Origin of the sequence: Campylobacter concisus, from assembly GCF_902460705.1 — a bacterium.
Classification (GTDB): Bacteria; Campylobacterota; Campylobacteria; order Campylobacterales; family Campylobacteraceae; genus Campylobacter_A; species Campylobacter_A concisus_Z.
The window spans coordinates 1-57671 of the sequence record NZ_CABPUP010000006.1; the positions used below are offsets into that span (position 1 = coordinate 1).

Annotated in this window: 58 protein-coding genes (1 of these 58 running past the window's edge); 47 read left to right on the plus strand and 11 right to left on the minus strand. The window is 36.3% G+C overall.

Annotated features, from left to right (window positions below):
• Window positions 1-240 precede the first annotated feature (240 nt).
• The 8 genes from F3G75_RS08355 (at window position 241) to F3G75_RS08390 (ending at window position 14344) form a co-directional block, all read left to right on the plus strand.
• Entirely contained in the window at window positions 241-897 is a 657-nt protein-coding gene (locus tag F3G75_RS08355; RefSeq protein ID WP_149717225.1) for a tRNA 2-selenouridine synthase, read from the plus strand.
• Window positions 898-4479: an Mbeg1-like protein gene (locus F3G75_RS08360; RefSeq protein WP_149721900.1), complete on the plus strand. Its 3582-nt coding sequence runs from the start codon at window positions 898-900 to the stop codon at window positions 4477-4479.
• Window positions 4480-4503: 24 nt separating this feature from the next.
• A complete protein-coding gene (locus F3G75_RS09345) occupies window positions 4504-8178 on the plus strand; it encodes a hypothetical protein (RefSeq protein ID WP_188115412.1) in 3675 nt (1224 codons plus the stop codon).
• Window positions 8179-8181: 3 nt separating this feature from the next.
• Window positions 8182-9540 carry a thioredoxin reductase gene (locus F3G75_RS08370; protein ID WP_149717226.1) on the plus strand — a complete coding sequence of 453 codons (1359 nt, stop codon included), beginning with the start codon at window positions 8182-8184 and terminating at the stop codon, window positions 9538-9540.
• Window positions 9541-9611: 71 nt separating this feature from the next.
• Window positions 9612-10205 (plus strand): hypothetical protein, encoded by a 594-nt coding sequence (locus F3G75_RS08375; protein WP_149717227.1) that lies wholly within the window; start codon window positions 9612-9614, stop codon window positions 10203-10205.
• Between the two features lie 158 nt (window positions 10206-10363).
• Complete coding sequence (locus F3G75_RS08380) at window positions 10364-11728, plus strand: thioredoxin reductase (protein WP_149717228.1); 1365 nt, start codon at window positions 10364-10366, stop codon at window positions 11726-11728.
• A 414-nt stretch (window positions 11729-12142) separates the two neighbouring features.
• On the plus strand, window positions 12143-13333 hold the full coding sequence (locus tag F3G75_RS08385; protein WP_149717229.1) for a NifS family cysteine desulfurase: 1191 nt from the start codon (window positions 12143-12145) through the stop codon (window positions 13331-13333).
• 18 nt (window positions 13334-13351) lie between these two features.
• Complete coding sequence (locus F3G75_RS08390; protein WP_149717230.1) at window positions 13352-14344, plus strand: iron-sulfur cluster assembly scaffold protein; 993 nt, start codon at window positions 13352-13354, stop codon at window positions 14342-14344.
• Between the two features lie 30 nt (window positions 14345-14374).
• Here F3G75_RS08390 and miaA read toward each other — a convergent pair whose 3' ends face one another.
• Together miaA and F3G75_RS08400 are read right to left on the minus strand one after the other, a co-directional pair.
• Complete coding sequence (gene miaA, locus F3G75_RS08395; RefSeq protein WP_149717231.1) at window positions 14375-15250, minus strand: tRNA (adenosine(37)-N6)-dimethylallyltransferase MiaA; 876 nt, start codon at window positions 15248-15250, stop codon at window positions 14375-14377.
• Window positions 15251-15252: 2 nt separating this feature from the next.
• Complete coding sequence (locus F3G75_RS08400) at window positions 15253-16467, minus strand: FAD-dependent oxidoreductase (protein ID WP_149717232.1); 1215 nt, start codon at window positions 16465-16467, stop codon at window positions 15253-15255.
• Between the two features lie 102 nt (window positions 16468-16569).
• Here F3G75_RS08400 and mqnP point away from each other — a divergent pair, with 102 nt between their 5' ends.
• From mqnP to F3G75_RS08520, 24 genes are all read left to right on the plus strand, one after another.
• Window positions 16570-17430, plus strand: coding sequence for a menaquinone biosynthesis prenyltransferase MqnP (gene mqnP / locus F3G75_RS08405; protein ID WP_410470373.1), 861 nt, complete (start codon window positions 16570-16572; stop codon window positions 17428-17430).
• The gene (locus F3G75_RS08410) at window positions 17427-17948 is read left to right on the plus strand and encodes a hypothetical protein (RefSeq protein WP_149717234.1); all 522 of its coding nucleotides are present in this window, start codon (window positions 17427-17429) and stop codon (window positions 17946-17948) included. The genes mqnP and F3G75_RS08410 overlap by 4 nt, the downstream gene beginning before the upstream one ends.
• A 10-nt stretch (window positions 17949-17958) precedes the next feature.
• Window positions 17959-18465: a DUF6115 domain-containing protein gene (locus F3G75_RS08415; RefSeq protein ID WP_149717235.1), complete on the plus strand. Its 507-nt coding sequence runs from the start codon at window positions 17959-17961 to the stop codon at window positions 18463-18465.
• Between the two features lie 135 nt (window positions 18466-18600).
• Window positions 18601-19569: a GTP 3',8-cyclase MoaA gene (gene moaA / locus F3G75_RS08420; protein WP_072593973.1), complete on the plus strand. Its 969-nt coding sequence runs from the start codon at window positions 18601-18603 to the stop codon at window positions 19567-19569.
• Complete coding sequence (locus F3G75_RS08425; RefSeq protein WP_149717236.1) at window positions 19569-20324, plus strand: 7-carboxy-7-deazaguanine synthase QueE; 756 nt, start codon at window positions 19569-19571, stop codon at window positions 20322-20324. The genes moaA and F3G75_RS08425 overlap by 1 nt, the downstream gene beginning before the upstream one ends.
• Window positions 20324-20905: a 6-pyruvoyl trahydropterin synthase family protein gene (locus F3G75_RS08430; protein ID WP_149717237.1), complete on the plus strand. Its 582-nt coding sequence runs from the start codon at window positions 20324-20326 to the stop codon at window positions 20903-20905. Before F3G75_RS08425 ends, F3G75_RS08430 begins: the two co-directional genes overlap by 1 nt.
• Window positions 20905-21108, plus strand: a complete 204-nt coding sequence (locus tag F3G75_RS08435; RefSeq protein WP_103592769.1) for a hypothetical protein — start codon at window positions 20905-20907, stop codon at window positions 21106-21108. Before F3G75_RS08430 ends, F3G75_RS08435 begins: the two co-directional genes overlap by 1 nt.
• The gene (locus tag F3G75_RS08440; protein WP_103579756.1) at window positions 21105-21506 is read left to right on the plus strand and encodes a hypothetical protein; all 402 of its coding nucleotides are present in this window, start codon (window positions 21105-21107) and stop codon (window positions 21504-21506) included. Before F3G75_RS08435 ends, F3G75_RS08440 begins: the two co-directional genes overlap by 4 nt.
• Window positions 21507-22163, plus strand: a complete 657-nt coding sequence (locus tag F3G75_RS08445; protein ID WP_103579755.1) for a 16S rRNA (uracil(1498)-N(3))-methyltransferase — start codon at window positions 21507-21509, stop codon at window positions 22161-22163. It abuts the gene before it with no gap.
• 83 nt (window positions 22164-22246) lie between these two features.
• A complete protein-coding gene (rpmE, locus tag F3G75_RS08450; protein WP_002942443.1) occupies window positions 22247-22447 on the plus strand; it encodes a 50S ribosomal protein L31 in 201 nt (66 codons plus the stop codon).
• Between the two features lie 3 nt (window positions 22448-22450).
• Window positions 22451-23266: a 16S rRNA (cytidine(1402)-2'-O)-methyltransferase gene (gene rsmI, locus F3G75_RS08455; protein ID WP_103579754.1), complete on the plus strand. Its 816-nt coding sequence runs from the start codon at window positions 22451-22453 to the stop codon at window positions 23264-23266.
• Between the two features lie 111 nt (window positions 23267-23377).
• Window positions 23378-24058, plus strand: coding sequence for a 23S rRNA (guanosine(2251)-2'-O)-methyltransferase RlmB (rlmB, locus tag F3G75_RS08460; protein WP_103579753.1), 681 nt, complete (start codon window positions 23378-23380; stop codon window positions 24056-24058).
• Window positions 24051-24992, plus strand: a complete 942-nt coding sequence (locus tag F3G75_RS08465; RefSeq protein WP_103579752.1) for a phosphatidylglycerophosphate synthase — start codon at window positions 24051-24053, stop codon at window positions 24990-24992. The genes rlmB and F3G75_RS08465 overlap by 8 nt, the downstream gene beginning before the upstream one ends.
• Window positions 24986-25768: a hypothetical protein gene (locus F3G75_RS08470; RefSeq protein ID WP_103579751.1), complete on the plus strand. Its 783-nt coding sequence runs from the start codon at window positions 24986-24988 to the stop codon at window positions 25766-25768. Before F3G75_RS08465 ends, F3G75_RS08470 begins: the two co-directional genes overlap by 7 nt.
• Before the next feature lie 9 nt (window positions 25769-25777).
• The gene (locus tag F3G75_RS08475; protein WP_149717238.1) at window positions 25778-26986 is read left to right on the plus strand and encodes an LL-diaminopimelate aminotransferase; all 1209 of its coding nucleotides are present in this window, start codon (window positions 25778-25780) and stop codon (window positions 26984-26986) included.
• Window positions 26983-28245, plus strand: a complete 1263-nt coding sequence (locus tag F3G75_RS08480) for a homoserine dehydrogenase (protein ID WP_149717239.1) — start codon at window positions 26983-26985, stop codon at window positions 28243-28245. The genes F3G75_RS08475 and F3G75_RS08480 overlap by 4 nt, the downstream gene beginning before the upstream one ends.
• A gap of 1 nt (window position 28246) precedes the next feature.
• Entirely contained in the window at window positions 28247-28588 is a 342-nt protein-coding gene (locus tag F3G75_RS08485; protein WP_149717240.1) for a YraN family protein, read from the plus strand.
• 72 nt (window positions 28589-28660) lie between these two features.
• Window positions 28661-28975, plus strand: coding sequence for a thioredoxin (gene trxA, locus F3G75_RS08490; protein WP_012001054.1), 315 nt, complete (start codon window positions 28661-28663; stop codon window positions 28973-28975).
• Window positions 28975-29421, plus strand: a complete 447-nt coding sequence (locus F3G75_RS08495; protein WP_149717241.1) for a hypothetical protein — start codon at window positions 28975-28977, stop codon at window positions 29419-29421. Before trxA ends, F3G75_RS08495 begins: the two co-directional genes overlap by 1 nt.
• A 9-nt stretch (window positions 29422-29430) precedes the next feature.
• Complete coding sequence (locus tag F3G75_RS08500) at window positions 29431-30369, plus strand: NAD(P)/FAD-dependent oxidoreductase (protein ID WP_149717242.1); 939 nt, start codon at window positions 29431-29433, stop codon at window positions 30367-30369.
• A gap of 145 nt (window positions 30370-30514) precedes the next feature.
• Window positions 30515-31285 carry a 4-hydroxy-tetrahydrodipicolinate reductase gene (dapB, locus tag F3G75_RS08505; protein WP_149717243.1) on the plus strand — a complete coding sequence of 257 codons (771 nt, stop codon included), beginning with the start codon at window positions 30515-30517 and terminating at the stop codon, window positions 31283-31285.
• Window positions 31278-31586: a DUF2314 domain-containing protein gene (locus tag F3G75_RS08510; RefSeq protein ID WP_149717244.1), complete on the plus strand. Its 309-nt coding sequence runs from the start codon at window positions 31278-31280 to the stop codon at window positions 31584-31586. The genes dapB and F3G75_RS08510 overlap by 8 nt, the downstream gene beginning before the upstream one ends.
• A gap of 9 nt (window positions 31587-31595) precedes the next feature.
• A complete protein-coding gene (gene purF / locus F3G75_RS08515) occupies window positions 31596-32933 on the plus strand; it encodes an amidophosphoribosyltransferase (protein ID WP_107792843.1) in 1338 nt (445 codons plus the stop codon).
• Between the two features lie 17 nt (window positions 32934-32950).
• Window positions 32951-33592: a DUF8095 domain-containing protein gene (locus tag F3G75_RS08520; protein WP_223154458.1), complete on the plus strand. Its 642-nt coding sequence runs from the start codon at window positions 32951-32953 to the stop codon at window positions 33590-33592.
• A gap of 118 nt (window positions 33593-33710) precedes the next feature.
• Here the strand turns inward: F3G75_RS08520 and F3G75_RS08525 are convergent, their stop codons facing one another.
• The 8 genes from F3G75_RS08525 to F3G75_RS08560 all read right to left on the minus strand — a co-directional run bounded on the left by F3G75_RS08525 (window position 33711) and on the right by F3G75_RS08560 (window position 39023).
• Window positions 33711-34262: a DUF2393 family protein gene (locus tag F3G75_RS08525; protein WP_149717315.1), complete on the minus strand. Its 552-nt coding sequence runs from the start codon at window positions 34260-34262 to the stop codon at window positions 33711-33713.
• Window positions 34262-34792: a DUF2393 family protein gene (locus tag F3G75_RS08530; protein WP_149717316.1), complete on the minus strand. Its 531-nt coding sequence runs from the start codon at window positions 34790-34792 to the stop codon at window positions 34262-34264. Before F3G75_RS08530 ends, F3G75_RS08525 begins: the two co-directional genes overlap by 1 nt.
• A complete protein-coding gene (hisIE, locus tag F3G75_RS08535) occupies window positions 34782-35516 on the minus strand; it encodes a bifunctional phosphoribosyl-AMP cyclohydrolase/phosphoribosyl-ATP diphosphatase HisIE (RefSeq protein ID WP_149717246.1) in 735 nt (244 codons plus the stop codon). Before hisIE ends, F3G75_RS08530 begins: the two co-directional genes overlap by 11 nt.
• A gap of 2 nt (window positions 35517-35518) precedes the next feature.
• Entirely contained in the window at window positions 35519-36637 is a 1119-nt protein-coding gene (locus F3G75_RS08540; RefSeq protein ID WP_149717247.1) for a prohibitin family protein, read from the minus strand.
• A 17-nt stretch (window positions 36638-36654) separates the two neighbouring features.
• A complete protein-coding gene (locus tag F3G75_RS08545) occupies window positions 36655-37569 on the minus strand; it encodes a branched-chain amino acid transaminase (RefSeq protein ID WP_149717248.1) in 915 nt (304 codons plus the stop codon).
• A 105-nt stretch (window positions 37570-37674) separates the two neighbouring features.
• Window positions 37675-38316 (minus strand): thiol:disulfide interchange protein DsbA/DsbL, encoded by a 642-nt coding sequence (locus F3G75_RS08550; RefSeq protein ID WP_149717249.1) that lies wholly within the window; start codon window positions 38314-38316, stop codon window positions 37675-37677.
• 9 nt (window positions 38317-38325) lie between these two features.
• Complete coding sequence (gene bcp / locus F3G75_RS08555; protein WP_085657869.1) at window positions 38326-38823, minus strand: thioredoxin-dependent thiol peroxidase; 498 nt, start codon at window positions 38821-38823, stop codon at window positions 38326-38328.
• Window positions 38820-39023 carry a tautomerase family protein gene (locus tag F3G75_RS08560; protein ID WP_085657868.1) on the minus strand — a complete coding sequence of 68 codons (204 nt, stop codon included), beginning with the start codon at window positions 39021-39023 and terminating at the stop codon, window positions 38820-38822. Before F3G75_RS08560 ends, bcp begins: the two co-directional genes overlap by 4 nt.
• A gap of 115 nt (window positions 39024-39138) precedes the next feature.
• Here F3G75_RS08560 and F3G75_RS08565 point away from each other — a divergent pair, with 115 nt between their 5' ends.
• Window positions 39139-39543, plus strand: a complete 405-nt coding sequence (locus F3G75_RS08565; protein ID WP_149717250.1) for a hypothetical protein — start codon at window positions 39139-39141, stop codon at window positions 39541-39543.
• Here F3G75_RS08565 and F3G75_RS08570 read toward each other — a convergent pair.
• Window positions 39540-42848 (minus strand): DUF748 domain-containing protein, encoded by a 3309-nt coding sequence (locus tag F3G75_RS08570; RefSeq protein WP_149717251.1) that lies wholly within the window; start codon window positions 42846-42848, stop codon window positions 39540-39542. The genes F3G75_RS08565 and F3G75_RS08570 overlap by 4 nt on opposite strands.
• A gap of 172 nt (window positions 42849-43020) precedes the next feature.
• On the opposite strand from F3G75_RS08570, the gene F3G75_RS08575 reads away from it, so the two are divergent.
• The 14 genes from F3G75_RS08575 to F3G75_RS08640 form a co-directional block, all read left to right on the plus strand.
• The gene (locus tag F3G75_RS08575; RefSeq protein WP_149717252.1) at window positions 43021-44553 is read left to right on the plus strand and encodes an ABC transporter substrate-binding protein; all 1533 of its coding nucleotides are present in this window, start codon (window positions 43021-43023) and stop codon (window positions 44551-44553) included.
• Between the two features lie 12 nt (window positions 44554-44565).
• On the plus strand, window positions 44566-45504 hold the full coding sequence (locus F3G75_RS08580) for an ABC transporter permease (RefSeq protein WP_149717253.1): 939 nt from the start codon (window positions 44566-44568) through the stop codon (window positions 45502-45504).
• A complete protein-coding gene (locus F3G75_RS08585; protein WP_149717254.1) occupies window positions 45501-46301 on the plus strand; it encodes an ABC transporter permease in 801 nt (266 codons plus the stop codon). The genes F3G75_RS08580 and F3G75_RS08585 overlap by 4 nt, the downstream gene beginning before the upstream one ends.
• Window positions 46298-46978: an ATP-binding cassette domain-containing protein gene (locus F3G75_RS08590; RefSeq protein ID WP_149717255.1), complete on the plus strand. Its 681-nt coding sequence runs from the start codon at window positions 46298-46300 to the stop codon at window positions 46976-46978. Before F3G75_RS08585 ends, F3G75_RS08590 begins: the two co-directional genes overlap by 4 nt.
• A complete protein-coding gene (locus tag F3G75_RS08595) occupies window positions 46975-47724 on the plus strand; it encodes an ATP-binding cassette domain-containing protein (protein ID WP_149717256.1) in 750 nt (249 codons plus the stop codon). The genes F3G75_RS08590 and F3G75_RS08595 overlap by 4 nt, the downstream gene beginning before the upstream one ends.
• 27 nt (window positions 47725-47751) lie before the next feature.
• Window positions 47752-48828, plus strand: coding sequence for an epoxyqueuosine reductase QueH (locus F3G75_RS08600; RefSeq protein ID WP_149717257.1), 1077 nt, complete (start codon window positions 47752-47754; stop codon window positions 48826-48828).
• A gap of 110 nt (window positions 48829-48938) precedes the next feature.
• Window positions 48939-49385, plus strand: a complete 447-nt coding sequence (gene fabZ, locus F3G75_RS08605) for a 3-hydroxyacyl-ACP dehydratase FabZ (RefSeq protein ID WP_021091063.1) — start codon at window positions 48939-48941, stop codon at window positions 49383-49385.
• A gap of 24 nt (window positions 49386-49409) precedes the next feature.
• Complete coding sequence (lpxA, locus tag F3G75_RS08610) at window positions 49410-50198, plus strand: acyl-ACP--UDP-N-acetylglucosamine O-acyltransferase (RefSeq protein WP_107811573.1); 789 nt, start codon at window positions 49410-49412, stop codon at window positions 50196-50198.
• Window positions 50198-51430, plus strand: coding sequence for an ATP-dependent Clp protease ATP-binding subunit ClpX (gene clpX / locus F3G75_RS08615; protein ID WP_149717258.1), 1233 nt, complete (start codon window positions 50198-50200; stop codon window positions 51428-51430). The genes lpxA and clpX overlap by 1 nt, the downstream gene beginning before the upstream one ends.
• 9 nt (window positions 51431-51439) lie before the next feature.
• Window positions 51440-52477 (plus strand): rod shape-determining protein, encoded by a 1038-nt coding sequence (locus tag F3G75_RS08620; RefSeq protein WP_149717259.1) that lies wholly within the window; start codon window positions 51440-51442, stop codon window positions 52475-52477.
• Window positions 52467-53222 (plus strand): rod shape-determining protein MreC, encoded by a 756-nt coding sequence (mreC, locus tag F3G75_RS08625; protein ID WP_149717260.1) that lies wholly within the window; start codon window positions 52467-52469, stop codon window positions 53220-53222. The genes F3G75_RS08620 and mreC overlap by 11 nt, the downstream gene beginning before the upstream one ends.
• Complete coding sequence (carB, locus tag F3G75_RS08630; RefSeq protein WP_149717261.1) at window positions 53222-56482, plus strand: carbamoyl-phosphate synthase large subunit; 3261 nt, start codon at window positions 53222-53224, stop codon at window positions 56480-56482. The genes mreC and carB overlap by 1 nt, the downstream gene beginning before the upstream one ends.
• A 163-nt stretch (window positions 56483-56645) precedes the next feature.
• Window positions 56646-57086 carry an isoleucyl-tRNA synthetase gene (locus tag F3G75_RS08635; RefSeq protein ID WP_107785515.1) on the plus strand — a complete coding sequence of 147 codons (441 nt, stop codon included), beginning with the start codon at window positions 56646-56648 and terminating at the stop codon, window positions 57084-57086.
• Window positions 57087-57135: 49 nt separating this feature from the next.
• Window positions 57136-57671: the 5' portion of a DUF507 family protein gene (locus F3G75_RS08640; RefSeq protein WP_149717262.1), read on the plus strand. The gene runs 16 nt beyond the window's last position; only the first 536 of its 552 coding nucleotides appear in the window; the start codon lies at window positions 57136-57138; its stop codon lies off the right edge, out of view.

Here is a 57671-nt window from a genome sequence, read left to right on the forward strand (position 1 = left end):
GACTATATTGATATAGCTGATGCAAGTTATGCAATGCTTCATAATGTATTTGAGAATGAAAGAAATGGACTTGATGAGCTTTATTAAAAATGAACTAAATTATAAAAATACTTAGAATAAATTTTTATCTACATAATAAATTTTAATAAACCCCAAACAGCACATAATAAATTAATAATATTATAAATACAATAACAATAAAATATCCAAACTAAAATTTCAAACATAAAAGGATAACCAATGAAATTTCTAGCTATAACACTCTTACTTCTAACAAGTATATTTTTAATAGCTTGCTCAGCTAATCAAGCAAACAAAAAGATAAGTAACTCCGAACTAGAAAACTTAGCTAAACAATATGGTGGAGTATATATATTTGATGAGAAATTTGAGAAAGAGATAGAGAGACAAGAACAAATAAGAGATAGTAAAAGAAAAGAAATTTTAGAGAGAATAAAGACAATACCTAATAAAAATGAAAGAAATAAAAAAATGAGAGAAATTTTAAAAACAGAGTTTTACGATAATCCAAAAATGGATCAAACCCTCTCAAATGGTAAAAAATATTATACTAGTTGGCTAGATTATGAAAGAGATACTGGTAAAAAAGCAGAAATTCCTGAAAAGTATATAAATAAAATAAAAGAGCTTATGGGTAGTGATAATTATAAGAAGTCACCAAATAGACCAATATTAGTAGGCTTCTATGAAGATAATAACCAAATAGTACCTATTGAATTATCAATGTCTTATACATACTATAAAACCAAATATGGACTATTTGGAGATGAAGGAATGGGAATTAGATTTAAAGATGAAGAGAGAATTTTTATACCAGGTGGAAACAAATTCATTCTAATAAACAACAAATTCATAAAAGCAAATAAGGACAAGTAAGTGCAAACTAAAAAATCAAATAAAGAGCTAATAAATTGCTTTAAAGACTATATTGATATAGCTGATGCAAGTTATGCAATGCTTCATAATGTATTTGAGAATGAAAGAAATGGACTTGATGAGCTTTATGATAAATTTGGTAAAGATAATATCCCTGAAAATATCGTAAATTCTTATAGAGAAGACGAAAAGAAAAAGCCTATTTGGAGATATGCGGATGATATTACTTTAGGTGATAAGATTGACAAAAATAATGAAACAGATACATCACAAGCAAATAATAGAAATTTTGGTGAACCTACTGCTTATGCCCTTTGCATAGAAGCTAGATTTATGTCAGATAAATTTATAAAAGATCCCAATGGTGAAGAAAATGAAAAACCAAAAAAATTAGAAAATAATGTTAAAAGATTTATTACAACTCCAACTGATAAAAATGGTAATAAAGCTAATCCTAAAATTTTCTACGCCCCTGAATCCCTCTCCCCTCGCACAAAACTCTTTGTCAATCGCTATGAGCTAGTAAAGCACATACCTAATCAAAAATCAGGTTTTAGCTCAACTATATTTTATGATACGCTTAAGTCAAACTATATCATAGGCTTTAGAGGAACAGAGATGAAAATAAATGATCTCTTAGATGATGCTTTTATGGCCATCACATCAAGAGCGCTTATGCAAATATCTGCTTTAAAATCACTTCAATCCTCTATGCAAGAAGCTATAAATTCTCATAGTCAAAACTTAAGTGGTTTAGATAATGAAGGTGGTAATTCTTTAAATTTAGATAACAATACCAAAGACATCATTTTATCAGGTCACTCATTAGGAGGTCATCTAGCTCAAATATATGCAGTAACTTTCAAAGATAGCGGAGTAAAAGAACTTTATACTTATAACGCTCCAGGAATTTATGGTGGCATATTAGCTTCAGCTTTTACTTGGAGCTTAAGGCTTCTCAGCTTTGTAGCCAAAGCCATAGCAAAAGGTGCAAGATGGATAGCAAGAGTCATAGACAAAGATGGCTTTATAGGAAAGATGGTAGGCTCAGTCTTTAATAAGATAAAAGGTATGTTTGGCTTTAAAGATGATAAGAGCAGCGTAGATGAATATGTAGATGTAGTTAAAAATAATGAACAAGCTCAAAAGACTCTTGCAGATAAAAAGGTGAGCTCCAATATAAATAAAGCTAGCAAAGAAAAAGATATAGACATAGAGATACATCACGTAGAGAGCGTTAAACAAAGTATCAATAGAGATGAAGATAGCTTTTCAAAAGATGTAGCTGTTTTGATAGAACCTACCTTTTCAGTCATATCTGATCTAGGCTATAAGCTAGGCATAGATACAACTGGCGAAGTAAAGTATGAAAATACTGAGAATAGACACTTGGTTAATATATTAATTAGATCTCACTTTTTAAAAGAGAGTGTTTTGGTTTTATATATGTTGTGCTATCTCTTGGAAAACAAAGAAAATGAAGCCAAAATAGAAGGTAAAGATATAGCTGAAGCACTTGATTATCTAAATGAATATATCCAGACGCTTAAATTTAAACTAAAATGCATAAGATCGAAGTTAAATTTGGATGTAAATATAGATGATATAAGTGATGCTTCTATGCTAGATACGCCTTTATATATTTTTTATGCTTATTTAAATCTCTTTTACGAATATGGCAAATTTAGTGATGAAAATTTTAAGCAAGATATGGTCGGGTATATAATAGAAAATTTAGGCAGCAACATAGATAAAAATAGCAACAAAGAGGCACATCTAGTAAAGATACTAGATATAGATGACCTAGATAAACTAGATGCGACAAAGATAGTAAGTGATGCTAGAGCTGGCGATATAGATATGCTAGTGGCTATTTGTGCTTTGAATTTATTTGTATTTGAAAAAAAGATAGATGTAAATGAGCTTGGTAAATACTTCTCTTATAATAAAAACATCTATAAAAATATAACGATACTACGAGATAATAGAGTAGATATAGCAGAGGCTAGCATCTTTGTAAAAGATAGAATAGATATGCTAAAGAGCATAATAAATCTAAAATATGCGGATCTAGCAAAGCTAAAAGAAAATGAAAATTTTTTAGCTAGCATAGACTCTAAGGACATAAGCTCTAGCGATGAAGCCATAGTAATAGCTAATAATAAATCCGCTCAAAATAATGATGATGTAGCTTACAATAATAAAGTAGCAACCGATGATATAAAAGCTCTTATGAATGAGAGCGTGGGAAGTATCTTTTATAAAAACAACGATACCCTTAGTGTAAATGCAGTAGATAAAAGTATAGTCGATGTTGAGGTATTAAAGGAGATATTTAAGCTAGATAGCAAAAATATGAATCAAAGAATATATCTAAACTCTGCTCTTTTGTCTAAAGCCAATGAAGAGGAGGATTATCCACTTTATTTTAAAGACGAAAAATATAATAGTGATGAGAATATGCCTCTAAATTTTACTCATCAGCCAAGAGATGAGGATAAAGATATAGGAAGGCTAAATGTTGCTTATAGAAATTCTCAAGCAAATATATTAAATTATTCACTATTAAATAAGAGTCTAAATATCGATCTAAAACCAATGAGCAAAAAGACTAAAGAGGCTCTTTCAAATTTAAATCAAAGGCAAAATTTACAAAAAGATAATCAATCTAAAGAAATTTCATCCACTGCGACTTCATGCCCTGTCATAGAAGACGACACTATCATTTGCCCACATGGTGGTCATGTGATCTTAAAAAGTAGAGCGGGCAGGAGTATAAGATCAGACGATCAAGGCGTGATACTTGATGTTGATTTTATAAACTCACCAATAGTAGGCTGCTCTGCTAGGACTCCATGCGTCATAGTAGCTTATGTACCAAGATCAGCACTTAGTCTAAAAAGCATGAATGATCACTACGCTGTAATGCAAGATCTAGTGCCAAACTGCCTAAGCAACACCGGCTCTTCGCTAAGGTGCATAAAAAAAGAGAATAAACTAAAACTAGAGCATAGTTTAAGTAACCCTATGTTTGAGAATAATAACCTTGCCGTACAAAATCCAAATTTAAATAAGCCATTGATCAGACTTCATATAAAAGCTTTTGCTTCCCAAATAGATAATCTTTTGGTAACTACCTATTATCTATTTGATAAAAAATTTGAAGATAAAAATGGCTTTGGCAAGATCAAACTCAATTTAGATGAGGGAAGAGACGTAGAGGATAAGAATTTAAAGACTCTTTTAGCGGATAATTATGACGATAAGCGTTACGACATCAAAGAATTTAAACTAAGATATGGAGTGGATAAACTGAATTTGATATTTGTAGTTCCAAAGAATTTTAGCTCTCTTGATAAAGAGAACTACAAAAAGGCAAATAGCCCGGAAAGCGGGGTAGGCTTTTTTGCCAGTTTAGATGAATTTAATAGTTCTAATATAGAAAAGAATAGACGTACTTACACTTATGTTTTTATGTCTCCAACTGGAGCTAAAAGCATAGAGCTTGAGATAGCTAAAGGGCTAGATAGTGGCTATACAAATGACATAAACACAACTAGCTTTGTAATGCTTGTTAGTTGATAAATTTAAAGAGAGGGATCGTTCTTGAGATTAGATAATACAAAAATTATTAGAAGCATAGAAGACTTGCTTGACGCATTTGATGTTTTTGCTGATAAATATCAAAACATAACATTTTATTGTCGCGATTTAAACCATTTTCATGATACCAATATATTAAATGGAGATGCTTTATATAACAAGACAATCGCGAGGCTATACAATCACAAGAAAGCCAATAAAAATGTGCTTATAAAAACATATAAGTATTTAGAAAAGTCAAATTTATTTAAAAGCGAAAAAGCTGTTAACACAACCAATAAGATAGCAATCAAAGATATTGATATAGATGTAGAGGTTCTTAGTAAAGAACAAGATGTAATAGCAGAATTCGTAAAAGAGCTAATAGAACTTGCAAATAATGGTAGAAGCAAAGACAATAAGATTAAAAATTTTGACGATGCATCTAGCCAGTTGGTATCTAACTATAAAAATATAGAGACAAATTTTGAGGCTATATTAGATAAACTAAAAAATTCGCTAATCAACAAAACCAATACAATACTAAGTCGTGAAAATTTTGATAAAAGAGATGAAACCGTAAAGGCCATAGAAGAGAGCTTTAAAAATATAAAAGAAAATCTCAAAAAAGCTTCAGATGATGGCAATAAATATATTTTAAAAGAGATCACAAAATTTCTAATCAATCTTGTCGACATAAGCGATATAAAAGGATCGTTTAAGCCGCTAGCTTTATTGCTGGCAGCTCCAGAGGCGATAACTACTACTACAAATATAATTGACTTTTTAAACAAAAGAGGCTTTTACGCGTTTTCTGGTCCAGCCGCTAGCTTGCTAGCTACTAAATTTGGCTTTATACTAGGTCTATTAAACACAGTGTCATTTAATAATATATTGGTTTTTACAAATAACGATCAAAAAAGTGGAAAATTTATAGATTTTTCATGCTTTGATATAACAGCCACTAAAGCCAAGAGCAATTATGATGAGTATATTGGTATTTGTTCTGATTTTATTTTAGAGGGCGATGAGCAAAGCTTATTTGACGCTAGAGTAAGCAAAAATGAAAATGTAGATAAGTCTAAAAATATATCTATATGTAAAAACGACAAGAACAATAACGAAGAGAGCTTACTTAAAAGGATAGAAGAGTGCGTGATCGCAAATAGAGCAAATTTTGTCTATATGCAATATCCATTTTTTAACTCTTTCAAATTTGCAAATCTCCTAAAAGACAAATCCCTAACAACAAAAGATAATACTCACAATACAAATAATAGTAGCGGCATCTCTAAAAACTATCTTGTCGTCTCAAACGCCCCCATGAAACTAAACGCAAAGCTAAACGAGCACCTTATACAAAACATCTTAAGCTATAAGATAGAAGATAGTATAAACAGAGTTAGCGGTAAAAAGATAGTTGATCCCAAAAATGTAGGCAATGTAAAAGACTATAGTCAGTACTCTATACAAATAGGTGCCAAAAACAATGAAGACCTTTATCTTTTAAGCTTAAGTCCTTTTACGAGAGTTATTAACTCTAGGCTTGCAAAATTTGAAAAGGATATAGAGGAGTATAACTCATATATGAAAGGTGTCAAAAATTTTCATGGAGGTGACGCAAAATCAGTAGAGGTTTTAAACACCACTTTTAACGCAAAATACAAAAAATTTAATGAGGCAAATTTATATCTAGGTCGCATAAATAGACACTTTAAAAACGCCAAAGATATGGAAGAGATAGTTAATAATGAAGAGGAATTTTTAAAAGCCAATATAAAGGAATTTGAAATTTTCTTTTCAGGCTTAAATTCAAACTTGAAACATGATAAAGTGGCTTATTTTTTAAACCAATACTTTAAAATGCCTAATGAAGGGATGGAGAGTTTTGAAGCAATAGCTGATGAATCTTACAATCAAGCTTCTATAAGGACACATTATTACTACCCTGCTACAAAAATATTTCTTCTAGTGATGGGCTATTATGTCATAAGGCAGATATTTGATAGCTCTATTATTGAGCAAAAAGGATTAAAATTTTCATATCTTTCATCAAACTATGAGACACTAGAGATATTTGGTGAAACACTTAATGTTCTTTACGAAAACACATATTATATACAAGAAAATAATGCTATTGTGCCTATTTACTTCTTCAAGCAAACAAAAGAAGCAAAAAAAGAACAAGATGCTATCTGCATAGAAGAGATAGTAGAAAAAATAGAGCAAAGCCATGTAAGAAATGGTGAAAATATACTAGACGATGACTCCTATAATGAGCTAAAAGAGCTTCTTAAAAATTCTACCGGCATAGACGGAGAAAGCATAGATGATAAGAATTTTGAAAAGTATATTAAACAGATAGATGATGATGAGTATAAATATACTATAGATATATCTTTAACATCAACATTAGATGATGCCCTATATGATATATTTCCATTTTATGGCTTTTTCATAGACAAGTCTGACGATATAATGAAAAAAGTAATTGACGCTGTGTTCTCAGGTGGTAAAGGCAATATCTTTAAGAATATTTTTATGGAGCTAATAGGAGAACTAAAAGTATTTAGTATGCTAGGCGAAGCGCCAGTTGCAAAACTAGTTCACGAAAACAATAAAAAAGCCTTGAAAAAAATCAAACAAACAGCATTTGCTGGAGTGGTCAAAGTAAAAGGCAACCAACTTCTCTATATATATGTAGATAACAAAAAAAAATCCAAACACAGCATAAAAAAAACAAAACAATGGATAGATGAATTTGAAGTAGGCATAAATGTAAAAAGACAAATAGCTATAAGTGCTGGTAAAAATTTTTTAAAAAATAGCTTAAAAACTTATGCAGAAACTTTAATACAAGCTGGATTTGGCTTTTTAGTAGATAGTTTTTTCATCAACAACTACGAACAACAAAAAAGATCTTATGAACTAATACTTCATAAGTATTTCACAAATAAATTTAATGATACCTATGCTGTTAAGAATATATCTTATGAACCTTATTCAAATAAAACAAGTGAATATACCTACTATCCTATAGAGATATACTCATCTTTTATAAATATAGATCTAAAAAGAACTATCATAGGAGGAAGACTATCTAGTGGAGGACTAGACTATCATAACTTCTTCTACTATGATATAAATACCACTACAAACAAACTAGACTCTAATCTATCTAAAGATATAAGCCTAGATACTATGATATCTTATCTATGTCTAGATGAGCTAAGAACAGATAATAAAACTGATGAAGAGTTCTTTAATAACCTTAATAAAAGAAATAAAAAACTAGCATATTCACCAAAAGAGCTTATGCTACAAGGAGTTAAAACATTGCTAACAATAAGTCCATCAAACTCAATAGATATAAAACAAAGAGATGAAATTTATGAGATGTATAAAGCAAATAAAAGCACCTCAAAACAAGCCCTGCCAATAGACAAATACAACGAAGCTATGGAGATACTAGAAGACTTTAAAAATGGAAATTTAAATACCAATGTATGTGAAGTAGATAATAAATCAAGAAGACTACTAAAGGCATTAGATGTGATAGGCAATAATAATGTAAAGGGTATGTATGTGGGGTGTAAAGCGTCTAAAGAGAAAGAAAGAAACAAAGATGAAATCCCGCCACGCCTAATCGGTCGCCTAGCTACTACCATAATAATGGAAGATGGTCTATATATAGGATAAGATATGAAAAAGATAATATTTATAACTTTAGCTATTTTAGCAGTCATAGTAGTAGCAGTAATAAGCAAAGGAAAATTACAAGATAAAGGAAATTTAATGGATAACACCAACACATATACGGTTATGGCTCACAACGGCAGAGAGGTAAAATTTGATAAAGAGACACATTTGATTGTTTATGATGGTAAAAAATCAGACAATACAAACAATGATCTTTCCTCTAGGCTAGTTCTCGACTCCCGCTCCATCCTAGACTCATCCCCATATAAAGACTATAAACCACTATACTATAACCCTAAACCAAATTCTCTAGGTCAAACAGACTATCTATCATTTAAACCATGGTTAGATATTAGCTATAAACCAAGCTCTACTAAAATTTCACCTTGGACTAAAACAGAAAAAGCCTACTATGAAAGCTTAAAAGATAAAAGAGATAGATATATCTATCTAGTAAAAAGAAGCAATCTAAAATGCACTATGATAGATATCCCAGAAGATGCTATAGGTAGAGTAGATAGCAATGGCAAACTAACAAAGCCTGAGTATGCTGAAATTTATGATGAAGTAGATAGAAATAAAAATACACTTAAATCAGAACTCTTTATAGGAGAGTGGGGAATTTGTGCTGGAGTATTAGGAGATAGTGAATCACTAGGCAATGGAAATGAAGGTGGATTTAAAGCAAGAGAATTTCAAGCAGTATTTTTAGCAGCCCAACTAGGAGAAGTAGAAGCATTACATGTATTAGCAGATTGCTTTAAATACTATACATATACAGTTGGAGTAAATAAAAATTTAGACACCTACACGAAAATTCTTAAACTATATAAAAATCCACCACTAGATGAATATGGCATGATGCCTTATCTTGATGAGATAGTAGGAAGCTATTTCGTGATGGATTTTAATAGGGGTGGGGTGGCAGCAATGCCAGATAATTCTTTATATAAAGACCTAAGAGAGCTTGTAGAAGATAAAGGAAAACTACTAGACCCTAGAGATCTAGATGCCAATGAGACTACAAGGGAAGAATTTATGACATATGTAAAAAGCGAACTTCCTAAATTTCAAGATAGACTAGAGCTTCCGGGTTTCCCTAAAGATTGGGACGAGAGAACCCTTTCTCTTTTTATCGACTCCACCCTTCTAGAATCTAAAATAATGTCTCTAACCCCACCAGAGGGATATCCTAATGCACCATACTATAACACACCAGAAGAGCTAATAAGACTATATGAGGCTGGTAAATTAGACAAAAAGCTAAATCCTCTAATGCCAGTAATGTATAGAGATAGTTTTCCTGAAGATTTGAGAGCCAAGATATTATCTTATGCTAAAGAGCATAATATAAAGGATTAGGAATAAATTTAACATCTATAGCTCTGCATAGAGCCTCCTATGAAAAACTCGAAGAAAACTATAAAGAGATAATGCATACAAGATATACATATAAATTTAATGAAGCTTACGCACTAAATAATATCTCATATAAACCTATGTCTATAAAAGAAGCTTATGATAAAAATAGTACAAATAGCTATTGCTACTATCCAGTAATGATCTATCAAAACTATATAAGTCTAAATTTAAATAGACTATTTCTAGGAGCTAATATAAGTAGTGGAGGATTAGACTATAACTCATTTATCTACTATGATATAAACAATAAACAAAGCAAACTCTCACATAACCTTGCTTCAAAACTAGCACTAAATAACCTAAGTGCTTATCTATGCTTAGATGAGCTAAGAGGAGCTGGCAATGGGATAGATGCAAACTACTTTAAATATGCTAGGAGTAGATATGCTAACTCTGATGTCTACATAAGAGCACTAGATATAGATGTAAAGGAAGAGAGGGAAATTTATATGGTATATAAAGGAAATACTCTGCAGACTGAAAGCGATGAAGTTAAACACGCCATAGATGCTTATCAAGATGCAGTTGAGATAGTTAATGTATTTAAAAAAGTATTTTTAACACAGATGATAAAAATAGCCACTCTAACCTATCAAGATATCTAGTAGAAGCTCTTGATACTATAGGAAACAATAACATAAAGGGTATATATGTGGGGTGTAAAAAGGCAAATACCGATAGTGATCGTACAATCCCTCCTCGCCTAGTAGGTCGTCTAGCCACCACCATAGTTATGGAAGATGGTCTTTACATAGGATAATAGATGAAAAAGATTGTATTTGCAGCTTTAGCTATCTTAGTAATAGCTATATCACTAATAGTAGTAAATAAAAGAATAAATAAAGGAAATTTAATGGATAACAATAATACATATACGGTTATAGCACTTAACGGTAGAGAGGTAAAATTTGATAAAAAGACAAATTTAATAGTTGCAAAGCATGATAGTAATAGACAACTAGCTCCAGATCTTGCAGCCAAATTAGTCCTTGACTCCCGCTCCATCCTAGACTCATCTCCATATAAAAACTATAAACCACTATACTATAACCCTAAACCAAACTCTTTAGGTCAAACAGACTATCTATCATTTAAACCTTGGCTAGATATTAGCTATAAACCAAGCTCAAATAAACTATCACCTTGGACTAAATCAGAAAAAGCATATTATGAAAGTTTAAAAGATAAAAGAGATAGATATATCTATCTAGTAAAAAGAAGTAATCTAAAATGTACTATGATAGATATCCCAGATGATGCCATAGCTAGAGTAGATAGTAAAGGCAAACTAACTAAACCTGAATATGCTGAAATTTATAATGAAATAAATGCTAATAGAAAAACTCTAAAATCAGAACTATTTGCAGCAGAGTGGAATATATGTGCTGGAGTATTAGGAAATACAGCTGGATTTTCAAGGGGGGTTGGATTAGGTTATGCAGGATTTAAAGCAAGAGCATATCAATCAATGTTTCTATCAGCTCAGCTTGGTAAAAAAGAAGCTTTAGTGGGACTAGCAGACTTGTTTGAATACTCTACCTATCTAGTAGGTCTAGACAAAAATTTACAAATGGCTAAAGAATTTAGAAAAGTAGCCAGCAATCCTCCACTAGATGAATATGGTATGATGCCTTATCTTGATGAGATAGTGGGAAACTATTTCGTGATGGATTTTAATAGGGGTGGGATAGCGCAAAACACTTCTGGTTCAATGCATAGACACTTAAGAAAATTAGTAGAAGACGAAGGCAAATTACTAGACCCTAGAGACCTTGATGCAAACGAGACTACAAGAGAAGAATTTGCGAACTACGTAAATAAAGAAATAAAATTCTACCAAGATAAATTTGATGAATATGCTTTTCCAAACACATGGGATGATCGTGACTTAAGTCTCTACATCGACTCCACCCTCCTAGAAGCTAAAATAATGTCTCTAACCCCACCTGAGGGCTATCCTAATGCACCATACTATAACACTCCAGAAGAGCTAATAAGACTATATGAAGCTGGTAAATTAGATAAAAAGCTAAATCCTCTAATACCAGTAATGTATAGAGAAAGCTTTCCTGAAGATCTTAGGCAAAAGATATTAAGCTATGCTAAAGAGCATAATATAAAGGATTAAATAATAAATTTAATATCTATGGTTCTAAACGGAGCCAAATATAAATATATTAAGCCACTACAATCAAGGACATAGGCATCTCTATGATAACCGGCCTAATAGAACTTTATAAAACCTAATATGAAAAACTAGAAGAAAATTATAAAGAGATAATGCACGTAGGCAATATGTTTGTCGCACTATTAACTTAAAAAAATAAATTAATTTTAGGAGATAATTAGACTTTTTTATAAGAAAAATCGCAAATAGCGATCTATACAAATCTTGATAAAGAATTTCAATATATTTTAATATCAAAATGAGCTAAATTTTGAAAAAATTAAAGCGTATTTTTAAACTTGCTTTTAACTTTTTTGTTATAATATCCCATCAAAAATAAAAAGGATATTTTTTATCCTAATTAAGGTTTTAAATTTGAGAGTATATTTAGACAATAACGCTACAACAATGGTTGATCCTGAAGCTTTTGAGCTTATGAAGCCATATTTTTGTGAAAAATACGGCAATCCAAACTCGCTTCATAAATTTGGCTCTGAAACACATCCAGCTTTAAGAACAGCGCTAGATCAACTCTACACCGGACTAAACGCAAAAGATAGCGATGATATCGTTGTTACTTCATGCGCGACTGAGAGCAACAACTGGGTAGTAAAAGGTATCTACTTTGACAAAATAGCAACTGGCGAGAAAAAGCGTATCGTAACAACCGCAGTTGAGCATCCAGCTATTTTGGCAACTTGTAAATTTTTAGAAAAATATGGCGTAGAGCTTACTGTTTTAGATGTGAATAACGATGGTATAGTCACGCCAGAACAGCTAAGAGCTGTAATGGATGAGAATGTAGCACTTGTTTCTATAATGAGTGCAAATAACGAAACTGGCATGATCTTTCCTGTAAAAGAGCTTGCCAGTATCGCTCATGAATATGGGGCTTTATTTCATACGGATGCCGTTCAAGCAGTTGGCAAGATAAAGGTAAATGTCCAAGACCTTGACGTTGATTTTTTAAGCTTTTCTGCGCATAAATTTCACGGACCAAAGGGTGTTGGGGCACTATTTATAAAAAATAGTATGCCACTAAGTAGCTTGCTTCATGGCGGCGAGCACATGGGCGGACGCAGAAGTGGCACACTCGATGTTCCTGGCATCATCGGCATGGGTAAAGCACTTGAACTGGCAAATAAATTTATGGATTATGAGCACTCTCATGTTCGCCGTTTGCGTGATAAGCTTGAAGATGCAATTTTGCAAATTCCTGACGTTAGCGTCGTTGGTAAAAAAGAGCAACGTGTGCCAAATACCATTTTGGCTTCTATAAAAGGCGTTGAAGGCGAAGCTATGCTTTGGGACCTAAACAAAGCTGGCATCGCAGCTTCAACTGGCTCAGCATGTGCAAGTGAAACATTAGAGAGTAACCCAATAATGGAGGCCATAGGGGCAGATAAAGAGCTGGCTCACACAGCACTTAGACTATCTCTTTCTAGATTTAATACAGAAGAAGAGATTGATTATGCTATCGAGCACATAACAAAAGCGGTAAATAGACTAAGAGGTATCTCTAGTACATTTGCCTACGCCCCAGAATGGCATAAGAGCGGATTATAAAATTTAAAGGAAAATAATATGGCAAAGAATAATTTGATCGGAGGCTCTATCTGGGATGAGTATTCTAAGGTAGTGCAAGATAGGATGAATAATCCTAAATTTATGGGAGAGATAACCGAAGAAGATGCTAAAAAGGCAAATGCAAAGCTTATTGTGGCCGACTTTGGTGCAGAAAGCTGCGGTGATGCGGTTAGACTATACTGGCTTGTTGATGAAAAGACAGACAAAATAATAGATGCTAAATTTAAAAGCTTTGGCTGTGGCACAGCGATAGCTAGCTCTGATACGATGGCTGAGCTTTGTATCGGCAAAACAGTTGATGAAGCAGTCAAGATCACAAACCTTGATGTCGAAAAGGCTATGCGCGACAATCCGGAAACGCCAGCAGTTCCACCCCAAAAGATGCACTGCTCAGTTATGGCGTATGATGTTATAAAAGCAGCAGCTGCAAGCTATAAAGGCATAGACCCAGAGCATTTTGAAGATGAGATCATCGTTTGCGAGTGCGCTAGGGTAAGCCTTGGTACGATTAAAGAAGTGATAAGACTAAATGACCTTCACACAGTAGAGGAGATCACGCAATACACCAAAGCTGGTGCATTTTGCAAGTCTTGTGTAAAGCCTGGTGGCCATGAAAAAAGAGAATATTATTTGGTGGATATTTTGCGTGATACTAGGGCCGAGATGGAGCGTGAGAAGATCGAAGCTCAAGCAAATGCCCAAGCAAATCACACTTTAGGTGACATTAGCTTTGAAAATATGACGATGGTAGGGCAGTTAAAAGCAGTCGAGTCTGTCATAGATAAAGAAATTCGCCCAATGCTTGAGATGGATGGTGGAAATTTAGAAATTTTAGATATCAGAAATGATAACGGAGAAAATACTGATATTTATATCCGCTATCTTGGTGCTTGCTCAGGCTGTGCAAGTGGCTCAACTGGCACTCTTTATGCGATTGAAAATATCTTGCAAGAGAGCTTAAGCCCAAAAATTAGGGTAATGCCTATTTGATTTTATCAACTAGCCCTTGTGGGCTAGTTTTTATTCTCTTAAGAATTTTAAAATTTCACTTCTAATTTGGCTCAAATCACCCACAATTTTTTTTTCAAACTGCGAGCGATTAAAGGTTCGCTGACGTTTTGCTAACTGAGACGTATGCGTAGTTATGAGCTCTTCAAGCTCGTTTTGAGAAATTTCTTTATCTAAAAATTGCTTGCACTCTTTTAAACCTATTGATTTTAGGGGTTTTGGCTCACTTTTGTATTTATTAAACAAAAATTTCGCCTCATCTACGAGCCCAGCTTCAAGCATGCCTTTTGTTCTCTTTTTGATACGTTCTCTAAGCTCATCTTTATCCCATAAAATTTCAAATATCGCTAGCTCTTTTATGATGCTCTCTTTAGTATTTTCTCTTAGCCAAATACTTGGGATTTGGCTACTAAATTTATAAATTTGATACCACTTTTCGAGGCGATAAGAGTCATTTTGGCTAAATTTACTTGCAAACTTAGGATCGATTTTTACAGCTAGCTCATAAATTTCTTCATTGCTTAAATTTATCTCACATTTTGGCACATTTGGTGCAAGTCCACTAAGCATTGATTTTAGATAAAAGCCGCTGCCTCCTGTAATGATGAGTGGGCAGTCTTGTGAGCGCGCAAAATTCTTTGCATTTTTATAAATTTCAAAAAATGCTCCAACGCTAAATTCTTCATCAGGATAAATTTCATTTACACCAAAGTGCTTTATGGCTTCAAGCTGCTCTTTATTTGGCTTTGCGCTGGCGATATCTATCTCTTTATAAAGTGCAAGCGAATCAAGACTTAAGATGACGCCATTAAGCTCCTTTGCAAGCTCAAATGCAAGATCGCTCTTGCCACTTGCCGTGGTGCCAATTATTGCAAATTCTTTAAACAAGTCTAGCCCTCGTAAAACGAGCTAAAGAGTAAAATTTCATCATTTTCCTCGTTATTTTTGTCATCTTTTATAAGACCAGCCAAAACACCAGCAAAATACGGAGCAAAGCTAAGTTCATTTAGCCCATAAGCTTGGTTATAGATCAAGTTGCTATATATGTTATCGCGTCCAAGAGCTGGCTTATCGTTTGAGCTAAGAAGTACGTAGTTTGCCCTAAAACTAGGCTCTTTTAGCTCACTTATGCCAAGGTGTGTTTTTAGCTCGTTTAAAAATGCATTGATCTTTTCTGTTTTAACAAGCGTATCGATAGCACCCACTTGTAAATTTGTGATGATCGTAACGCCATTTTTGGTTGGGTAAATTTTGGCAAACATATCGTTTAAAATGATTGGTTTTTTAGGTATTTGTCCCTCGCTTAACGCAAGATCGATCGTGTAGAATTTCGCCAAAATGGCATTTAAATTTGTCCCAAGTTTGCTTGATAGATCCAGACTTTTTGTAGCTATGACAAAGCTATCTGCCTCGTATTCGCCGCTCGTGCCGACAGCCTTTTGCACGCTTTGACCCTGCGTTTTTAACTCATAAATATCATCATTTATAAATTTCACTCCAAGACTGCTTAGCTCATTTATGAGCACTTTTCTTAACTCGTTGGCGTCTATGCTTGCGTTTTTAGCTAAATTTATAGCCCCTTTTATATTCTTATTTATTAGGCCAAAATTTACAAGCTCACTATCAATGTTTAAAATCTCTTGCTCGCTATCAGCGATCCTTGTCTCATCAAGCCTCTTTTTAAAGCTTTCGTCCTGACTAAAGATGAGATATACACCATTATCAGTAAAATTTATCTGAGGATATTTTTCATTTAGGTTCTTTAAAATTTCAAAACTTTTTTGTCCAAATTTTGAAAACAAAACTCTCATTTTTTTGTCGTGAGCTTTTGTTGATTTGAGTGTAAAATTCGCCATCCACGCTCTAAAATTTTCATTTAAGCAAAGGCTTATGTCAAGCTCACTTTTTTTACTAACTAGCCCCATAAATGAGCTAGATATCGCTCCATCTTTTGCAATAGGCGATGTATTAAATGGGGTTAAAATTCCGCTTGCAAAGTCATCTTTTTGGCTATTAATAACTAAAATTTCCTCGCCCTTTTTAGCTAGCTCAAGCGCCGTAAACAACGCACTAAAACTATCTCCGATAATTGCTATTTTGCTCATCATAACCCTTCATTTTAAAATAATGTGGCAATGATAATATAAATTTAGATTTAAAGCAAAATGGTGTAAAATCAATCACTTTTTAAAAATATGGAAATTTATATGATCAAAAAGCTAAAAGATATCGCTGAACTCATCGTTTTTAAGCACTCTGTTTTTGCTTTGCCGTTTATTTTTGTTGCGATGATAGTTGCGAGTAAGATAGAAAATGGCTCAGCTTGGTTTGGTTTTAAATTGCTTATTTTAGGCACACTTTGTGCTGTTAGTGCTAGAAATTTTGCAATGGCATTTAATAGATACCAAGACGAGGACATCGACAAGCTAAATCCTCGCACTGCAAGCCGTCCGAGCGTTGATGGACGCATTGGCAAGAGCAATATGCAGCTTTTCATTGTAGCAAATGCGCTTATCTTTATCATCTGTGCCTATTTTGTAAATTCGCTCGCATTTTGGCTAAGCTTTCCTATCCTTGCCGTGCTTGGCGGATACTCGCTTTTTAAGCGCTTTAGCGAGCTAGCGCACCTAGTGCTAGGCCTTAGTCTTGGACTTGCTCCTATTGCTGGCGTGGTCGCAGTAAGCGCTGCTATACCGCTTTGGAGCGTACTACTTTGCCTTGGTGTGACATTTTGGGTGGCTGGATTTGACCTGCTTTATTCGCTTCAAGATATGAAATTTGACCAAGAAAACAAGCTCTTTAGCATACCAGCCATTTATGGCGACAAGGCTACGCTATTTTTATCAGCCATTTTTCACGCCTTAGCTTTTATACTCTGGCTACTTTTTGCTTGGGCGGCTGGGCTTGGAGCGATGGCATTTTTTGGAATTTTAGTAAGTGGCGTGATATTATTTTTCGAGCATAGGATCGTAAGGCGCGACTTTAGCAAGATAGATCAGGCATTTTTCACACTAAATGGCTACTTAGGAATTTTATTTTTTATCTTTGTTTGGATCAGCGTATTATGAGCGAAGTAAGGCTTTTTAAAGCGCCTCTTAGCATGGTTTATGAGCGTGATAGCTCAGGGGACGAGAAATTTTTAAGAGAATTTAACTCTATATTGCCAGGCGATGAAGATGCGCTTGGAGCGTGGCTAAAGCGAGCAAAATCACGCGGCGAGACTAAAGAGAGCGATCAAGTTTTACTGACTCTTTTGATAGAACTTCACAGAAAAGTAGATGCGCTAAGTGATTATATTAAAAACGAACATAAGCAGTATTTGCCACTAAATGAGAGTGCAAGTATCGATGAAATCGGCTTTGCGCATATAAAAATAAGCGAAGAAAAATTTCAAAAAGATGAAATTTACTACGCAAGGATTGCTATGCCTATCTTTCCAAAGAGAAATTTAAGCCTTTATCTAAAGGCTATTGATGGAAAGCTTGCAAAGATAGAAAACATGCATGAAGAAGACGAAGCCGACTGGAATGCTTATGTGACGGCTAGGGAACGTGTAATGATAAGAGAAATGAGAGCGAACTCGTAGAAGGAAAAATATGGAAATTTATATCTTTTTAGGCTTTGGAATCGTTTTAGCGATAATAGTTGCTTTGTTTTTTATAAAAGATAATGAGACAAATAAGAAATTTGCGAGATTTGAACGAGCGATAGAAAGTGTTATGCAAGAAAATTTCAATCTAAAAAAGCAAATTTCAATGCTTGAGGGCGAGGCGTTTAAAAATAGCGAACAATATGAGCCTCTAAAAAAACAGATAAAAGAAAATATTGATTTACAAATAAATGAGAAAATTGTGCCAATAATTCGTGCGATTAAGAGCATTGAGCGAGTAATTGATGATTTTGCAACAGAGCAAAAAGATAGGATAGTTAGTCTTGAAGAGCGAACAAGAGATATTAATAAAATCGCACCAAGCGTCATCAATGAAGAAGAGCAAATTTTAAAAATGTTTAAAGATGGCAAAAGCGCAGCCATGATCGCTAAAGATCTTCACGTGGGTATGGGGCGAGTTGAATTTGTGCTTAAATTTCATAAATTAGCCTAAATTTGGGCTAATTTTAAAAGACAAAACTACTCTTAAACTACAAAAATTAGCTTAAATTTTTATTTTGATTTAAATCTTTTAACATATAATTGAAAAAATTATAAAAAGCTCTAACCAAGCTTAAGAAGGTGCTTTATGCTAATCGATAAATATGGTCGGGTTGTTGATTATTTAAGGATTTCTGTAACTCAGCGTTGCAACTTTAGGTGTAGGTATTGTATGCCTACAACGCCATTTAGCTGGACGCCAAGGGAGAATTTATTAACCTTTGAAGAGCTATTTTTATTTGTAAAAGTGGCTATCGATGAAGGTATAAAAAAGATAAGAATTACTGGTGGCGAACCGCTTGTACGTAAGGATTTGGACGTTTTTATAAAGATGATAAGTGATTATAATCCAGACATCGATCTAGCACTTACTACAAATGGCTATATGCTTTCACACTTTGCCAAAAGGTTAAAAGACGCTGGACTAAAACGCATAAATATGTCACTTGATACACTAAATGAGCAAAAGGCTAAATTTATCGCACAAAAAAGCGTTTTACACGAAGTTTTAGCTGGCTTTGAAGCAGCTCATGATGCTGGATTAAAGGTAAAAATAAACACTGTCGCACTAAAAGGCGTAAATGATGATGAGCTTATAAATTTGCTAGAGTTTGCTAAATTTAGAGATTCTCAGATCAGATTTATTGAGTATATGGAAAATTCACACGCTAAAGATGATCTAAAAGGGCTAAGTAGCGATGAAATTTTAAAAATTATCTCACAAAAATATAATGTTACAAAAGATGGAAAACTACCAAATGCGCCTGCGTCTATTTATAGACTTGATGATGGTTATAAATTTGGCATCATAGATCCGCATAAGCACGACTTTTGCGAGAGTTGCAACCGTATCAGGCTAAGTGCTGAGGGACTTTTGATACCTTGCCTTTACTTTGAAGAAGCTCTTAGTATCAAAAAAGCAGTTGAAAAGGGTGATATCGTAGCTGCAAGTGAAATCTTAAGACAAGTGCTAGCAAACAAGCCAAAAGAGAACAAATGGGCGATAGGTGCTAGCAATGAAACCTCTTCGCGTGCCTTTTATCAAACTGGTGGTTGATGAGCAAAGAGCTAGAGCTAGTTGAGGCGTTTTTAAGCATCCAAGGCGAGGGGGCTTACCAAGGCAGACTCGCCATATTTTTACGCTTTTTAGGCTGCAACTTAAACTGCTCTGGCTTTGGCGTGCAAACAAAGTCTTTAAAAACTGGTGAAAGCCTACTAGGATGTGATAGTATAAGGGCTGTTTTTAAAGGGCATTTTAATTATAAAATTTACAGTGTAGATGAAATTTTAGGCTTAGTTGATAACCTATGTAAAGGCTTAATACAAAAACCGATCATTGTTTTGACTGGTGGTGAGCCGCTCATCTGGCATGAAAATGAAAATTTTATAAATTTGGTAAAGAAATTGCTTGAAGATTATGAAGTGCATTTTGAGACAAATGGCACGATTTTAGTTGATTTTGCTAAATATGAAATTTATAAAAACTGCCATTTTGCACTTGGAGTAAAGCTCGCAAATAGCGGAGTTAACGAGCAAAAACGCATAAATTTAGACGCTATTTTAGCTATTAAAAATAATGCAAGAAGTAGCTTTTTAAAATTTGTCCTCTCGCGCTTTGACAAAAGCGAGTTGGACGAGATTATAAATATAAAAAATCAAGTTGATTTGCCAGTTTGGTGCATGGCAATAGGGGCGAATAAAGCTGAGCTAAACGAAAATGCTTTAAAAACAGCAGAATTTGCCATAAAGTATGGATTTAACTACTCAGAGCGTATCCACATTAGGCTTTGGGGCGATAAAGAAGGTGTTTGATGATTATTAGAAAGCTTTTTAGATTTGAAAATGCACATATTGTGAGATTTTGTAGCTCAAAGCGTTGTAGGACTAGTATCCACGGACACAGCTATGTGGCAGAAATTTTACTTAGCTCAAATTTTCTTGATAACGCCGGCATGGTTTATGATTTTGGCTTAATGAAGCAAAATATAAAAATGATTATTGATAGTTTTGATCACGCTACGACAATATTTTCAGGCGATAATGATGAATATAAAAATGATCTAAAAAAGCACTCGGCAAGATGGATCGAGATCCCGCTAAATCCAAGTGCAGAGCAGTTTTGCCGTATATTTTTTGTTATGATAGAGCGACTACTTGAGCTTAGTGTGATGAATAACGGTGAGCGTGAAGTGAAGCTTCATAGTATTATCGTGCATGAGACTGATACAGGCTATGCGCAGTGCTTTAAAGAGGACGCCATAAATGCGCAAATGGGCAAGATAAGGCTAGATGAGATCAAATTTTCAGATGCTATCATAGAAGAGTGGGAAGATAAAAATTTATTCGAGAAGATGAAAAATAGGTTAAAAATAGAAATTCCAAAGGACGTTTGATGAAAAAAATTATAACTTCTTTTTTATTTATAACTGGCCTATTTGTGGGTTGTGGAGATAAAGATGAGGCTAAAAACGATATTAGCGAGCCAGTGCCTAGTGATGTGACCATAGCTCAACCAGACGCAAATGTCACAATCGATGAACAACTCCCACCTGAGCCAGTCGTTGAAGAGAACGAGCCTTCTAAAGAGAAGAAATGAACGAACATCTCTCCTTGCTTTTTGCATACACTTTGCCTTTTCATGTGATATTTTTTTATGCACTAGTTGCCTGTAATATACTTTATTTAATACTTACTCAGTTTAGCAGCAATAGCAAAAACTATGTGCTTCGTATAAGATATTTTTTACCGATTTATCATATGCTACTTAGTTTTCTTGTGCTAACCGGACTTATTTTATGGGCGTATTATGGATATGAGTTTAAATTTAATGCCATAAAAATGTTAATTATCTTAATAATTTTAATCGCACTTAGTGCCATAGGTTTTAAAAGGCTAAAAATTTATGCAGCTAATGGCGACTTAGAAAAATTTAAAAAATTTGCCCTTATTAAGGGATTTTGTGATCTTGTTTTAGTTGTAGTTGCAGGGATTTAGATGAAATTTTTATATGATAAAAATGCAGGTAATGAAAGCTTAAAGATAGTAAATGAAGCTTTTTTGCACCTAAAAGCTAGAAGAATGCAAGCTGGTGAGCGAATAAGTGTTAGAAATTTACGAGACTTTAAAGAGTATATTTATGAAATTGATGAGATTGATAGGCGAAGTGCGAGTTTAAGTCTTGTCTTTGCCAGCTCAAATGGTGAGCAAAAATTCGACTTTACAATCGCTTGGGCTATCGTCGATCCAAAGACGATCGAAAAGGCATTGCCATTTTTAAACGAACTTGGCGTTGGTAAAATAGCTTTTGTCTATACTAAATTTTCTCAAGCAAATTTTAAGATAGATATTGAAAGGCTAAACTACATAAATGCTCTCTCTTGCGAGCAGTGCGGACGAACTTCATTAATGGAGTTTGAAATTTATAAAAATTTGGACGAGCTAATGAGTGTTTATAAAAATGTCTCAGCTATAAATTTTGGTGGTAAAAGCTTAAATGAGAAAAAAGATGATGGGCTTTTAATAATCGGTCCAGAGGGTGGATTTAGCGAGGATGAGATGGCTAAATTTAAAAATAGCTACTGCTTAAATACTAAAAACACCTTAAGATCGCAGACTGCGGTTATCTCAGTGGCCGCAAAATTCCTGACTTAATTTATTTGATTTTTAGATTTCTTTTTATATAATCAGCAACTTTTAATGTAGATAATTAGCCCAAAAATAATAAAGGAAAAATGATGAAAAAAGATATCCATCCAGAATACGTAGATTGCACTGTAACTTGTGCTTGCGGAAACACTTTTAAAACAAAGTCAAACAAAAGCGAGATCAGAATTGATATTTGCGACAAGTGCCACCCATTTTTCACAGGCAGCGAAAAGATAGTTGACAGTGCTGGCCGTGTTGAGAAATTTAAGAAAAAATACGCTCAAAAATAAGCCTTGCTCTACTTTATTCCTACTCCAATAGGAAATTTAGAAGATATCTCGCTTCGTGCGATCAAAATTTTGCGTGAATGCGAGATAGCTATCTGCGAAGATACAAGAGTTTGCAAAAGCCTTGTAAATCTACTAAACGAACGCTTTGACGCAAGTATAAATATCTCAAAATTTATTTCACTTCACACTCATAATGAAGATGACTTTTTCACAAATTTAAGTGATGATTTTTTTAGTAAAAATGTAGCCTACATGAGCGATGCTGGCATGCCAGGTATCAGCGATCCAGGTGTTAGCCTAGTAAGATATGCTCAAAAAAATAACATTGAATATGAAATTTTAAGCGGAGCAAATGCCGCACTTTTAAGTGTGGTTGCAAGTGGACTTTGTGATAAGGAATTTGTCTTTTTAGGATTTTTGCCGAATACTGGTAGAGATAGGTCTTTGGCTATCCAAAATGCTCTAAATTTGGCCTATCCAGTTGTGATCTATGAAAGTCCAAAACGCATACTAGGCTTAGTACAAAGTATCGCAAATCTAGAACCTGAGAGAGAAATTTTTGCCATAAAAGAGGCTACGAAAAAATTTGAAACCAAATTTAAGGAAAAAGCTAAAAATTTAGTAAAAACTTTAGAAAAGGCTAATTTAAACGGTGAGTGGGCAGTGGTCATCTCAAAAAGTGACAAAACAGCCACTCAAAATATCACAAAAGATGAGATACTTTCGCTTGATCTTGCCCCAAAAGTAAAAGCAAAATTGCTTAACAAAATAACTGGAGAAGATGTAAAAAAGATATATGATGAGCTTACAAAAGCTTAAATTATAGGCTACAAAAATACTAAGTGAAACTAAAACGAAAGTGTAAAATTTACTCTAGTTACATACAAAAATAAGTTAAATTTTAATTGACTTTAGCTACCATAAGTTACCATGATAATATACGGAAAACAACTATTTTTACATATTTTGAACAAGCGACCACAGATATTAGAAGAGATATATCTCTCAAAAGAGTGTGACAAAAAACTCTTCTCTAAAATTTGTGGCACAGGCAAAAAAATTATTCGCGTGGATAATCAAAAAGCACAGTCTTTAGCTCGTGGTGGGAATCATCAAGGTTTTTTAGCAAATGTTAGTGAGTTTGAATTTTCAGACATTGCTGAGCTTAAAAAGCTAAATTTTATCGCCATTCTTTACGGCATAAGTGATGTTGGCAATATCGGTGCTATCACTAGAAGTGCCTATGCTCTAGGCTGCGAAGGCCTTGTGATAGTGGCAAAAAGTATAAATATGCAAGGCGTTTTAAGATCAAGTAGTGGTGCTGCTTATGAGATACCAATAGCGATTTTTGAAGACGGACTTAGTTTGCTAAATGAACTAAAGCAATTTGGTTTTAAAATTTATGCAACAGCAAGTAATGGCAAAAACGTAAAAGAGATGAAGTTTGCCGGCAAGAGAGCTTTGGTGATGGGCTCAGAGGGCGAAGGCATACCGCAAAAGGCTCTAGCGAAGTGTGATGAGTGTATTGGTATAAAGTTAAAAGATGGCTGGGACTCCTTAAATGTAAGTGCAGCTTTTGCAATAATTTGTGACAGGATGATAGATGAATGAATTAGAGAATTTAAAAGAGATAGGCATAAAGGAAATTTCACGTAAAACGCACATTGAGCCTACATTTTTACAATATATTTTTGATAAAAATTTTGAAAAATTATCACGTTTAAATATTAGAGGCTATGCCAAAATTTTACAACGTGAATATAATGTTGATTTGAGCGAGTTGCTAGCTGAATATGATGCCTTTATGCAAGAAAACACTCCAGACGAGAGTCACAAAACTAAAGTTACTCCAAAAATTTCTTCTTACACTCCAAAAGATATTACCATACAAAAACAAAGCGGTAGTAGCGGTGCTGGATTTTTATTTTGGCTCATCATTTTAGCTATTATCGCTGGTGGGGCATATCATTTTGATGCTTACAAATATATCGAGAATTTTTTATCGTTTTTAAATGACGAGAATAAAAGCGTGAGCTATTCGCAGTCAAGTATAGTAAATGAGGTGAAGAAAAATATCATTGATACAAATATCACCATCTCTCAAAATAGCCCTAAAATAGAAGCAAACATATCAAGCGTAAAAATTTCAGCTCCAGTTGAGCAAAATGTGACAACAAGTCCTGTAAACATGGAGCAAAACGCTGTGAAGCCAAGTATGGCGGCTCAGCCAGCCCCTAAGATAGAGCAAAACATTACAAAGCCGCTAAATGAGGCGGTCATTACACCAAAACAACGCGTCTGGATAGGTATCATTAATCTTGAAAATGGTCAAAAAGTATCAAACGATACAAGCAAAAGCATAAATATAAATTTAGACCAAAGGCAGCTCGTAGTTTGTGGAAATGGCAACATTGAGCTAAAGATCGGCGATAAGGTAACAAAATATAATCCAAGTCGTCCAGCTAGATTTTTAGTGGAAAATGGAGAGATGAAATTTGTGAGCTATGATGAGTTTGTAGAACTTAATAAGGGCAAATCTTGGTAAGAAAAATAGCGATTTTTACCGCTTTTAGTGTATTTGCCTATGCTTTTAGCTTACAAACTAGTGCAAGTGCTTTAAGCAATGTTGAAAATGTGCAAATTTCTTTAGAAAATTTAGACCAAAATGGCTCACTCAATGTCAATGAGCTAGTATCAAGATTAAAACAAAACTCAAGTTACGATAGCATTTCATTTGGTTCAAATAGTTTGAATTTAAAATTCACAAGTGAGCAAAAAGTTCCTTCTACATTATTTGTAAAATCAATAAATTCGACTCTGGATGATGCCAACATAAGTATCTCAAGGATAAATTCTCTAAAAAATGGAGATCAAATTTCTTATGGAATTTCAGCCATAAAAAATGGTGGAATAGATCCAAATTTATTAAGCTTAGCACTTAGTCAAAGCGGTTTTAAAATTTTAGGATTTGATAGAGTTGATGGGAATTTAGAGATATTTTTAGATGCTCAGAATATGATCCTTAAGGCTGCAAAGGTAAATTTTGACGAAGAGACACCACTTTTAAAAAGCGGTGGTACTTATTTTGTTGATGTTGAGGGTGCAAGTAGTCTGGATATCGCATCAAAAGAGTCAAATAGATGGATGCCGCTTGTTAGAATTTATGATAAAAATTTAAATCAGATTGACTCTATAAAAGAGGAGCAAGCAAAAACCGCCGTTTCTATAAATTTAGCAATAGGCGCAAAATACGCATTAATTAGCGATAATGTTGATATAAATAATATAAAAAATGAGATAATTATCAAGCTTATAAAATAGGAGCAAGCAGTGTTTGATGAGATAAGATTTAATACAATTGAGCGTTTGCCAAACTACGTTTTTGCCGAAGTAAATGCAATAAAAATGGCAGCACGAAGAGCTGGAGAGGACATCATCGACTTTTCTATGGGTAATCCTGAGGGCAGAACGCCACAGCACATTGTCGATAAACTATGTGAAAGCGCGCAAAAGGATAAAACTCACGGCTACTCAGCCAGTGCTGGAATTTATAAGCTTCGCCTTGCCATTTGCAACTGGTACAAAAGAAAATATGGCGTAAATTTAGACCCAGACACTGAAGCAGTCGCCACGATGGGTAGCAAAGAGGGTTTTGTTCACTTAGCTCAAGCTGTGATAAACCCAGGCGATGTGGCTATCGTGCCTGACCCTGCTTATCCGATACACACGCAAGCGTTTTTATTTGCTGGCGGAAGTGTCGCAAAGATGCCACTTCACTATAATGATAAATTTGAGCTAGATGAGAATAAATTTTTTGAAAATTTGATCCAGACTATACACGCAAGTTCACCAAAGCCAAAATACGTAGTCGTAAATTTCCCTCACAATCCAACGACCGTGACAGTGCAAAAGAGCTTTTACGAGCGCCTTGTAAGTATTGCAAAACAAGAGAGATTTTACGTTATCTCTGACATCGCCTACGCTGATCTTACATTTGATGGCTACAAAACGCCAAGTATCTTTGAGGTTGATGGTGCAAAAGACGTTGCAGTCGAGTGCTACACACTTTCAAAAAGCTACAATATGGCTGGCTGGAGAGTTGGCTTTATGTGTGGAAATAAAAGACTTTGCGCAGCACTTAAAAAGATAAAATCATGGGTTGATTATGGCATGTTTACGCCGATCCAGGTGGCTGCCACAGTCGCACTTGACGGCAATCAAAGCTGCGTTGAAGAGATACGCCAAATTTATGAAAAAAGAAGAGATGTGATGATAGAGGCCTTTGTTCAGGCTGGTTGGGAGCTTAAAAAGCCAAGCTCAAGTATGTTTATCTGGGCGAAACTTCCGCCAAAGGTTAGTCATCTGGGCAGCCTTGAGTTTTCAAAGCAGCTTCTTACAAAAGCATCGGTTGCCGTTAGCCCGGGTATTGGTTTTGGCGAGGGCGGAAACGACTATGTGCGTCTAGCTCTTATCGAAAATGAAAATAGGATAAGACAAGCAGCAAGAAATATAAAAAAATATTTGAAAGAATTTGAATGAATGTAGCGATATTAGGCGTTGGAACCGTTGGCGAGTCAGTTGCTAAAATTTTACTAAAAAATAAAAAGCTAATCGCAGCAAGAAGTGGCGAGGAGATAGTGCCAGTCATCGGAGTGGTCAGAAATTTAAATAAAAAAAGAGACGTTGGCATCCCTTTGACTGACGATATAAATAGCGTTATAAATCGCGATGATATTGACGTTTTTGTCGAACTTATGGGCGGTGTTGAAGAGCCTTTTAGAGTTGTGAGTGAAATTTTAAAGCGAAAAAAAGCAGTCGTGACCGCAAACAAAGCACTCCTTGCCTATCATAGATATGCTTTGCAAAATTTAGCCAAAAACACGCCATTTGGCTTTGAAGCGAGCGTGGCTGGTGGCATACCGATCATTAGAGCTTTAAGGGAAGGCTTAAGCGCAAACCACATCGTTAGTATAAATGGCATACTAAACGGAACTAGTAACTTTATCCTAACCTCGATGATGGACGAGGGCTCAAATTTTAAAGACGCACTTAAAAAGGCGCAAGAGCTCGGATACGCTGAGGCTGATCCTACTTTTGACGTGGGAGGCTTTGATACGGCTCATAAGCTACTTATCTTAGCAAGCATAGCATACGGTGTGCATGGCGATCCAGAGGATATTTTGATCGAAGGTATTCAAAATATCACACCTGAAGATATATTTTTCGCAAAAGATTTCGAATACTCAATAAAACTTCTAGCAATTGCTAAGAAAAGTGAGGGTAAAATCGAGCTACGTGTGCATCCAGCGCTAGTGCCACAAAATAAAATGATAGCAAAGGCAAGTGGCGTAACAAATGCGATCAGTGTCGTTGGCGAGGTTGTTGGCGAGACGATGTATTATGGCCCTGGAGCTGGTGGCGATGCAACGGCAAGCGCGGTAATCAGCGATCTTATCGACATCGCAAGAGATAGTAAGTCGCCGATGCTAGGATATAAAGCGCCGTTTGAATTAAATACGCTTGAACTACTTGACCGCGATAGGATAAAGACAAAGTATTACTTTAGGTTAAAAGTCGAAGATAAAATGGGTGTGCTAGCAAAGATTACAAATTTAATGAGTGAAAATAACTTGTCGATCGATAGCATACTTCAAAAACCAAAAGATGAGAGCGAATTTGCGGTATTGTTTTTTACGACACATACGAGTCTTGAGGCTGATGTAAGAAGGACAATTGAAATTTTAAAAGAGCAAGAGTATATAAAAGAAGAGCCATTTATGATGAGGATCGAGGAGTAGCTTGGGGTTAAAAGAGTATCTCTTCGGTAAAAACTCAGAAGATAGGGCGTGTGAATTTTTACAAAAGCTTGGTTTTATCATTTTAGAGAGAAATTTTCACTCTAAATTTGGTGAGATCGACATTATCGCGCTAAGCAGTGATAAAATTTTACACTTTATAGAGGTAAAAGCAACTAGTAGAGAATATGAAGCAGAGTATAGACTAAATAATGCAAAATATATAAAAATCTTAAAAACTATAAATTTTTATATGATGAAAAATGAGCCAAATAGAGATTTTCAAGTCGATTTACTCGTCATAAAAAATGAAAATTTAGAGCTGATAGAAAATATTAGTTTATAATAAAATTTATTATTTAGATAAAATTTAAATTTAATTTGTATAATTGCCACATTTTAAAAATAAGGAGAAAAAATGGGAAAATACATCGAACTTACAAAAGAAAATTTTGATGTTACAAAAGAAGGCGTTGCTTTAGTGGACTTTTGGGCTCCATGGTGCGGACCTTGCCGTATGCTAGCTCCAGTGATCGAAGAGCTTGCTGAAGACTTTGACGGCAAAGCAAAAATTTGCAAGGTAAATACTGATGAAGTGCAAGATCTTGCAGTTGAGTTTGGCATCAGATCGATCCCAACATTGCTATTTTTCAAAAATGGCGAGCTAGTTGAGCAAATGGTCGGTGCACAGTCAAAACAAGCCTTAACTGACAAACTAAATTCGCTTCTTTAATGAGCGAAAAAAGAAGAGGAAGCCTACTTCCTCTTACATATATATTTGGTTCATTTTTTGGTGCAGCTATGATAGCAGCTGCATTTGCGTATAGCAACTATCGTTTTTCACAATATAAATTTGTTGATTTTGCGAAGCTAGTTTTTTACGAAAAAAGCGAAATTTTCACTCCAAAAGAGCCAAAATACACGCTTTTAATCTTCAGCTCAAATCAATCAAAATTAGACGAAATTTTACCAATCAAAAATGAAACAGTTGTGGCAATCGATATCTTTCAAAAAAGATATGAGTCAAACTCAACACTAAAATATATAAGCTCAGATATAAATACAGTTTTAGAGCTCATGCGAAATTTAAGCATTACAAAGCTACCTAGCAGTGTTGAGATAGTTCATCAAAGGGGCGAAATTTATAAACAAAATTCGTCCATAAATGTTTTAGAATAAAGGAAAATTATGCTTGATTTAGCGATCATCGGAGGCGGTCCAGCTGGACTAAGCGCCGGACTTTACGCCACTAGAGGCGGATTAAAAAATGTTGTAATGTTTGAAAAAGGCGAGCCTGGCGGCCAGATCACCTCTAGCTCAGAGATAGAAAACTACCCAGGCCAAAAAGCCCCTGGCGAGAGTGGCTTTGACTTTATGAGTACTTGGTGGAAGCAGTGCAGCGCATTTGGGCTAGTTCATAAATGGGCAAACGTTGTTGGCGTTAGAAAAAATAGCGACGGCAGCTTTGAAATTTTACTTGAAGGCGGCAAGAGCGAGCAGGCAAAAGCTGTCATCGTAGCGACTGGCTCAACACCAAGACGTGCTGGCTTTAAGGGTGAAGATGAGTTCTTTGGCAAAGGTGTTAGTACATGCGCAACATGCGATGGCTTTTTTTACAAAAACAAAGAAGTGGCTGTTCTTGGCGGTGGTGACACAGCTGTTGAAGAGGCGCTTTATCTAGCAAATATCTGCTCAAAAGTCTATTTAATCCATAGACGTGACGAATTTAGAGCGGCGCCAACTACAGTTGAAAAAGCTAGAAAAAATGAAAAGATCGAATTTATAACAAGTGCGACGATAAAAGAGGCGCTTGGCGATAAAATGGGCCTAACAAAGATTGTGCTTGATACCAAAAATGGTGAGCGCGTGCTTGATGTGCCGGGAATTTTTACCTTTGTTGGATTAAATGTAAATAATGAAATTTTAAAAGATGAAAACGGCAAATTTATCTGCGATATGGTCGATGGTGGACAGGTTAAGACAAACCTTAAGATGCAAACCAGCCTGAATGGGCTCTTTGTAGCAGGTGATATCAGAGAGGACGCTCCAAAACAAGTGGTCGTAGCAGCAGGTGATGGCGCAGTAGCAGCACTTAGCGCTATGAGCTACATAGAAAGCTTGCATTAATACTCAAATTTAGCCAAATTTTTGGCTAAATTTCTCTTCTTTTTTCTATTAAAATTTTGATTTTATACGCATTTTTAAAGCCTATTTGTAATCTATCTATAATAAATTTTATGTTAAATTTCAACCAAAAATCAAAGGATAAATTTTGGTAAAAATAGGCCTTTATGGTGCTAGTGGAAAGATGGCTCAAAGTATTATCTCTTGCTTAAGAGATGAGAAAAATGCACTTTTAAGTGTCGCTTTTAGCCAAAAAAATCAGGTTGAAAATTTAAGTAACGAACTTTTGACAAATGACTTTGCTAAATTTTTTGAAGCATGCGATGTGATAATCGACTTTAGCCAAAAAGAGGCTACAGTAGCACTGCTAAACTACGCTAGAACTAATCCAAAACCACTAGTTATCGGTACGACCGGGTTAAATGACGAAGATAAAAACTTACTCCATTTAGCATCTGGAGCTATGCCTATTCTTTACGCAACAAATATGAGTTTGGGCGTAGCTGTACTAAACCGCCTTGCAAGGATCGCTTCAAAAACATTAAGAGAATTTGACATAGAGATAGTAGAGCAACACCATAGGCACAAAAAGGACGCTCCAAGCGGCACAGCAATGACCTTAGCTGGTTGCGTGGCTGAGGCTAGGGATCTAAATTTAAAAGATGTTTTAGTCACTGGTAGAGCTGGCATGGTGGGCGAAAGAAGCAAGGACGAGATCGCAGTCATGGCGCTTCGTGGTGGCGATGTAGTCGGTCGCCATACGGTTGGCTTTTATAATGACGGCGAATTTATTGAGCTAAATCACACCGCAACGAGTAGGGCAACCTTTTCAAAAGGTGCGATCAGGGCTGCCATTTGGCTAAAAGATCAAAATAGTAGCCTTTACTCGATAGACGATAGTTTAGGGCTTGATGATTAAATTTGAGCTTGATGATATAGAAAGCTATAAGCTAGAATTTGGTGATAAATTCTACCTACCGGAGCGTGAAAAGCGTCAAAATTTAAGAGCTGGCGATATAGTAAAGCTTATATTTAGATTTGAAGATGATGAGTTTGCTCAGGTTGAGCGCATGTGGGTGGTTGTTAGCGAGACAAATAACGGCGAATTTATCGGCATTTTAGACAATGAACCATTTACAAAAGGCTGTTTAAATGCTGGCGATGAGATCAAGTTTAACTACAAAAATGTTCTTGAAATTTACAAAGATGATGAAAACTAAAGGAAAAAAATGTGTGCAATAGTTGGTATTATAAATTCTAAAGATGCAGCAAAGACTGCCTATTATGCGTTATTTTCTATGCAGCATCGCGGCCAAGAGGCAAGTGGTATTAGCGTTTGTGATGACGGAGAAATTTCTACTCACAAGGGTAATGGCCTAGTTACAGAGGTCTTTAATGAAGAAATTTTAAGATCGCTAAAAGGCGATATGGCTATTGGTCACAACCGATATGCAACGGCTGGTAAAAACTCAGGTCGTGATGCCCAGCCAATAGCCGCTAACTACTCTTTGGGACAAATTTCAATCGTCCATAATGGAAATTTGGTAAATAAAGATGAGGTTAGAGATGAGCTTATTAAAGATGGCGCGATATTTCAGACAAATATGGATACTGAAAATATCATCCATCTAATCGCAAGAAACCATAGCAAACACTTGCAGGACCGTATTATCGCGGCACTTGATAAGATAAAAGGCGCTTATTGTCTGCTTATCCAATCACGCCATAAAACCTTTGCCATAAGAGATCGCTGGGGTGTTAGGCCACTAAGTCTTGGCAAGCTAAAAGATGGTGGATATATCGTAGCTAGCGAGACTTGCGCTTTTGATCTTGTGGGGGCTAGCTTTATAAGAGATATTAGACCTGGTGAGATGATAGTCTTTGAACATGGAAAAAGTGAGTTTCAAAGCATTCAAATTTATGAGCCAGATCCTAGAATATGCGCATTTGAATATATCTATTTTGCTCGCCCAGATAGCGTGATAGAAGGTAAAAGCGTCTATGAAGTTAGAAAAAAAATGGGTGAAGTACTAGCTAAAAAGAGCAAAATTAAAGCAGATTTCGTCGTACCTGTACCAGATAGCGGAGTACCAGCAGCGCTTGGGTACGCAAATGAGAGCAAAATCCCATTTGAGCTAGCTATCACTAGAAACCACTATGTGGGTAGAACCTTCATCGAGCCAAGCCAAGAGATGAGGAATTTAAAAGTCAAGCTAAAACTTAACCCGATGTCATCGGTTCTAAAAGGTAAAAGTATCGTTGTTATCGACGATAGTATCGTTCGCGGTACTACTTCAAAAAAGGTGGTTGATCTTTTAAGACATGCGGGCGCTAAAGAGATTCATTTTAGAGTCGCTTGTCCTGAGCTTAAATACCCTGAGCGATATGGTATCGATACGCCAAGCTTTGAAGAGTTAATAAGCTCTAAAAAAAATGCAGAAGAAGTAAGAGAATATATCGGTGCAGATAGCTTAGAATTTTTAAGCATAGATGAACTTAAAGAAAGTATCGGCAATGAGCGAAAATATTCGCTTGTAAGCTTTGATGGTGACTATTTCATAAAGTGAAAAATTTAGCCATTTTTTTGCTTGTTGCAATATTTTTTAGTGGTTGCTCACAAAAGAGTCCAAGCAAAAAAGATGAAATTTCTATTTACGTAAGCTACTATGAGATAAATGGCACAAAACAGCAGCTACAAATAAAAACTGCTCAAAATTTTACAGAACAAAATACTAGTGTGCCATTTTTTGGTATAGTAAATTTTTTAGCAGAAGATAAGATTTTAAATGCTTATTCGCTTGCAAAGGGTACTATAAATGTACTTGAAGTAAATAACAACTCTATAAATTTAAATAAATCAAGAGATATATTAGCTTTAAAAAAAGCTAATGAGATAAAATTTTATGAGATAAGGCCTGATGTGCTTGAGAGTGTTAAATTTAGCTCACAAAATAGTGTTTGTGGTGATTTTTTGTTACAAAAGCCAGTGTATGTAAATGTAGCAACAAACTACTATTTAAGAGATGATAGCTTTTTTGCAAGCATTATAGAAGCAAATTTCTTTTATAAAAAAGGTGCAAAGATATTAAAAAAAGGGTTTGCTTACAATATAGCTGAGACTAAAATCCTAGAAGAAGCAAAAGAATTTACACAAAAGACAAAGCAGCTCTTTTTAAATGACCTACAAAAATTAGGCAGACTACTTGACATACTTTGTACTTTTTAAATCTTTAACTTAAAAATTAGTATTCATTGCAGATACTTAAAAGATAAAATTTACTCTAAAATCAAACTAAGACTTAGAATTTATCCTATAAAATTTATAAAAATTTGCTTTAACTTGATTAGTAGCAATTTAGTTTTGTGATATTCATGCCATTTTTAAAGTAAGGCGGATATGGCATATATACGGTAAATGGTGTGCTTTTTTGCTTTGGTAAATTTTTGGCTACATCAAATTTATATTCAACTGTATTTGGCCTCTCATCCTTATCTGTGCCAAGAACCCATGAGAAAAATGAAAGCCCACTTGGCTTAAAAAATGCTTCACCGCCAAGGTCATTTTTATTTAGCGGTTGATTGATTAGTTTGACTGTCAGTGTGCAGTTGCTAATTGTAAATTTACCAATATTTCTCACTTGTCCCTTAAAGACAATACTTTCATTTCGCAAAATTCGCTCACTTTTTACATTTTCGAGCATACCTTTTTTTGTATATTTATCAAGTACCAGCATTAAAAATATTGCAAGAGTGGTTGAAACTAGAATATTTGTAAAAAATAGTGATAAAAATAGCTTTCGCTCAGCTCTAAGCGACAACACAAGAAATAAAATAGAAAGTAGTGCGATCGCAAAAAGTACGATGATATGAACGATGGTAAAATACGTAGAACTCATCAAAAACACTCCACTTTTTTAGAGATATTGTAGTCTATAAATGCGAAATCATTGACAAATTCTTTAACCTCAATGTTTTGCTTTGGCAAAAATTCCTCATTTAAGATGATTCTTTTTCTAGCAAATGGATTAAGTGAGTTAAAAAAATCTTTCGTATTTTGCCTTGAGCTTAGATAGAAGTCAAGCTCGATTTTGCAGATACTAAGTGCATTATTTGAATTATTTGTAATATTAAAATCAACCATTAGCGCATCGACATATTGAAGCTGTTTGGTGGTTATTTTGCTTATGCTAACTGGTCTTAAATTTTCATTTATATATTTGTTTGCGTAGTAATTACCTACAAAAAGTCCGAAAAAACCAGCTAGAATAAATAAAAATCCTATCTGCCACCATGACTTTATCGCGATAAAAATTCCTAAAAGAACAATTAGTATAAATGCTAAAAATATCCAGCCATAGGTTAGAAAATCAATGAGCTTTGCATTTTGCAATACAAAAAGCAAGTTGTGCTTAATGCTATTTAACATCTCGCGATCTTTTCTCTTCAATGCCGCTCATGCCAAAACGCCTTGCAAGTTCGTTTTTTACAGCATCTGGATGGATATTATGGGCTGAAAGTGCTACAAGTGCATGAAAGCAAAGATCGGCTGCTTCATAGATCAGATCATCTTTTGCTTTTTGCTCATCTTGTTTTGAACTTTCTGCGAAGCTAAGATCTTTTGCGGCCATTATAAATTCGCCAGTCTCTTCGCCAACTTTCTTTAAAATTTGATTTTCACCCTTTTTAAAAAGACTTGCCACATATGAAGTCTCAGGGTTGGCATTTAGCTTTCTATCTTCTATCACATGGTAAAGCTCGTCAAACACACCATAATTTGGTTTTTTGACTTCAACTTTTGTATCTAAAATTTTGCCGTCATGTAAATTTATCTCATTAAAAAAGCACGACCTTGCTCCGGTGTGACAAGCAGCGCCTCCGTTTTGAATCACTTTTAAAAGCAAAGTATCGTTATCGCAGTCTAAAAAAGCAGCCTTTATCTCCTGAGTGTTGCCACTTTCTTCGCCTTTTTTCCAAATTCTATTTTTAGTGCGTGAAAAATAGTGAGCGTAACGGCTAGATAGACTTAAATCTAATGCTTCTTCGTTCATGTAAGCAAGCATTAAAACTTCATTTGTGGCATGATCGCAAACCACTACTGGAAGCAATCCACCAACTTTTTGCCAGTCTATACTTTTTGTTACGCTATTCATTTTTATCTCTCGCTTACTGAGCTAGCTCTTGCTTTATCTTTTGCGTCCAGCCAGATGTTTGGCACAGCACCGCCCGGTGTTAAGAAAATTTTAGCATCTTTGTTTTCTTTTAGAGCTTCGTTAAAATTGTTTTGCGTCTCGATCTGCTTTAAATTTAGTAGATTTTGATCGACACTTTTTGCAACCTCTTTGTTTGCATACGCAGTTGCGTCAGCCTCGATTTTAATGGCATCAGCCTTACCTTTTGCTTCAATGATAGCAGCTTTAGCGGTACCTTCTGCAAGTGCAGCTTGTTTTAAGGCTTCTTGATTTGCTCTTTCTACTTCGTATTTTGTTCTTTCAGCTTCTTGTTTTGCGATTTGGACGCGCTCGATCTGCTCTTTTACCTTTGAAGGCAAGATGATCTCACGAAGCTGCACTGTTAAAAGCTCAACTGGCTTATTTGGCTGAGAGTCGATGTCTTTTCTTATGCCATCATCGATTTGTCTTGCTAGATCGTTTCTCTTTGTTGGAAGCTCTTCTGCTGTATATTTACCAGCGATACTACGAACCACGTCACGAACGACAGGATCAACTATCTTGCTCTCCCAGCTAAGACCCCAAGAGGCAATAGTTTGAGGGGCGTTTTCTGGATTTAAACGGTATTGCACAGTAATATCAATGCTAACTGGTAAATTTCTAGCATCAAGCACTGAAATAGAATTTTTACGTAAAATTCCAGCACCAACGCCTTGATATGATTTTTGCATTGATTCGCCCATATCCTCGCCAGAAGTATAGTTTATGATCCTAACTCTAGTGTCCACGATGATGATATCTTGGATAAAAGGTAAAAAGAAGTGAAAGCCTGGTTGCAAAGGATTTGGCTCATATTTACCTGCTGTAGACTTGATGCCAACTTCACCTGAGTGAATCACTTTAAATGGCTGAGTGATAGCAAAAATAGCAATAATTGCAATTACAATGTAGGCAAGTGCTCCAAATTTACCAAAACCACTTGGTAAATTTGGCATTTTAAAGTCCTTTTTGAAAGGCGGCTCTTTGTCGCTATTTTGACTTGAGCCTCTGTTGTCATTACCTGGCTTTTTTTTATTGAAATAATCGTTTAAATCAGCGGGCATTTCGTTCCTTTAAATTTTTAAATATATGTTAAAAATGATTCATATTTTTTATTTAGTCCATAAACTACGTCAAAATAAGCTTTTTGTAGTCTCTTTGTCACTTCTCCTCTAGCACCGTTACCAATGATGCGGTTATCTATGCTATTTATCGGTGTTACTTCAGCTGCTGTGCCTGTGAAAAATGCCTCGTCAGCTGTGTAAGCCTGATCTCTTGTGATGCGCTCTCTTCTTACTTCGATGTCAAGATCGTGAGCAAGCCTTATGACTGTATCTTGAGTGATGCTAAGTAGGCTGTTGTCGTTTGGTGGAGTGATTAAAACGCCGTTTTCAACGATAAAGAAACACTCTCCTGGACCTTCAGCCACAAAGCCCTCACTATCAAGAAGTAGCGCCTCGTCGTATCCAGCCTCTTTTGCCTCGTAGTTTGCCATTTGTGAGCTTAGGTAGTTTGAGCTAGCTTTTGCTCTATTCATTTGAGCAGCAGGTGCTAGTTTGGCAAAGCTTGAAATTTTAACTCTAATGCCTTTTTCTAGGCCTTCATCGCCAAGATAAGCACCCCATTCCCATGAAGCGATAGCAGTTTGCACTGGTGCTTTTGTGTGAGCTACACCCATTACGCCGTATCCTAAAAATATAAGTGGGCGGATATAAACATTGCCATTATATTTATTTGCACGAAGAAGCTCTATTTGCGCTTTTTCTAGCTCTTCCTCAGTGTAAGGTACATTTAAAATAGTCATTTTTGCTGATCTTAAAAGCCTTTTTGTGTGATCTTGAAGTCTAAAAATAGCTAGACCTTTTTTTGTTTTATAAGCTCTTGTACCCTCAAATACGGCATTAGCGTAGTGTAAAGAGTGAGTTAGAACGTGTACTTTTGCATCGTCCCATTTAACTAATTTTCCATCCATCCAGATAAATTCTGAAGCATTCATTGTTAAACCTTTCTTTTTTCTTAGAAATTTTGGTCTGAGTTTATCTAAAATTGCTTTAAATTTACATTTCTAAGACCAAAATTTGCAGATATTGCCCGCTAAAAACTACTTATCTAAAAGCTCTTGTATGATCTTTGCCATCTCATCGATTGATGAAGCTGCGCTTAAGTTTATTAAGTATTTGCCGCTTACTACAAAAGCTGGCACACCGCTGATACTTGCCACATCATAAGAGGCGAACCATGCGTCTAAAAGCTCTTTTGCTCGGTCGCTATTTAGTGCTTTTTCGTAGTCGTCCTTGCTCACGTGAGCTGTTTTAAGGGCTAAATTTATAAATTTCTCTTTGTCTTTGCCATCACTAAAATCATCTTTTTCATCATGTCTTGCTTTATAGATCGCAAATTTTGCTTGCTTAAATTTTGACTCATCGCTTAGTAGATCAGTGCCATTTGCCTCATCTATCGATATAAGAGCGGCGAAAATTTTACTTGTTGTCTCGCCAAGCTTGCCTTTGGTGCTTAGGTGATATGGGATAAATTTAACCCCATCAAGCTTTGACATCAGCTTTCTTGTGATCGTTCGGTCAAATTTATAGCAGTGTGGGCAGTCGTAGCTAAAGACCTTAACTACCGAGTTTTTAGGCACATTAAGTGGTTTTGCTAAAGTTTGATACTCCACACCTTCAGTTAGTGCTGATAAATTTAGCGCAAAAAATGCACTTAAAATTAGTATTTTTATAAGCTTCATCTTTGCTCCTTATTTTGCTAGATCAGCTAGCACTTTTGCGGCGTGGTCTTTGGCTTTTACGCTTTTGTAAATTTTAACTATCTTACCGTCTTTGCCGATCACAAATGTGCTTCTAACGATGCCAAGATACTCTTTGCCGTAGTTTTTCTTGACCTGCCAAACACCATAAAGCTTTGAAATTTCTTTATCCTCATCGCTTAATAGAATGTGCTTTAAATTTTGCTTTGCGATAAAGCCAACGTGAGACTTCACACTATCTGGGCTAACGCCGATGATAACGGTATCGTTTTTGATAAACTGATCGTAGTTTGCGCTAAATTCGCAAGCCTCGGTCGTGCAGCCTGGAGTGTTGTCCTTTGGGTAGAAGTAAAGTACTACATTTTTGCCTATAAAGTCCTTTAGTGCGACCTTTACGCCATCTTGATTTAGTGCTTCAAACTCTGGCGCCTTGTCACCAACTTCAAGTGTTATCTTTCTCTCCAAATCTGCTTTACTAAATTCGCTCATTTTATCACCTTTCTCTTATCTTCTACGCTTTCGCCGCCTACGCCGATGTTGCTAGCATCGTGAGTTTCTATGAAAATCATCACCGCCTCTTTTTTCTTGCCAAGTACTCTTACAAGCGTCTCAGTCACCTCTTTAAAGACTTGATCTTTTTGCTCTTTTGTCGGCTCTGGGCCTGCTATTTTGATATTAACATAAGGCATTGTTGCTCCTTTTTCAAGATGCAAAATATTAGCCAAAATGAGTGAAATTTCAGATTAAAGCCTTTATTTAAGAATTTGGCATTAAAATACAAAAACTTGTTACTAGGAGCGAAAAATGGACTACAACAAACACAACAAAGGCTTTGTTTGCTTTATGTACGGCTTTGGACGAAGCAGGATAGTTTATGCTGTTTTGATGGTTTTAGTCATATTTTTGCTTGGTTTTTTGACATTTGGCTTAAGTGCTCAAACTGACATTTTAAATTTACAAATAGCCCTTAGTGTCATGCTTTGCGGGCTTTTACTGATCTTTATAAATCCAAAAATTTTTATCATTAAGCTAATTGGCTATTTAATTTCACTTGCTGGCGTTATGATCGCTCTTCACAATGCAAACTTACTAGGCGAAGGCTTTAGCTTATATTTTTACGCAAGCCTAGTTTTTGGCGCATTTATGATGCTTATGCTTCTTAGCTGGTTTGTTTACAACGCAAGAAGTAGCGAGATAAATGAAATTTAGTTCGCTACTCCCATAAGCACGCTTGTGTAGGTGTTTTGCTTAGGCTCTGAGCTTGTTGCATCATTTATATTTATGCGGCCAGTCTCAAGCCCAGCCTTTATGAGTGCTTCTTTTACTGCATTTGCACGCTCATTTGCTAGCTCAACTAGTTTTTCCTTATCCACTTCGATAGCTTTTATTGCCTCTTCTCTTAAGGCTTTATCGCTTTTGTCTTTAGCGTTTGGAACGAGAGAATTTAGCACGGTAATATAATCTTTGCCACTTGAGGCGATTATTTGATTTATCTTTTGATCAAGCTTTTTTTCTTTAAAGTAGAGCACATCTATCTCGGAGTAAGTAGGTGTGATGCTAAGTTTCATCATAGGCTTTGCAGTAGTTAATTTTATAAAATCAGCTATTTTTGGTGCTTCTGAGCTTATTAGCTCGCTACTTCCAGCAAGAAAATCAATAGAACTAAGATCCTTGCTGCCAAGCCCTAGAGCATTACCTAAAAATCTAAACGGAGCTAACGTGATATCAGCAAAGAGCTTTTTAACAGCAGCCCAAATGACACCGCCATATTTAAAGTCAGGGTCGTCTAAATTTCCTTCAACTGGCAGGTCGATATTTATTTGATTGTTTTGATCGCTTAATATCGATATAGCAAGCGAAAGTGGTAAATTTACAGCATCTTTTGAATCAACCTTTTCTCCAAGTGTGAGTGTGTCAAAATTTATAAGATTTGAGCCGTTTAGTTTTGAATCAACAACACTATAATTTAGATTTAAATTTAACTTACCTTTTTTTATTTTATAGCCCAAAAATTGCCCGCTATATGGCGTTATGTCGATTAGATCGATATCTTTAAAATCAAGCTTAATGTCGGTATTTTGCTTTAGCTCAAAAGGAAATAGTTTTGCTGTAATCTGAGAAAAGCCATTTTTGCCAACTGTGCCTTTAAACTCGCCCGAACTTGGACGTTTTTTATCGATGTCAGTTAGCTTGCCGTTTAGATTTGAAATTTTTGTAGCAAATGGCATAAATAGTGACGCATCTGAAAAATCAACCTCGCCGTTGTTAAGTGAGAAATTTTTGATACTAAAATTTAGCTCGTCATCTTTTTTACTAGCCATCTTTTTGCTCTCAGCTTTTTGCTCATTTTGGGCTTTGTTTTTATCTTCTTTTACGATTCTGCTTAGATTAAATTCGCGCTCTTTGCTTAGATGAGCCTTGATAAATGGCGAATTTAGAGCAACTCCAGTAATTTCAAGATTATCTTTAAAAAGTGAAATTTTATCCACTTCTAAACTTTTAAACGCGATTAGCTTTTCTTTATTTTTATCATCTAATCTAATATCTTTTACGCTAAGCTTTGCGTCCGCTTTTATATCTTTTGCATAGTGAAGCTGGGCATCTACGCTCATCTCTCCACTTGAAAGGTCTGCCTCTAAAAATGGCTTTGCGTAGGCAAAATATTTTGGCAAATTTTTATCTTCAAGTTTGATTTTAGCAGTTATATTAATTGGTTCAAGTTTGATCTTTGAGGTTAGGTCTAAATTTAGTTTTTGCGAGCTTTTCATATCCACTTTTGCGTCAAATGGCTTACTAAAATCGCTACTTAAATTTGCTATTTTTACAGACAAATTATCAAATTTATGAGCAATCTTCTCGCCTTCAAAAAGGTGCGTCAAAGCGATATTGGCGTTATTTACATTGATATTTTTTATGTCAAATTTGAACTCATTTTCTTTACTTTTTGAAGCTAATGTATTCTCTTTTTTGGTTTTAGTGCGATGATTGGCTATTTTTACTGGCCCATGCTCACCAAGTCCAAGCTGGTTTATCGCGCTTAAGCCGCTACCATTTAACTCTGAGTTAAATTTTGGTCTATTTATATCGATATTCTCAGCGCTCAAAGCCATATTTAAAATATCAAATTTGATCGTTTTTGTAAGCACATCGGTGATATCTAAAATCTCTTTATTTTTTGCCTTTAAATTTATGCCATTTATACTAAGCTCATCAAGAGTTGCAAGGCTTTTATTAGTATCTTGAGTGAAGCTAATATTTGAGAATTTAGCCCCTGTCACATTTGCATTCGCATTTTTACTAAGTGGGGCATTGATGCCATCAAATGCTATTTTTTCAAGCGTTAGAGTGGTTTTGCTATTTGCTAAATTTGCATTTAAATTTGAGGCATTTATATCTTTTAGATTTACTAAATTTTTACTGGTTTCGTCTATTTTCAGGCCGTTTGCATTTATGCTATTTAGCGTAGCTGTTGCGTTTAGCTCACTTTTTTCATTTAAATTTGCTAAAAGCGAAATATCGTTTAAATTTAGTGATTTTAAGCTTGCTGTTATTGCATTTTTAAATGACACATAGCTTAAATTTATGGTATTTAGCTCTAATTTAGCACCTATCTTGTCTGCTATCTTACTTGATAGATCAAATTTTGGAAGCTCTAGCTCACCAAGGCTTAGTTCATTTTTGCCCTCATCTATGCTTAGTGATTTTACATTTAAAAAGCTGTCCTTTAAATTTATATTTGTAGCGTTCTCGTCGGCAATTAAAACGTAATTTATTCCTAAATTTATGACCGCATTTTTAAGATTTAGTGTGTCGTTATCGATGAAGCTAATCGCGACTGGATCGATACTAAAGTTCTTTATGCTGATATTGCCCTCGATTTTTAAGGGATTTAGCTTGATATCGCCATTTAGATCGATCTTGTGAGCTAGAGTCGAGTTTGAGTCAAAGATATGGCTACCTGCACTATTTTTCTTAGTATTTAGCGAGCTTAGCTCGTAGTTTATATCATCAAAATTTACGTTAAATGGATTTGTTAAATTTTGATCGCTATATGAAAATGAGCCTTTGATGATTTTTGCGTTATTTAAGGCAAAATTTATAGAGCTAGTGCTGTTATCTTCGGTAGTTGCGTTATCGTCGCTTATAAAATTGCTAAAGTTAAATTTTGAATTTTTATCCCTTAAAATTTTGACATTTGGCTCTTGAAGCCTAAAAATATCAACTTCAATTAATTTTTTAAAGATAGAAAATGGCTTTAGCTTGACATCGATTTGCTTTGTGCTAAAAAGTGGCGAAGTAGTGTTTAGTTCAGCATTTGTAGCATTTAGCTCAAAGGTAAATGGATTAAATTTAGCCTCTTTTACAAAAAGCGTTGCGTTGTAGTCTTTTAGATATTTTGGAGCGATATTTTTAATGCCATAAGGTATACCAAAAAATCCAAGAAGAGTATAAATAACTAAAAGTGAAACTACGCAGATGGCTGAAATAAGTGCTGTTTTTTTATTTTTATTCATTGTAAAATTTGCCTTGTTGTTGTCTAAAATAGGGAGAGATTTTACTTCAAAAAAGGTTAAAAGATAGTTAGAAATTTAAAACTTCTATACTATAGATTTACATTTAGCTTAATAACACTTTTATACGATTCGTATTACTATGCAGAAATATTTTTAAACAAAGGGGATGGTGATGAAGAAAATTTTGCTTGTCTTTTTTTTGTTGTTTGGCATTTTTTCTCATGCAAATGAAAATACCGTTGTAATCGCTATTGAGGAGCAAACACCTCGTATAAATCCACTTTACGATGAGGATCACGATCCTACGCTTTCACTCGTTTTTTCGGGGCTTACGAGCCATGATGAAAATAGCAACATCGTACCAGAGCTTGCGAAGTCTTGGCAAGTAAGCAATGATGGGTTGGAGTATATTTTTGAGCTAAGAGATGATGCTTTTTGGCATGATGGGGTGAAATTTAGCGCAAAAGACGTTAAATTTACTATTGAAGCGGCTCAAGATAAGAAGCTAAACGCGCCTGCTATCTCAAATTATGAAGTGGTAAAAAGTGTTGAAATTTTAGGTGATTATAAAGTTAAGATCACGCTAAAAGAGCCTTTTCCGCCATTTCTTGACGCACTTAGTTTTGGTGTTTTGCCTGAGCACATTTTAAAAGGTAAAGATATCTCAACTGATAAATTTAACGAGGCACCCATCGGCACTGGCGCATACAAGCTTGTAAAGTGGAAAAAAGATGAGAGCTTGGAATTTGCGGCAAATGAGAAATTTTACAAGGGCGAGCCAAAGATAAAAAGGGTATTTTTTAAAATTGTTGGTGATGAAAATTTAAGGCTCGTTGGGCTTAAAAGTGGTGAGATCGATGTCGCGCTCATCTCTCCAACTGGTGTAAATTTCATAAAAGATGATAAAAAATTAAGCTTGCTTAAGTTTAAAAGCGCGGATTATAGAGCTTTGATGTTTAACTTTAATGATCCTCTTTTTCAAGATAAAAATGTAAGAATCGCCCTAAACTACGCTATAAATAAAGATGAGATAGTTAAAAATTTATTTCACGGATATGCAAGCGTAGCGAATAATCCTATAGAAAAAAGCTTTGCAAATGACAGCGAGTTTAAATTTAGCTACGATCCGCAAAAGGCCAAAGAGCTACTTGAAAAGAGCGGCTTTAAGAGAAACAAGGCTGGCTTTTTTGAAAAGGATGGCAAGGAGCTTGGCTTTGACATCTACGCCTTTAATAACGACATTTTAAGGGTCAATCTAGCCAAAATTTTAAGCAGTGAGCTAAATAAATTTGGTGTGAGAGCCAAAGCCTACGCAAAGCCAAGAACAGCCTTTAGTATAAGCGAGGTTGATAGCTTTATCATCGGCTGGGGAAGCCCATTTGATCCAGATTTTCACACATATAGAATTTTTGGCGGATTTGCCGATGTGAGTGTGAATGAAAATGGATGGAATTTTAACCACTACAAAGATGCAAACGTTGATATTGCCCTAAAAAATGCAAGATATACAAAGGATGTGGAGCTTAGAAAAAAATACTACAAAGAATTTCTAAAAGCGCTTTTTGAAAATCCACCTTATATTTTCATAGCCTATCTTGACTATCCGCTCGTCTTTAACAATAAAATTTCAGGCATCAAGACGCAAATTTTAGGCCACCATGGAGCTGGATTTTTATGGAACATAAGAGAGTGGCAAGTAAAATAGTGGATAAAAACTTTGTTTAGAGCCATTTTAAAAACAGCGATCTCAAGCCTTGGATTGCTATTTTTCATCTCATTTTTTCTATTTTTGCTCATATATTTTTTGCCAGGCAATGTCACTGACGTGATGTTTTCGAGGAGTGAGGCGGTAAATTTAGCCATAAAAGAGCAAATTTTAGAAAATTTGGGGCTAAAAGATGGCTTTTTTGTGCAGTATTTTAGATGGCTAGCTCACTTTGTCGCAGGGGATTTTGGCACTAGCTTTGTAAGTGGGGCAAGCGTTTTTTTGCTCATTAAAGAAAGGCTTTTAAACTCGCTTATCTTATTTTTTGCTTCGTTTTTTCTGATAGTTTTTTTATCATTTTTCTTGGGGCTTTTAAGCGCCATTTATAAAAACAAATTTGCCGATATCTTTATAAACTTTAGCTCGTTTTTGCTTGCCTCACTCCCTCATTTTTATGTAGCTCTCGTGCTAATAGCGATCTTTAGCGTTTATCTAAACGTGCTACCAAGTTCAGGCGCAAACGAGCTAGGATCTAGCGGCGTGGGGGCTAAATTTATCATCTTGCCAACTCTTGCCATCATCTTGCCACACCTTGGCGCAAATGTGAAATTTGTAAAAGACAGGCTAAATCAAAGCCTAAATGCTGACTTTATCCAGACGGCTCACGCTAGAGGTTTGGGGCGGGGCAAAATTTATCTCTTTGCGATAAAGCACGCGAGCACCGACATAGTCTATTATTTCGCAACCCTTGTAGCTGGCGTTTTTGCTGGCTCATACGTCATTGAGAGTATTTTTTCATTTCCAGGTATAGGCAAGCTTAGCCTTGATGCAGTCATCGCCAAAGACTATCCAGTCGCACTTGCGATCATTTTGCTAACGGCTGTTTTTGTCGTTTTTGCAAATTTGCTAGCAAAAATTTTCGCTATCTTAGCAGATAAGAGAAATTTATGAGAAAAGTCATATTTTTCTTAGCCTGTTTTGTCTTTTTGGCACTTGTCACATTTGCCTTTGTGACGCCGTTTTTCTCTAAATTTGAGCCAAATTTCACTGACTTTATGGCGGTAAATTTAGCCCCAAGTAGCGAGCATATCTTTGGCACTGACATTCTAGGCAGGGACAATCTCATAAGAGTGGCCTACGCACTTAAAAACTCGCTTCTTATCTTACTGCTAGCCGGCTTTTTAACGACGCTTTTTTCGCTCATCTACGCATATTTTGGCACGAGTAAGAGCAGGGTTTGTGAGAGCCTTTTTGATAAGGGGCTTGATGCTTTTTTAAGCATACCAAACATCGTTTTTATAATGCTTTTTAGCTCATTTAGTAGCGGAGATCTGCTTATCACCTCTTTTATCATCGCCGTTTGCTCGTTTATGCAGGGCGCAAAAGTTTTTATGCAAAATTTTAGACTTAATAAAAAGTGCGACTACGCCGAGCAAGCCGTGATAAATGGAGCTGGTAAATTTAGTCTTATCTGCTTTGAAATTTTGCCAAATTTAAAGCATCTAATAGTTAGCATCTTTGGCATAAACGCGATAAACGCGGTAGTCATGGAGGCCACGCTTGGCTTTTTTGGCGTGGGTAGCGACGCAAATAAAATAAGCCTTGGTATCATGCTAAATGAGAGCAAAGAGGCGCTTTTTCTTGGCTCTTGGTGGATGGTGCTTTTCCCTGGCGTGACGCTCTTTTTGCTCATCCTTGCAACATCAATCATCACATCAAATTCAAAAAATGGCAATATAAAAATATGATAGAGATTAAAAATTTAAACGTTTTTTATAAGGATAAGAAGCTTTTGCGTGAGATTGATTTTGAGATGAGTGAGGGTAAATTTATAGGTATTACAGGTGAAAGTGGCAGTGGTAAATCGCTCTTTGCAAAGAGCCTAATAAGGCTTTTTGATGATGAATTTAAAGTGAGGGCGGATAATTTTAGCATTTATAAAAAAGATATCTTAAAACTTAGCCAAAATGAGCTAAAAGAGTACCGAAAAAAGGTTGCTGCGCTCGTTTTTCAAAACTCTATCGCCAGCCTTCATCCGCTCTTAAACGTGGGTGATCACTTTAATGCCTATCTTGGCGGCGATAATAAATCAAATAAAGAGCTTGCATTTAGCTATTTTAGGGAGTTTGGGCTAGATAATGCTAATCTCATCTGGCACAAATACTCATACGAGCTAAGTGGCGGTGAGGCAAGCCGCGTACAGATCGCTCTTGCGCTTTGCTTGAAGCCAAAAATTTTAGTCTGCGACGAGATAACAAGTGGGCTTGATAGCATTAGCGCTAGCCACGTAGCAGGTATCTTAGAGAGTCTAAAAGGCAAGATGAGCGTTATCTTTATCTCGCATGATGAGGCGCTAACGAACTATCTTAGTGATGAGATTTGGCAGATGAGAGATGGACGGCTAAATTTAAAGGAAAATGCGTGAAAATAAGGCTCAAAAACGTCTCAAAAAGTTTAAGCTTTAAGGAACATTTTAACGCTAGAGCTGAAGTGCTGCACCTTTTAGAGGGGATAAATTTCGAGCTTGATGATGGCGAAAATTTAGCCATTTTGGGTCAAAGTGGTAGTGGCAAAAGCACGCTTGCAAAGCTCATATCATTTAGCGAGCCAAAAAGTGGGGGTAAAATTTATATAAACAATGAAGAGATCACGGACAAAAATGAGCTCAAAAAAGATATCAGATATATCTTGCAAAACCAAAAACAAGCCCTAAATCCAGCGCTAAAAGTAAAAACAGCCATCGCTCACGTGAGGTCGTATCTTAAGCTTAGCTTTAGCGAAAATGAGCTTAAAGAGCTTTTGGCAAATTTAAATTTAAAAGATGAAATTTTAGAAAAATATCCATCTCAGCTAAGTGGAGGCGAGGCGACAAGGGTCGGGATATTGCTAGCTCTTCTTTCAAAGCCAAAAATTTTGATCTGTGACGAGATAACAAGCGGGCTTGATAACGAGACAAAGCAAAAGATCATAAATTTGCTTTTAAGCTTAGATGAAAAGATCAGCATTATTTTTATCACGCACGATATTTTAAGTGCGATGAAGATAGCGCAAAAAGCGCTAATAATCGAGGCTGGCAAGCAGGTGGCGTGGGGTAAATTTGATGATCTTGCGAGCCAAAATGTGCTTAAAAAATACCTTGATGCTACAAAAATTTATAAAAATAATCTTTGATATAATGCGAGCAAAAAAGGTTAAATTTTGCTAGTTCACATCTGCTGCTCGGTCGATAGCCACTACTTTTTACAGCGCCTACGAAAAGATCATCCAAATGAACGAATAGTAGGCTATTTTTACGATCCAAATATACATCCATATAGCGAATTTTTACTGCGTTTTGAGGACGTGAAGCGAAGCTGCGAGAAGCTAGGTATCAAGCTAATATGCGGCGAATACGACTACGAAGCGTGGCTTAGTGGCACAAAGGGACTTGAAGATGAGCCAGAAAAGGGCAAAAGGTGCGAATACTGCTTTGATTTTCGTATGAAAGACTCCGCTAAAAAGGCACTTGAGCTTGGTCTAAATAAGATCACGACGACACTTTTGATGAGCCCAAAAAAGGACTTTACTCAGCTTAAAAAGGCACTTGATGAGGCGGTGGCTGGCTCAAATTTAGAGGCGGTCGCAGTTGATTATAGAAAAAATGGTGGCACAAGCGAGCAGTTTATCCTCGCTAAAAAGGACAAACTCTATCACCAAAACTACTGCGGCTGCGTCTTTGCGCTAAAAAAACAGCGCGACTCGCAAAATTTGCCCCAAAGTGAGCTAATGAGCGAGCTGTACGCAAGGGCGCTTTATGGCAGCATAGAAGCTAGGCTTGAGCTTTATAAAAAGGTGTGCGAGTACGAGGCGAGAGGTGAGAAATTTCACCTGTTTAGAAGGCGATTTTTAAACTACAGGCTTTTACGCGCTTATGTAAAATTTGAAGGTCATGTGACACCGAGCTACTTTGTGCTTTACTCTGGCTTTAAAAGAGAGAATTTAAAGCTTAATGTAGAGCATGCTTGCGAAATGGACGATGAGCTAAAAGAGGGTACAGTCTTTATGAATATAGAGCGCTTTAATAAATTTACAAACAGCAAATTTAAAAGCGTTGATGAGCTTTGCAAAAGACCGCTTGAGCTTGGTGAGGAGCTAAAATTTCGCCGTGATATAAGTGGGGAATTTTCGCAAAATCCTATCATCATCTTAGACGAGGTCAAAAAAGGCAGCTACGAAATTTACGCAAAGGCTGTTTTTTACAACGACAGCGAAGAAATTTTGGTTTTAGAGAGCTAAATTGATATCCATTAAGGCTAAATTTCAGAGATTTTAAAAGAGGCTAATAATTTTTTTCTTAGTATAAATTTGTTACAATCGCCAGAAATTTACATTACTAAGGCTAAAACGTGATAGACGTCGTAGAAATTCAAAAAATTCTTCCACATAGATTCCCATTTTTACTTATAGATAGAGTTGTCGAGCTAGAGCCAGCTAAGAATATCGTAGCTTACAAAAATGTAACCATTGGCGAGCCGATATTTCAGGGGCATTTCCCAGGTCACCCGATCTATCCTGGCGTGATGATAATCGAAGGTATGGCGCAAGCTGGCGGTGTGCTAGCGTTTAAGAGCATGAGTGATGAGCATCAAGCTGGTATTGAGAATAAAGTAGTCTATTTTATGAGCATTGACGGAGCGAAATTTCGCCATCCAGTCCGCCCTGGAGATAGACTAGAGTATAGATTAAATGTGCTAAAGCACAAAGGAAATATCTGGGTGCTTGAAGGCAAGGCATACGTAGATGACGCACTTTGCGCTGAGGCTGAACTAAAAGCGATGATAGTCGATAAATAGGCTTTTGCTTAAAAAAGAGAAACAATGAAAAATATCCACCAAACAGCAGTCATAGAAGATGGAGCGATCATTGGAGATGATGCAAATATCGAGGCTTATGCATTTGTAAGTAAAGATGCAGTCCTTGGCAATAACGTCACGATAAAGCAAGGCGCAAGGGTGCTTGGCAAGACTAAAATCGGCGATAACTCTCGTGTATTTAGCTATGCGATCGTGGGCGATATCCCGCAAGATATCAGCTATAAAGATGAGACTGATACCGGCGTTATTATCGGAGAGCACGCAACTATACGTGAATTTTGCACGATAAACTCAGGCACGCACAAAGGCGATGGTATAACAAGGATCGGTGATAATGCCTTTATCATGGCCTACTCTCACATCGCACATGATTGCATCATTGGTAACAACGTCATTTTGGCAAATAACGCAACACTAGCAGGCCACGTCGAGCTTGGTGATTATGCTGTTGTTGGCGGTCTTACGCCAATTCATCAGTTTGTTAGAGTGGGTGAAAGCTGCATGATAGCAGGTGCAAGCGCGCTTAGCCAAGATGTAGTGCCATTTTGCCTAGCTGAGGGCAACAGAGCATATATAAGAAGCTTAAACTTAGTTGGCATTAGACGTAGATTTGACAAAGAGCAGGTTGAAGAGCTAGTTCGCGCTTATAAATTTTTGTTTAATCAAGGCATCAGTCTAAAAGATCAGGCAAACGAGCTGATCGCAAAAACCAGCGATGAAAATGTTAAAAAAATGTGTAAATTTATATTAGAAACGACAAGAGGAATTCCGCTTGCAAAAGGAAGAGATTAATGGCTAGAAAGTGTAATTTTTGTGGAGAGGCTGAGTCTGCCGAGAGAAGGCTACTAGCAGATATAGAAGGGAATGCCTATATATGCGAGTATTGTATCGCTGCTGCATACGATATGATACATGGAGATACTAGCGTAGAAGAGAGTAAAAATGACGAAACGATAGAGTATCAAAAGCTCACACCAAAGGAGTTAAAAGCGGTACTTGATAACTATGTGATCGGTCAAGATAGGGCTAAAAAGGTCTTTAGCGTCGGCGTATATAACCACTATAAGAGAATTTTTAAACAAAGCGACATCAAAGACGATACTGAAATTTCAAAATCAAACATCTTGCTTGTTGGCCCAACTGGAAGTGGTAAGACGTTGATGGCTCAGACTTTAGCGAGATTTCTTGACGTACCTATCGCTATTTGTGATGCTACGAGTCTAACTGAAGCTGGATATGTTGGAGAAGATGTTGAAAATATCCTTACTAGGCTTTTACAAGCTGCAAATGGTGACGTGAAAAAGGCGGAGCAAGGCATTGTCTTTGTAGATGAGATCGATAAGATCGCTAGAATGAGTGAAAATAGAAGCATTACAAGAGACGTTTCAGGCGAAGGCGTACAGCAAGCATTACTAAAGATCATCGAAGGAAGTGTCGTGAACATCCCACCAAAAGGTGGTAGAAAACATCCAAACCAAGACTTCATCCAGATAGATACGACAAATATCTTATTTGTTTGTGGCGGTGCATTTGATGGACTTCTTGATATCATCGAGAGAAGAGTTGGTAAAAACGTACTTGGATTTAACCAAGAAAAACGTGGCAAAAATGAAAAAGAAAATTTACTAAACCTACTTGAGCCAGACGATCTTGTAAGATACGGCCTCATTCCAGAGCTTATTGGCAGACTTCACGTAGTAGCTACTTTAAACGAGATAACAAAAGAAGATATGGTGAAAATTTTAACCGAGCCAAAAAATGCGATATTAAAACAATACCAAAAGCTTTGTGCGATTGACGGTGCTACGCTTAAATTTGATGATGAGGCACTTGAAGAGATAGCGAGCCTTGCTATCGAGCGAAAGACTGGAGCAAGAGGGCTTAGAAGTATAATGGAAGAGCTCATGACAGATATAATGTATGAGCTGCCAGAGTTAAAAGAGTATGATATTGTTATCTCAAAAGAGACTGTAAAAGATAAGGCAAAGCCAATTTTAATAAAACACGATAAGAAAATAGCGTAAAGGAAATAGATGTTTTTAGATCAGGTTGTAGGTTTTTTCTCAAGTGATATGGGTATAGATCTAGGTACCGCAAATACACTTGTTTTGGTAAAAGATAAAGGCATAATAATAAATGAACCTTCTGTTGTTGCAGTAAGGCGTGAGAAATATGGCAAACAAAAAATTTTAGCGGTCGGACATGCCGCAAAAGAGATGGTAGGAAAAACTCCAGGCGATATAGAGGCAATAAGGCCGATGAGAGATGGCGTAATTGCGGATTTTGATATGACTGAGCGCATGATACGCTATTTTATAGAAAAGACTCACAAAAGAAAAAGCTTTTTACGCCCAAGGATCATCATCTCAGTTCCTTATGGGCTAACCCAGGTCGAAAGAAAGGCTGTTAGAGAGAGTGCTTTAAGTGCTGGAGCAAGAGAAGTATTTTTGATCGAAGAGCCTATGGCAGCAGCGATTGGCGCAAATTTACCAGTTCGTGAGCCACAAGGTAACCTAGTAGTTGATATCGGTGGTGGTACGACTGAGATAGGTGTTGTCTCGCTTGGTGGTCTAGTTATTTCAAAATCAATCCGCACAGCTGGCGATAAGATCGATATTAGTATTGTTAATTACATAAAAGAGAAATATAACTTACTAATAGGTGAGCGAACTGGCGAGGAGATAAAGATTGCCGTAGGTTCTGCTGTACAGCTTGAAAAAGAGCTAAGCGTAGTAGTAAAAGGTCGCGACCAGGTAAGTGGCCTTTTGAGTAGAGTCGAGCTAACAAGCGAAGATGTAAGAGAGGCGATGAGAGAGCCACTAAAAGAGATCGCAGATGCGCTTAAAACTGTGCTTGAGATGATGCCACCTGATCTTGCTGGCGATATCGTAGAGACTGGTATCGTACTAACTGGCGGTGGAGCGCTTATTAGAGGACTTGATAAATTTTTATCTGATATCGTTAAACTTCCAGTTTTTGTAGCTGACGAGCCATTACTTGCGGTTGCTAGAGGAACGGGCAAGGCACTTGAAGAGATTGGGCTTTTACAACAGCTGACAAATGAAGAGTAAGATTGTTCTTTTTGTTTTTATAGCATTGCTTGCTACGGCCTCAGTTTTCAAGGGAGAAATTTTAAGTAATCTTTCTATCGGGTTTAGTAACTATGCTACAAATTCATATGACAATTTTGCTAAAAGCGTGAAAGACTATATAAACGAGTATTTTAGGCAGGCTAGTGAGATAGAAAAACTAAGAGCGCAAAATGAAGAGCTAGAGCGCTCAGCCACGCTTCTTTCTACTTTTGCGAACGAGCTAAATCAAATTTTAAAAGATAAAAACTCAACTGCCTACGCCCCAGCTGTAAAGCTAGTAAAAGGGCTTAGCTACGTTCATATTGGGGATTATAATAAAATTTGGATAAGTGAGTTTGAAGGATACGACCCAAATAAAATTTATGGACTCATCTATCAAGGAAATAGCGCTGGCATCGTCATCGCAAAAGATGGCAAGCCACTAGCTTACTTGCAAAATGACCCAAAAAGTATATTTGCAGTTTATATAGGAAATGACAAAATTCCAGGCGTCGCGCATGGAAATCAAGGCCAAATAATGGTGAAATTTATCCCGCAATGGCTCAGTCCAAAAGAGGGCGACGAGGTCTTTACGAGTGGGCTTGACGGGATATTTTTTAGTGGAGTGCCAGTAGGGCGCGTGAGTAAAATTTTAAAAGAGAGCTCCTATCAAAGCGTGATAGTTGAGCCTTATGTGAAGCTAAATATACCAAACTATCTATACGTTGTAACAAAGGAAAAATGATGCCAAAAAGAACAGATATAAATACCATTTTGCTAATCGGCTCAGGCCCTATCGTCATAGGTCAAGCCTGCGAATTTGACTATTCAGGCACGCAAGCAGCCAAGACGCTAAAAGAGCTTGGATACCGCGTAGTGCTCATCAACTCAAACCCAGCCACCATCATGACTGACCCAAATTTTGCCGATGCAACGTATATTGAGCCGATCACAAAAGATAGCATTTTAAAGATCATCGAAAAAGAAAATATTGATGCCATCTTGCCAACGATGGGTGGTCAAGTGGCGCTAAATGCCGCTATGGAGGTCTTTGAGAGTGGACTTTTAAAGGATGTGAAATTTCTTGGTGCAAATCCAGAAGCGATAAAAAAGGGCGAAGATAGACAAATTTTTAAGGCTACCATGCAAAAGATCGGCATGGATCTGCCTGAGAGTAGATATGCCTACAACATGGACGACGCACTAAATGCAGCAAATGAGATAGGCTTTCCGCTCATCATAAGGGCTAGCTATACGCTTGGTGGTGCAGGAAGTGGCGTGGCTTATAATATGGACGAATTTAAAGAGCTAGCCAACACCGGCCTTGACGCAAGCCCAATACATGAAATTTTGATAGAAGAGAGTTTACTTGGCTGGAAAGAGTACGAGATGGAGGTCATCAGAGATAGAAATGACAACTGCATTATCGTCTGCTCGATCGAAAATTTCGATCCAATGGGCGTGCATACAGGCGATAGTATCACGGTCGCACCAGCTTTAACGCTCACAGATAAAGAGTATCAGGCTATGCGTGATGCAAGCTTTGCTATACTTCGTGAGATCGGCGTTGATACTGGCGGCAGCAATGTGCAGTTTGCCATAGATCCAAAAACGGGCCGCATGATCGTTATCGAGATGAATCCACGCGTTAGCCGAAGCTCAGCGCTAGCAAGTAAGGCTACTGGCTATCCGATCGCAAAGGTCGCGACACTGCTCGCAGTTGGTTTTAGCCTAGATGAGATCAAAAACGACATAACTGGCACGCCTGCTAGCTTTGAGCCGGTGATCGACTACATTGTGACAAAAATTCCTCGCTTTACATTTGAGAAATTTCCAGGATCAAACCCATATCTAGGCACCGCGATGAAGTCAGTTGGCGAGGTCATGGCGATTGGTAGGACATTTAAAGAGAGCATCCAAAAGGCGCTTTGCAGTCTAGAGCGCGACCTTTGCGGATTTAACAGCCTTAGTCTAGAGAAAAATGCCTTGGTTTATGGCATCAGAAATGCAAACGAGCAGAGAATTTTATACCTAGCACAAGCCTTTAGAGATGGTTTTAGCGTGGCTGAGGTGCATGAGTTTAGTAAGATTGATCCATGGTTTTTAGAGCAAATTTATGAGATAGTTAAATTTGAAGATAAGATCGACATGGATATCTTAAACAACGAAGAGCTACTGCGAGAGGCCAAAAGCATGGGCTTTTCAGACAAGATGATAGCTGTGCTTATAAATGAAAAAGACGATCTTGAGCTTAGCCAAAATGATATCTATTTCGCTAGGCAGAAGCTTGGCATCGAGCTTGAATACAACGAGGTCGATACTTGCGCAGGCGAGTTTAAGGCACTAACGCCATATCTTTACTCAACCACAAATATCACTAAATTTCCTAAAAAAGAGCTAGCAAAAGACGCTAAAAAGGTGATGATAATAGGTGGCGGTCCAAACAGGATCGGTCAGGGTATAGAGTTTGACTACTGCTGCGTACATGCAAGCTACGCCCTAAGAGACCTTGGCGTAAAAACGATAATGTACAACTGCAACCCAGAAACCGTCTCAACAGACTACGACACGAGCGATATTTTGTATTTTGAGCCGATCGATTTTGAGCACGTTAGAGCAGTCATCGAGCGTGAAAAGCCAGACGGCGTGATCGTGCATTTTGGCGGCCAAACTCCGCTTAAATTTGCAAAGCGCCTAAGCGTGATCGGCGCTAAGATCATCGGAACAACTGCAAGAGTGATCGACGTGGCCGAAGATAGAAAGAAATTTAGCGAATTTATAAATAAAATCGGCGTCCTTCAGCCTAAAAATGACACCGCCACTAGTTTAGAAGAAGCCTTGCAAAAAGCCACGACTATCGGCTATCCAGTGCTCGTTCGCCCAAGCTACGTTCTAGGCGGCAGGGCGATGAGAAGGGTACACAACGAGAGCGAACTAAAAGAGTATATGAGCGAGGCGGTAAAGGTTAGCAACCACTCGCCAGTGCTACTTGATAAATTTTTACAAGATGCGAAAGAGCTTGATGTGGATGCGATATGTGACGGCAAAGAGGTCTATATCGGCGCGATAATGGAGCACATCGAAGAGGCTGGAATTCACTCTGGCGACTCAGCTTGCATACTGCCACCGATGAGTTTAAGTGATGAAATGATAAAAAAAGTGGAGAAGCAAACCAGAGATATTGCTCTAAATTTAGGCGTCGTTGGCCTTATGAATATCCAGTTTGCCATCTATGAAAATGAGCTTTATATGATCGAGGTAAATCCTCGCGCGAGTAGGACTGTGCCATTTGTGAGCAAGGCTACTGGCGTGCCTATGGCAAAGGTAGCGACAAGAGTTATGTGGCAAGGAAATTTACGTGAAGCGCTTAAATTTTATGATGATTACAAGGTGGTTTATGAAGATGGCGACATCCTAAAACCTCGCGTTAGCTCGCATATTTGCGTAAAAGAGTGCGTGTTGCCGTTTAATAAGCTAAGTGGCGCCGATCTCATCCTTGGTCCTGAGATGAAGAGTACGGGCGAGGTCATGGGCATAAGCCACGACTTTGCAAGCTCATTTGCAAAGAGTCAGATCGCTGCGAGCAATACTTTGCCAAGCAAGGGCAGGGTCTTTTTAACACTAGCTGACGCTGATAAATCTTACGCACCTGATCTTGCAAAAGAGCTAATAGCGCTTGGCTTTAGCATCATTGCAACTGGCGGTACGCATAAAATTTTAAGTGAAGCTGGCGTTGAGGCTGAGTTTGTCTATAAGATAAGCGAGGGCAGACCAAACGTCGAAGATAGGCTCAAAAACGGCGATATCGCACTTGTTATTAACACAAGCGATACAAAATCAAGCGTGGATGATGGTAAAAAGATCCGTCAAAACGTGCTTAGATTTAAAATCCCATATTTTACAACGATCCGCGCAGCACTTGCTGCTGCTAAGTCGCTAAGCTCAGTACAAACCGGCAAAGCACTTGAGGTAAAAAGCTTACAAGAGTATTTATCTAAAAAGTAATAAATTTAAGGCAGTTTAGCTTATAGCTAAACTGTTTTTAAAGTATTGTTGGAAGTAATAGATGTCCATATATGGTATTTTGCTTTGAATTTTAGTCTAGCTTTCATCAATCTAGTAATATTAAAGCTTATGTTTAATATAATCTCACTCAAAAGGAGAGATTATGAAAATTTTAAATGTTTTTTTTACGGGTATTATATTTGTCCTTGCTCCTATTTTTACGCTATTTGTTGGAATTTACAACAACTACTTTTCTTACTATGGCATAAGCGAGTATTTTAATGTTATTTTTGTTGATAACGTGCCTTTTTTATGGCTTTTGCCCGTATTTTTTATATTTGGGTATTGCTTTTTCTACGCGCCTTTTAGAAAAATTTTTAGAGCCTTTTATTTAGTTTTGTTGATAGTTTGTGCTTTTAGTTGGTATCCTGACTTTGGACGCACTTTAGGAGAGAATTATTTTATGAGCAAATCGCTATCTTTAGATATCTCATCAAATTTAGAAAATGAGCAAAAGACTGATGGAAAGATACTTTATGATGGACGAAGAGAAATTTATTTTTTAAGAAGCGATAATAATAAAGTCGTTAAAATTTCAAAGTAAAGTTTTACCTTTATTTAGTTAAAATGGCATAAAAATTTAAAGGTTTAAAATGCGTTTAAAACTCCCACACGTTCCGTATATTTCACATAAAATAGCAATAGATCTTCTAAATTGTGGTTTCGTAAGACTAAATAAAGGCATTGAGCCAATCGTAGCAAAAACAAGTGAAATTTTAACAGTCGATATTCAAAAAGAAAGAGCTTTAGATGAGCGAGTAAATGAGCTTTTGGAGAAAAATGAAGACGAGATGCAAACTATGCAAATTGACCGCAAAAATATGTTTTGGCTAGTTAAAAAGAAGCTCGCAGGTGAATTTGATGTAATCTTAACCCACGAAGATAGATTTAGCAATATCGCTCATAAAGTGCTTGAAACTATTTGGAAGAGCGGTCTTGTTGACTATCATGTATCTGAAAATCGCGTAAAAAATGTGATTTATAACTCAATAGACGAGTACTTAAAAAGCTATGAGAAGATAGAAGATGATGTTTATGAAATGATACAAAATTATAAACATAAGCTAACCCCAGGAACTGATGAATATGATCTTGTCTTTGAGCGTTTGTATCAAGATGAGCTTAAAAA

Coding starts and splice junctions, on each gene's coding strand:
- F3G75_RS08355 (WP_149717225.1), top strand. CDS start 241: ATGAAATTTCTAGCTATAACACTCTTACTTCTAACAAGTATATTTTTA.
- F3G75_RS08370 (WP_149717226.1), top strand. CDS start 8,182: ATGAAAAAGATAATATTTATAACTTTAGCTATTTTAGCAGTCATAGTA.
- F3G75_RS08375 (WP_149717227.1), top strand. CDS start 9,612: ATGCATACAAGATATACATATAAATTTAATGAAGCTTACGCACTAAAT.
- F3G75_RS08380 (WP_149717228.1), top strand. CDS start 10,364: ATGAAAAAGATTGTATTTGCAGCTTTAGCTATCTTAGTAATAGCTATA.
- F3G75_RS08390 (WP_149717230.1), top strand. CDS start 13,352: ATGGCAAAGAATAATTTGATCGGAGGCTCTATCTGGGATGAGTATTCT.
- F3G75_RS08400 (WP_149717232.1), bottom strand. CDS start 16,467: ATGAGCAAAATAGCAATTATCGGAGATAGTTTTAGTGCGTTGTTTACG.
- mqnP (WP_410470373.1), top strand. CDS start 16,570: ATGATCAAAAAGCTAAAAGATATCGCTGAACTCATCGTTTTTAAGCAC.
- F3G75_RS08410 (WP_149717234.1), top strand. CDS start 17,427: ATGAGCGAAGTAAGGCTTTTTAAAGCGCCTCTTAGCATGGTTTATGAG.
- F3G75_RS08415 (WP_149717235.1), top strand. CDS start 17,959: ATGGAAATTTATATCTTTTTAGGCTTTGGAATCGTTTTAGCGATAATA.
- moaA (WP_072593973.1), top strand. CDS start 18,601: ATGCTAATCGATAAATATGGTCGGGTTGTTGATTATTTAAGGATTTCT.
- F3G75_RS08425 (WP_149717236.1), top strand. CDS start 19,569: ATGAGCAAAGAGCTAGAGCTAGTTGAGGCGTTTTTAAGCATCCAAGGC.
- F3G75_RS08430 (WP_149717237.1), top strand. CDS start 20,324: ATGATTATTAGAAAGCTTTTTAGATTTGAAAATGCACATATTGTGAGA.
- F3G75_RS08435 (WP_103592769.1), top strand. CDS start 20,905: ATGAAAAAAATTATAACTTCTTTTTTATTTATAACTGGCCTATTTGTG.
- F3G75_RS08440 (WP_103579756.1), top strand. CDS start 21,105: ATGAACGAACATCTCTCCTTGCTTTTTGCATACACTTTGCCTTTTCAT.
- F3G75_RS08445 (WP_103579755.1), top strand. CDS start 21,507: ATGAAATTTTTATATGATAAAAATGCAGGTAATGAAAGCTTAAAGATA.
- rpmE (WP_002942443.1), top strand. CDS start 22,247: ATGAAAAAAGATATCCATCCAGAATACGTAGATTGCACTGTAACTTGT.
- rlmB (WP_103579753.1), top strand. CDS start 23,378: ATGATAATATACGGAAAACAACTATTTTTACATATTTTGAACAAGCGA.
- F3G75_RS08465 (WP_103579752.1), top strand. CDS start 24,051: ATGAATGAATTAGAGAATTTAAAAGAGATAGGCATAAAGGAAATTTCA.
- F3G75_RS08480 (WP_149717239.1), top strand. CDS start 26,983: ATGAATGTAGCGATATTAGGCGTTGGAACCGTTGGCGAGTCAGTTGCT.
- trxA (WP_012001054.1), top strand. CDS start 28,661: ATGGGAAAATACATCGAACTTACAAAAGAAAATTTTGATGTTACAAAA.
- F3G75_RS08495 (WP_149717241.1), top strand. CDS start 28,975: ATGAGCGAAAAAAGAAGAGGAAGCCTACTTCCTCTTACATATATATTT.
- F3G75_RS08500 (WP_149717242.1), top strand. CDS start 29,431: ATGCTTGATTTAGCGATCATCGGAGGCGGTCCAGCTGGACTAAGCGCC.
- F3G75_RS08510 (WP_149717244.1), top strand. CDS start 31,278: ATGATTAAATTTGAGCTTGATGATATAGAAAGCTATAAGCTAGAATTT.
- purF (WP_107792843.1), top strand. CDS start 31,596: ATGTGTGCAATAGTTGGTATTATAAATTCTAAAGATGCAGCAAAGACT.
- F3G75_RS08525 (WP_149717315.1), bottom strand. CDS start 34,262: ATGAGTTCTACGTATTTTACCATCGTTCATATCATCGTACTTTTTGCG.
- F3G75_RS08530 (WP_149717316.1), bottom strand. CDS start 34,792: ATGTTAAATAGCATTAAGCACAACTTGCTTTTTGTATTGCAAAATGCA.
- hisIE (WP_149717246.1), bottom strand. CDS start 35,516: ATGAATAGCGTAACAAAAAGTATAGACTGGCAAAAAGTTGGTGGATTG.
- F3G75_RS08540 (WP_149717247.1), bottom strand. CDS start 36,637: ATGCCCGCTGATTTAAACGATTATTTCAATAAAAAAAAGCCAGGTAAT.
- F3G75_RS08545 (WP_149717248.1), bottom strand. CDS start 37,569: ATGAATGCTTCAGAATTTATCTGGATGGATGGAAAATTAGTTAAATGG.
- F3G75_RS08550 (WP_149717249.1), bottom strand. CDS start 38,316: ATGAAGCTTATAAAAATACTAATTTTAAGTGCATTTTTTGCGCTAAAT.
- bcp (WP_085657869.1), bottom strand. CDS start 38,823: ATGAGCGAATTTAGTAAAGCAGATTTGGAGAGAAAGATAACACTTGAA.
- F3G75_RS08560 (WP_085657868.1), bottom strand. CDS start 39,023: ATGCCTTATGTTAATATCAAAATAGCAGGCCCAGAGCCGACAAAAGAG.
- F3G75_RS08565 (WP_149717250.1), top strand. CDS start 39,139: ATGGACTACAACAAACACAACAAAGGCTTTGTTTGCTTTATGTACGGC.
- F3G75_RS08570 (WP_149717251.1), bottom strand. CDS start 42,848: ATGAATAAAAATAAAAAAACAGCACTTATTTCAGCCATCTGCGTAGTT.
- F3G75_RS08575 (WP_149717252.1), top strand. CDS start 43,021: ATGAAGAAAATTTTGCTTGTCTTTTTTTTGTTGTTTGGCATTTTTTCT.
- F3G75_RS08585 (WP_149717254.1), top strand. CDS start 45,501: ATGAGAAAAGTCATATTTTTCTTAGCCTGTTTTGTCTTTTTGGCACTT.
- F3G75_RS08590 (WP_149717255.1), top strand. CDS start 46,298: ATGATAGAGATTAAAAATTTAAACGTTTTTTATAAGGATAAGAAGCTT.
- lpxA (WP_107811573.1), top strand. CDS start 49,410: ATGAAAAATATCCACCAAACAGCAGTCATAGAAGATGGAGCGATCATT.
- clpX (WP_149717258.1), top strand. CDS start 50,198: ATGGCTAGAAAGTGTAATTTTTGTGGAGAGGCTGAGTCTGCCGAGAGA.
- F3G75_RS08620 (WP_149717259.1), top strand. CDS start 51,440: ATGTTTTTAGATCAGGTTGTAGGTTTTTTCTCAAGTGATATGGGTATA.
- mreC (WP_149717260.1), top strand. CDS start 52,467: ATGAAGAGTAAGATTGTTCTTTTTGTTTTTATAGCATTGCTTGCTACG.
- carB (WP_149717261.1), top strand. CDS start 53,222: ATGCCAAAAAGAACAGATATAAATACCATTTTGCTAATCGGCTCAGGC.
- F3G75_RS08635 (WP_107785515.1), top strand. CDS start 56,646: ATGAAAATTTTAAATGTTTTTTTTACGGGTATTATATTTGTCCTTGCT.